Source organism: Cupriavidus sp. CPT47-8839-RL05A, assembly GCF_058792255.1.
Window position 1 is genome coordinate 1 of record NZ_JBYTEG010000010.1, and the last position, 56468, is coordinate 56468.

Sequence of the window (56468 nt, forward strand, 5' to 3'; positions counted from 1 at the left end):
CAGGTCCGTGAAACAGCTCCGCGCCGATGATAGTGCGGATTCCCGTGTGAAAGTAGGTCATCGCCAGGCTCTTATACTGCAGAACCCCCAGCCCCAAAAGGCTGGGGGTTTTTGCTTTGGCGCGGCGGAAAATCACGCCCGCGCCCCTCATGCCGTCATCCGCCGGTCCGCGACAGCCAGCGCAACGCCGGCCAGGCAGCAGCCTCCAACCAGCAATGCGGCTGGCACGGTGCCGTGCACTGCCAGGGAGCTGGCCGCAACCGGCATCAGCATCAGCACAGCCAGGTTGTTGATGCTTTCCGAGACGGCCAGAACCTGTCCCTTTGCCGTGCCAGCCCGCCGCGCCAGGATGGCGGTGCTCGATGGCGCCGCGATGCCGAGTGCCGCGCCCCACGCCAGCAGGCAGCCAAGCGACCCGGGCAACGCCAGGACGGCTGTCGTGAACAAAGTCATGGCCACGGCGACAAGCGCGGTGGCCGCTATCAGAACATTTTCCTCGCGCGCGAAGCACTGGCTGGCACGCCCTGCCAGCAGATTGCCAACGGCCAGGCCGAGGCCGAAGACCGATAGTGCCGCGCCGACGCCGGCCACGCCGAGCCCGTAACGCAACCGCAGCACTTCCCCCGCCAGTACATAGCCGGCTACGGCGCTTCCATTCCAGGCGCCTTTCGCGATCAATGGCAGCAGGATTCCTGAAGATGTTGGGATGTTCCTAGATTTTTCCTGGCAGTCGCTGCTACGCGGCAGATTGCGCGGAAGTACGCAGCAGCCGGCAAGAAAGGCCGCCAGGCAACCGCCGGCGATGACAAGGAAGGGCGCGCGCCAGCCGAATCCATCGGCCAGCACCCCGGCCACTGCCGGGCCTGCGGCAACGCCGGCGGTCATGCCTAGCATGACGCCGCCCATGGCGCCAGCCTGCCGCGCCGGGGGAACCAGATCCGCGATCAATGCGAAGACGGTGGGAATCGTTGCCGCGGCGGCGAGCCCGCCGAGGATACGCAATGCCATGGCGGCATGCAGCGTAGGGACGAGCGTGAGAGCGATGGCATCGAGCGCGAACAACAGCAATGCAGCCAGCAGCACGCGGCGCCGTCCGGCACGGTCGGAGAACCAGCCCATCAGCGGCGCGGCCAAGGCATAGGAAAGGGCATAGGCAGAAACCAGTCCCGATGCGCGCGCCGGGGTGGTGGCAAAGGCGTCTGCAAGCGGCGCCAGCATCGGTGACAACATGAATTCGGCAGCGCCGACCATGCACACGGCGAGGGCAAGCACGGACAGCAGGCAAGGAGATGGCATAACGTAGCCTCCTCGGGCTTCAACATGGATGGGATGTGGCGATACCGGCCGAGACGTGCGAAACGTGACATAACAAGGCCGCATCACCGCCTAACAGTGGGTAAATCCGGAAAGTGAATGCACCGCTGAGTCGGGCGCGAAGAGGGTGGTGCGAGCGGGCACCGGGGATTGCGAGAAGGGGCGATTCAGAAAGATCGCCGGGAAGTCAGGGATGATTCTATCGTATTACCAGCAATCAGGGGCCACCGGTGCCCAGGCACCGGCGGCATGGCGGAAAGTTAGTCGGCCTCGATCTGCATCGACTTCAGCAGAGGCTGCCACTTGTCGCTCTCAGCCTTGAGCATTGTGCGCAGGCCTTCCGGCGTCTGCTTGTCGACCGGCACGATTTCCGCACCCAGGCCATCGAGTTTCTTGATCACCACGGGATCTTGCAGCCCCTTCTGCAGCGCCTTGGTCAGCCGCGCCACTGCAGCGGGCGGCGTGCCCTTGGGCGCGTAGATGCCGTGCCAGACCTTGACGTCAAAGCCTTTGAGACCGCCTTCCTGCAGCGTTGGCGCACTGGGCAGCGCCTTGATCCGCGCCGGCGTGGTCACGCCGAACAGGCGCACGCGGTCGGCCTGGATATGCGGCAGCGTGGCCGTGGTCTGGTCGCACAGCAGGTCGACCTGGCCGCCCAGCAGCGCGGTCAACGCGGGGCCGGCGCCCTGGTAAGGGATTGCATTGAGCTTGACGTGGACCGATTGCTCGAACAGCACGCCGCATAGTTGCGAAACGGCGCCCAGCCCGGCATTGGCCAGCGACACCTTGTCCTTGTTCTGCGTCACGTAGCGGATCAGTTCCGGCACGGTCTTGGCCGGCAGGTCCTTGCGGCCCATCAGGGTCATCGGCACGTCCGCGACCTGGCCGACATACTCGAAATCCTTCAGCGGCGCGTACGACAGCTTCTTGTACAGTGCCGGCGCGGTCGCCATGCCGTTATGGTGGATCAGCAGCGTATAGCCGTCCGCCTGTGCGCGGGCGACAAAGGCGGCAGCCACGGTGCCGCCGGCGCCGGTGCGGTTTTCCACCACCACGCTCTGGCCGAGATCCTGCGACATCGCCTGCGCCAGTGTGCGTGCCACGACGTCGGTCGGGCCGCCGGCGGAGTAGGGGACGACCAGCGTGATCGGCTTGCCGGGGTACGCTTCAGCAGCCGCCGCGCCGCTTGTGCCAGCCAGCGTCGAGGCCATCACCATCACACCCGCCAGCCATCGTGGCCCGGCGCGCAAATCCTTCGCATCCTTCATTGCTGTCTCCAGATTGGTGCCGCGCCGTGAGTCCGGGGCGGCTTGTCGGGGTTGCGCGGCTAGCATGGGGGTATGCTGCGGCGACCACAATCTGGTTCTCGTGAAGGGTGCCTAATCCCCGATGAAAGATCAGGCTGGCTGGCCGCGCGTGGCGACCACGCGGTATGTGCTTTGCACGAAGCCGCTTTCGTAGGTGGTGGTGCGCAGGTGAGCCAACCGGATGTCGTGTCCGGCATCACCGAACAGCGGGATGCCATGGCCGATCAGCACCGGGATGCGGGTGATTGTCAGCGTATCGATCAGCCCATCGGCCAGGAAGGACTGGATCAGCTTGCCGCCGTCGACATAGACACTGGCCGCACCGGCCGCGGCCAGTGCCGCGGCGGCTTCGCCCACCGTGCCGCGCAGCAGGCGCACATCATCGGCCAGGGCTGGCGGCACGGCGTCGGCCGCCAGGGTGTTGCTCATGACCACTACCCGCTTGCCGGCATAGGGCCAGGGGTCGAAGGTCAGGACTTTCTCGTAGGTATTGCGCCCCAGCAGCAGCGTGTCGACCGACTGCATGTAGGCGGCGTAGCCGTGGTCGTCGGTGGAGGTGGTCGCGGACAGCAGCCAGTCCAGGTCGCCGTCGGCGCGGGCGATGAAACCGTCGAGGCTGGTGGCAATAAAGACGGAGAAGCGCAGGTTCGGTGCAGTGGTCAAGGCTCGCTCCGGGTCGGGGCGATCCGGGGAAGCTGCGGCCAGCCTGCCGGATCCGGGCCGCCATGCTAACCCGGTTGTCCCGCCACTGCACAGCTCAGGCGACTTCGGCCACGCGCACTTCCACCAGCAGCTTATTCAGTTCCGGCACGCACGAGCCGCAGTTGCCGCCGGCCTTGACGCAGGCGGTGATCTCCGCGGGCGTCTTCAGGTCGTGCTTGCGCACGGCGTCGCAGATGGTGTTGCGGCCCACGCCAAAGCACGAGCACACCGTCGGGCCGGTGTCGGCGCCTTTCTCCATCGGCTGGCCGAGCAGCAGGCCGATGCGGTCAGCGTCTTCCAGCCGCTCGCGGCCGAACAGGCCGGCGAGCCACGCGCGCGAGGGTAGCTCGGGCCGGGTCGACACGTAGACGCACGCTTCCAGCCGGTCGTTGACGACATAGCCCGCATGGTAGACGCCGGCGGTGCGGTCTTCGTACTCGAGCCAGTCGGCGTCCGGGTCGGTCACGCCGAGCAGCGCGCGGGCCCAGGCGGTGCGGTCGGCCACGGTGTCGCGGCCGGCGAATTCATAGCGCTGGAACTGGCGGCCCTGCACGCGCGTCCAGTAGGTCAGCGCTTCCGCGGGCAGCGCGCCGCGGCTCAGCACGAAGCCATGCCAGTTCACGCCGAATGGCTCCACGCGCACGGGCGTGTGCTTGAATTCGGGCTCGCCGGAAACGGGATCGACCACGGGATTGACCAGCGCGCCGACGCGTGCGTCGGAGCTGAACTGGCCGTTCCAGTGGATCGGCACGAACACGCTGCCGCGCGGGATGCCGCCGCCATGGCGCACGCGTGCCACCATCGCGCCCCAGCGCGTGCTGACGCGCGCGAGCTTGCCTTCGCCCACGCCGGACAACAGCGCGTCCTGCGGGTGCATGTCGACGAAGGGCTCGGGCAGGTGGTCGGCCAGCTTGGCCGACTTGCCGGTGCGCGTCATGGTGTGCCACTGGTCGCGCACGCGGCCGGTGTTGAGGATCAGCGGGAAATCGTCGTCGGGCGCGTGGGCCGGCGCGCGCGGCGGCGTGGCGACAAAGCGGGCCAGGCCGTCGGCATGGGCGTAGCGCCCGTCGGCAAACAGGCGTTGCGTGCCGGCTCCGGCCGGTGCGCCCGCGGGCAGCGGCCATTGCACGGGCTCCAGCGCGTCATAGTGCTCCTGGTCCAGGCCGGCCAGCCCGCCGATGTCGAACACGCGCGGTGCGGCATCGTTGCGCCAGGCGCTCAGGCGCGCGTGCTCGTCGAAAATCTCATGCACGCCCGCATAGTCAAAGCCATCAAAGCCCATGCGGCGCGCGACGTCGCACAGGATCCGCCAGTCGGCGCGCGCCTCGCCAGGCGCGGGCAGGAAGGCGCGCTGACGGGAAATGCGTCGTTCCGAGTTGGTAACGGTGCCGTCTTTCTCGCCCCAGCCCAGCGCGGGCAGCAGCACGTGCGCGGCAGCATTGGTGTCGGTGCGCTCGATGATGTCGCTGGTGACCACCAGTTCGCACCTGGCCAGCGCGCGGCGCACCTGGTCGGCGTCGGGCAGGCTTACCACCGGGTTGGTGGCGATCACCCAGACCGCCTTGACGCGGCCGGCTTCGATCGCCTCGAACAGTTCCACCGCCTTCAGGCCCGGGCGGTCGGCCACCACCGGCGATTGCCAGAAGCTCTGCACGACGTCGCGATGCAGCGGGTTGGCCAGTTCCATGTGCGCGGCCAGCATGTTGGCCAGGCCGCCGACCTCGCGCCCGCCCATTGCATTGGGCTGGCCGGTAAGCGAGAACGGGCCCATGCCCGGGGCGCCGATGCGGCCGGTCAGCAGGTGGCAGTTGATGATGCTGTTGACCTTGTCGGTGCCGGCCGACGACTGGTTGACGCCTTGCGAGAAGGCGGTCACGGTCTTTTCCGTATCCGCGAACAGTTGGTAGAACGCCAGCACGTCCTGCACGTCCAGCTTGCAGGCGCGGGCCACGGCAGCGGGATCGGCGCAGGCCGCGTCCGCGGCCTGCAGGGCTTCATCCAGCCCCGCGGTGCTGGCGGCGACGAAGGCGGCGTTGGTGCGGCCTTCGCGCGCCAGGTAGCTCAGCAGCCCGTTGAACAGCCACACGTCGGTGCCCGGGCGGATCGCCAGGTGCAGGTCAGCCAGTTCGCAGGTGGCGGTGCGGCGCGGGTCGATCGCCACGATCTTCATCTCGGGGCGCGCTTCCTTGGCCTGGGACAGGCGCTGGAACAGGATCGGATGGCACCACGCGGTGTTGGAGCCCACCAGCACCACCAGGTCGGCCAGTTCCAGGTCTTCGTAGTTGCCCGGCACCAGGTCTTCGCCGAAGGCGCGCTTGTGGCCGGCCACTGCCGACGACATGCACAGGCGCGAGTTGGTGTCGATATTGGCGCTGCCGATGAAGCCCTTCATCAGCTTGTTGGCGATGTAGTAGTCCTCGGTCAGCAGCTGGCCCGAGACATAGAGCGCGACCGAATCCGGGCCGTGGCGGTGGACGACGTCCGAGAAGCCTTGCGCGACGGTGTCGAGCGCATGGTCCCACGAGACTTGCTGCAGGGAGCCATCGGTGCCGCGCACCTTGGGGTGGAGCAGGCGGCCTTCCAGGTCCACGGTTTCACCGAGCGCCGAGCCTTTCACGCACAGCCGGCCGTGATTGGACGGGTGCTGGGCGTCGCCCGCGATCTCGACCTGGCCGTCGGCACGCACGGTGGCGCGCACGCCGCAGCCGACGCCGCAGTACGGGCAGGTGGTGGCGGTGGTGGTGGTCAGGGTCGCCGAGACGACCGGGATGTCGGACAGGTTCACGCGTTCTCCGTGCGGGGACGTTGTATGGCTTACGGTGATGCTTAAGCGGCGAGCGCTTCGCACTGCGCCTGACCGAACAGCAGGCGCTGGCGCAGCGCGCCCACCGGCGTGCGGCGCTGGATCATGTCGAAGTACCAGGGGCCGTCCTGCACGTCGCCGTACAGCACGGCGCCGACCAGATAGCCGTCCTGCAGCACCAGGCGCTTGTAGACGCCGCGGCGCGGGTCGCGCAGCACCAGGTCTTCACTGCCTTCGGCGCCGATGAAGTCGCCGGCGGAATACAGGTCGACGCCGGTCACTTTCAGCTTAGTCGCGGTGGCCTGCTGCACGTAGTGGCGATGGCCGGCGCCGGCGAGGTGCGCGGCGCACACGCGCGCCTGATCCCAGATCGGCGCCACCAGGCCGAAGGTGGCCTGGCGATGCTGCACGCATTCGCCCACGGCGTAGATGCGCGGATCATAGGTCTGCAGCGTGTCGTCGACGACGATGGCGCGCTCGCAGTGCAGGCCGGCGCCGGCGGCCAGCTCGATATTGGGGCGCACGCCCGCGGTCATCACCACCAGGTCGGCGCGGATCTCGCTGCCGTCCTTGAAGCGCACGCCGGTGACGCGGTCGGTGCCGAGAATCTCCGCGGTCTGAGCGCCCAGCAGGAAGCGCAGGCCCTTGCGCTCGAGCGCGCCCTGGAGCAGCATGGCAGCGGGCTTGTCGAGCTGGCGCTCCATCAGGCTGTCGGGCAGGTGCACCACGGTCACGTCCATGCCCTGGCGCAGCAGCCCGTTGGCGGCCTCCAGGCCGAGCAGGCCGCCGCCGATCACCACCGCATGGCGGTGGTCGCGCGCGGCTTGCTGCATGGTCTCCACGTCCTGGATATCGCGGAAGGCGATCACGCCGTCGAGCTGGTGCCCCGGCACCGGCAGGATGAAGGGCTTGGAGCCGGTGGCCAGCAGCAGGCGGTCGTAGCGCACTTCGCGGCCGGAGGCCGAGCGCACGATGCGGCGTGGGCGGTCGATGGCCACCACCGGATCGCCGGCAAGCAGCTCGATGCCATGCTCGGCGTACCACTCGCGCGTATTCAGCATGATGTCCGCTACCGTCTTCTCGCCGGCCAGCACCGGCGACAGCAGGATGCGGTTGTAGTTGCCGTGCGGCTCGGCCCCGAACACCATGATGTCGTACAGGTCCGGGGCGAGCCTGAGCAGCTCTTCCACAGTGCGCATGCCGGCCATGCCGTTGCCGACGACGACCAGGCGCGGGCGGGCTTGGGGGGGGGCGGAAGGCGTCATGCCGGCATCTCCGTTGGCGTGGCTTGAGGACAGGGGGAACATCAAATGGCCGCCGGTGTCAGGCTGCGAGTTCTTCCTCGGCCTCGCTCACGGCCACGCCGGCGGCAATCCAGACCTTGCCGTCATAGACGCGTGCGGCGTAGGCATTGACGGACTGCTCGGGCGCTTCCAGGCATTCGCCGGTGCGCAGGTCGAAGTGATGCTTGTAGATCGGCGAAGCCACCACCAGGCGCTCGCCCAGGTTGCCGACCAGCCCGCGCGACAGCACCGCGGCCTGCGAGTTGGGATCGAAGTTGTCGATGGCGTAGACCTCGTCGCCACGGCCGATGCGGAACACAGCGACCTGCTTGTCGTCGACCAGCGCGCACACACCAGTATTGGGCACGATATCGCGTACGGTGCAGACGGCGGTCCAGGTCTCAGGATGGTGGGGATGGCTCATCACGTTCTCCTTGTTTGCGGGCACGGTCAGGCTGCTTTTGCGGGCATGGCAACCACGGGAATCTGGCTCAGGCGGGAACGATGCAATTTCCGTTCCTCCGGCGTGGCCGGGCGGATCTGCCCGCGCTCTTCGATGAAGGCGACATTGTCGTCGCGGCGGTCGCTGTTGACGAAATGGCGGAAGCGCTTGCGCGTCTCGGGATCGGTCACGGCCTTCTTCCATTCGTCTTCGTAGGTGTCGACCACGTGCTGCATCTCGGCTTCCAGTTCGGCGGCGAGGCCCAGCTTGTCGTCCAGCACCACGGCCTTGAGGTAGTCCAGGCCGCCTTCGAGGTTGTCGCGCCAGACGCTGGTGCGCTGCAGGCGGTCGGCGGTGCGCACGTAGAACATCAGGAAGCGGTCGATGTAGCGCACCAGGGTGTCGTGGTCCAGGTCGCTGGCCAGCAGCTCTGCATGGCGCGGCTTCATGCCGCCGTTGCCGCACACGTACAGGTTCCAGCCCTTGTCCGTGGCGATCACGCCAACATCCTTGCCCTGCGCCTCGGCGCATTCGCGGGTGCAGCCGGACACGCCGAACTTGATCTTGTGCGGCGCGCGCAGGCCCTTGTAGCGGTTCTCCAGCTCGATCGCCAGGCCCACCGAATCGCCGACGCCATAGCGGCACCAGGTGGAGCCCACGCACGACTTCACCGTGCGCAGCGCCTTGCCGTAGGCATGGCCCGATTCAAAGCCGGCGGCGATCAGTTCTTCCCAGATGAAGGGCAGTTCCTCGGCGCGTGCACCAAAAAGGTCCACGCGCTGGCCGCCGGTGATCTTGGTGTACAGGCCGTACTTCTTGGCCACCTGGCCGACCGCGATCAGGCCCTCGGGCGTGACTTCGCCGCCCGGCATGCGCGGTACCACCGAGTAGGTGCCGTCCTTCTGGATGTTGGCCAGGTAGTAGTCGTTGGAGTCCTGCAGGCTGGCGTGCTCTTCCTTGAGCACGAATTCATTCCAGCACGAGGCCAGGATGCTGCCCACCGCGGGCTTGCAGATGTCGCAGCCCATGCCCTTGCCATGCGCTTCCAGCAGCGCATCGAAGGTCTTGAACTTGCCCACGCGCACCAGGTGGTACAGCTCCTGGCGCGAGTACGGGAAGTGCTCGCAGAGGTGGTTGTTGACGGCCATGCCCTGCTTCTTCATCTCGGCCTTCATGATCTGCGTGACCAGCGGCACGCAGCCGCCGCAGGCGGTGCCGGCCTTGGTGCAGGTCTTGAGAGCGCCGATGCTGGTGGCGCCGTCGCACACCGCGACGCAGATCTCGCCCTTGGAGACGTTGTTGCACGAGCAGATCTGGGCGGCGTCGGGCAGGGCATCGGCGCCCAGCGCGGGCTTGGCCTTGCCGCTGCTGTCGGGCAGGATCAGGAATTCGGGCGACTCGGGCAGCTCGATCTTGTTCAGCATCATCTGCAGCAGCGTGCCGTACTCGCTGGCGTCGCCGATCAGCACGCCGCCCAGCAGGTACTTGCCGCAGTCGGACACCACCAGCTTCTTGTAGACCTCTTTGCGGTCGTCGCAGAACTGGTAGAAGCGCGCGCCCGGGACGGTGCCGTGCGGGTCGCCGATGCTGGCCACGTCCACGCCCATCAGCTTGAGCTTGGTGCTCATGTCGGCGCCGGCAAACTCGGCGGCTTCGCCCTGCAGGTGGCGCGCGGCGACGCGGGCCATGTCATAGCCCGGTGCCACCAGGCCGTAGATCTTGCCTTGCCACAGCGCGCATTCACCGATGGCGTAGATGTCGGGGTCCGAGGTGAGGCACTGGTTGTCCACCACGATGCCGCCGCGCTCGCCCACCGCCAGGCCGCTGGTGCGGGCCAGTTCGTCGCGCGGGCGGATGCCGGCCGAGAACACGATCATGTCGGTGTCGAGGTGGGTGCCGTCGGCAAACACCATGCGGTGGGTGCCGTCTTCGCCGTCGATGATCTCCACCGTGTTCTTGCCGGTGTGCGCGGTCACGCCCAGGCCATGGATCTTCTGGCGCAGCATGCGGCCGCCGCCTTCGTCGACCTGCACCGCCATCAGGCGCGGCGCAAACTCGACCACGTGCGTCCGCAGGTCCATGTCGCGCAGCGCCTTGGCGCACTCCAGGCCAAGCAGGCCACCGCCGACCACCACGCCGGTCTTCGAGCGCGCACCGCATTCGCGCATCGCTTCCAGGTCTTCGATGGTGCGATAGACAAAGCAGTCCTTGCGGTCCTTGCCCGGCACCGGCGGCACGAAGGGGTAGGAGCCGGTGGCGAGGATCAGCTTGTCATAGGACAGGGTCTCGCCGGTCGACACCTTCACGGTGCGCGCGGCGCGGTCGATTTCCACCGCGCGCGCATTCAGGCGCAGCAGCATGTTGTTGTGCTGCTCGAAGAAGCCGGCGGGCACCAGCGACAGGTCCTCGGCTGACTTGCCGGCGAAGAATTCGGACAGGTGCACGCGATCGTAGGCGGGACGCGGTTCTTCGCACAGCACGGTCACTTCCACGTTCTGCGCGCCGGCTTCCGCCAGGCATTCCAGGAACTTGTGACCCACCATGCCGTGGCCGACGATGATCAGTTTCATGATGCTTTCCTTGTCCTGTAGTCAGTCTTTGCTGCTTGTTGTGCTGTGGGGGCGATGCTTCAAAATCAGTTGGCCAGCGCGCTGTCGTACAGCGCCTGCTCCTGGGCCTTGTGCTCGGCGCTGAAGCGGATGGCGATGGCGCACAGTGCGGCGATGGTGGCAAGCACGCCCAGCACCGTCAGCGTGTGCTGCAGGTCGCCCAGGCCCTTGAGCAGGAAGCCCGCGGCGACGGCGCCAACGTTGCCGCCCGCGCCGATGATCCCGGCCACGCCGCCCAGCGCCTTGCGGTCGATAAAGGGCACCAGCGCGTAGGTCGCGCCGCAGGCCATGTGGGTGAACAGGCCGAACAGCAGCATCGCGACCACCGCCAGCGTCACGCTGCCGGCCTGCGCGAACCACAGCAGGCCCAGGCCTTCGCCCAGGATCAGCACGAACAGCAGCGTGGCGCGTGCGTCCAGGCCGCGGCGGCGCGCCGCCTTGTCCGACAGCCAGCCACCCAGGGCGCGGGCAAACAGCGCCAGCAGGCCGAAGCTCGCGGCGGCCATGCCGGCGGCCTTCAGGCTCAGGCCGAAGCGGTCGACGTAATACGACGCGGCGATGTTGTGGATGAAGATCTCAACGCCGAAGCAGGCGCCGTAGGTGATGAACAGCAGCCACACGCGATAGTTGGCGCTGGCGGCGCGGAAGCTGGCCCAGCCGCCGCCTTTGCCACCGTCCTTGCCGGTGATGGCGATGCCGCGGGCGCGCAGGTCCGAGTAGTTGCCGTCCGGGCAGTCCTGGGTGAAGCGCCAGTAGATGACGGCCATGATCAGCATCAGCACGCCCGGCACCAGCAGGGCGAAGCGCCAGCCGAACGCCTGGTCGGCGCCGAGCATCAGCACGGCGGCCAGCAGCAGCGGCATGATGGCCTGCGCGGCGCCGCCGCCGGCATTGCCCCAGCCGGCCGCGGCTGCGTTGGCGGTGCCGACCACGTTGGGCGCGAACATCACCGAGGTGTGGTACTGCGTGATCACAAAGCTGGCGCCGACTGCGCCGATCAGCAGGCGGAAGGTCAGGAAGGTCTCATAGCTCTGTGCCAGCGCCACGCCCAGCACCGGCAGCGCGCCCAGCGCCAGCAGGCCGGTATAGGTCTTGCGCGGGCCGAAGCGGTCGCACATCGGGCCGATCACCAGGCGCACCAGAATGGTCACCGCCACCGCCGCGATATTGATGTTGGCGATCTGGCCCGGGGTCAGGCCGAACTCGCCCTTGAGCACCGGCATCAGCGGCGCGCAGGCAAACCACGCAAAGAAGCAGACGAAGAACGCCATCCAGGTCAGGTGGAAGGCGCGCATCTGCGGGGTCCTAAAGCTCAGCAGCTCGATGCGGGTGGCTTTGGCGGTCATCGTCCTTGGCTCCAAAAAACAAATGGCGTCCCGCAGACCAGGCCGCTCAGGCCAGTTCAGGGGACGCCGTTGTCCTGACAGCCACTACATGGGATAGGGGCTGCGTATGTGGGGTGGGCCGGTCGCCGTTGACGGGCCCGTACCCTGTTACGCAAGGGGTGTGCCAGGCCGGTATGTGACGATGAATGGGGGCTTGTTGCGCCGGGGTACGGCGGAGTGATGCCGGGATGCGCTGTGGTGGGGCGGCCGCCGGGCTGGCGGCACACTCATGGTGCAGTGCGGTGGGCTGCGCTGGTGCGATGCAGCAGCGCGCTCGGTGCTATTGGTCCGAAGCCGGGGGCTGGGCGTTGACGGGGACGATCCGCATATCGCGCGGCGATACTTCCGCGCCATCCTCGTCGACCAATGCCGCGCGCACCAGCTTGCCGCTGGCGCTCGAGCGTATCTGCACCGGGCCTTCGCCGGACGGGGCCATGTGGCTGTCGCCCCACTGCATCAGGCCGACCAGCACCGGCAGCAACTCCACGGCGGCGCGGGTGGGGCGGTATTCGAAGCGTTCGCGCTCGCCGGGCTCGCGGTAGCCGACCTTGCGCAGCAGGCCGGCGTCGGTCAGCGTCTTGAGACGCGCGGACAGCACCGCGGGCGAGCATTCGAGCCGGCGCAGGAAGTCGTCGAAGCGCGTCACGCCATGGAAGACATCGCGCAGGATCAGGATCGTCCACTTTTCGCCGATCAGCGACAGCGTCGCGGCAATCGAGCAGTGGCGGAGGTCGGACGCATTGAGGGTCATGATGCCGGCAAGCATAGCACGCTGACTTCATTTGCAAAAGTCAGGTTATCTCCTATACTCTGACTACGAATTTTGAATCCAGATGGTGCCGGCATGGATGATCAGGGCAAGACCCGCACGGGCAAGGCGGAAAGCTGGACGGTGGGACGGGGCATGCAGGTCACGCTGCGCCATACGCGGCCACAGGACGGCGGGGCACTGCGTGCGCTGGTGGACGGGCTCTCGCGTGAAAGCCGCTACTTCCGCTTCCTGAGCGGCGGGCGCGTGGTGGACGAGACTGTCGAGGGTCTGGCCGCACCCGGGCCGGGCGGCGTGGCGCTGGTGGTAGAGGCGCCCGACGAAGCTGGTGTATTAGCCATTGTCGCCAGCGCGGAATACGTGGTGTCCGGGCAGGTCGGGGAATTTGCCGTGGTGGTTGCCGACGGCTGGCAAGGGCAGGGACTGGGGCGGCGCCTGATCGCCAGGCTGTGCGAACTGGCGCGCGCGGCCGGCCTGCGCACCCTGCGCGGCGACGTGCTCAGCGAGAACCGCCGCATGCTGGCCATCCTGCGCGGCCTCGGCTTTGCCAGCCGCCGCAATCCGGAGGACAGCTACCTGCATGAAGTCACGCTGGCGCTTGGCCAGCCGGCGCGCAGCCCGCAGCGGCTGCCGGCGGACTGGTTCGGCGCGCGCTGATCAACTGGCGTCGCGCTTGCCGCGCGAGGTCATGGTGCAACCTACCGAGGCCGTGATGATGCTGGCGATCGCCAGCCATTGCAGCGCGCTCAGCTGTTCATGCAGGAATGCCAGCCCGGCCAGCGCGCCCATGGCCGGCTCCATGCTCAGCAGGATGCCGAAGGTGCGCCGGTGCAGGCGCTTGAGCGCCACCATCTCCAGCGAATAGGGAATCGCGCTCGACAGGATGCCCACCGCCAGCCCGAACAGCAGCAGCGTCGGGCTGAACATCGCGGTGCCCGCATGCGCCAGCCCGAACGGCAGCACCACCAGCGCCGCCATGGTCAGCCCCAGCGAGGTGGCCTGCCCGCCGTGGGCGTTGCCTGCCATCTGCCCGAACACGATATACAGCGCCCAGCCTACGCCCGCGGCCAGCGCATAGCCGATGCCCACCGGATCGAGCGTACCGGCGGCATCGCCGACCGGCAGCAACAGCAGCAGCCCGGCCACCGCAAAGGCGATCCACAGGAAATCGATCGCGCGCCGCGACGACAGCACCGCGACCGCCAGCGGCCCGGTGAACTCGATCGCGATCGCCAGCCCCAGCGGGATGGTGCGCAGCGACATGTAGAACAGCAGGTTGGTCGCGCCCAGCGCCGCGCCGTACAGCGCGATCGCGCGCGCGTTGGTTCGTGTCAGCGGAATGCGCCACGGGCGCCAGACGCACAGCAGGATCAGCGCGGAGAAGCTCACCCGCAGCGCCGTGGTGCCCTGCGCCCCGAGCGCCGAGAACAGGCTCTTGGCAAAAGAGGTGCCGATGCACAGCGAGGCCATCGAGCCGGTCAGGGCCAGCACGGCGAGCAGGGTCGAGCGACGGTGGGCGGCGGTTTGCGGCAATTTGGGGATCCTGTTTTTTGGCGTGGCCTGTGCAATGCTGCCGCATCATGCGGCAAGCACGGCGCGGGCGCCATATACAGGTGTGGACCAGTGGCTCAGTACAGTTGGCCGTGCCCCGAGTACGCCCGCCGTTCAGTGGTCCCGAGCTGCCGCCTTGCGCCGCTTGCCGGGCTTGCTGGCGCAGTCCGGGCAACGCCCCAGTAGCGTCAGCTCGTGGTGCTCCACTTCGAAACCCGGTGGCGTGATCTCTTCCAGATGCCCGGGGCACCCTTCCAGCGGGAAGACGCGGTCGCACGACAGGCACTGGAAATAGTGCCGGTGGGTCGCGGCACCCGGCACTTCCGACAATTCATAGCGGTCCGGCTGGCCCGGCAGTTCGACTGCATGCACCTGCTCGCCTTCCACCAGGGCACGGATGTTGCGGTAGACCGTGGCCAGTCCTAGTGAGGGCACCTGGTGCTGGGCCGCGGCCAGGATCTCGGCCGGGCTCAGGGGCCGGCCGGCTTCGCGCAGCGCGTCGATGACGGCGCCGCGTTGACGGGTCATGCGTTCCATGACTAGAATCTTAATGAGAAAATATTATCATTAGTGGGTCGCTGCGGTTTGCCAGTCGGATGGCCGCCGCCGCGACTCGTTTTTATTGGGGTGTTCCTTATGCTGCTTGCGCAGCTCAGCCGTGCCCGGCGCCGCGCGCCGTTTTCGTTCCTGCCTGTTGTGCCAGACTTGCGCCCGGTCCAGGCGCGTTCATTGCGGCCGGTGGCCGCCCTGATGCTGGCGATGTCCGGCCTGGCCGAGGCGGCGGATACCGCCGAGGCCTCCGATATTACGCTGCCGGCGGTGTCGGTGGTCGGCACGGCCTCCGCATCATACAACCCGCCCGACGCCTCCGGCGCGACCCGCACCGACACGCCGCTGCGCGAAATTCCACAGTCGGTGCGCGTGGTGCCACGTGCCATGCTGGACGATATCGCCGCGACCCGTTTCGACCAGACCTTCGACTATGTCAGCGGCATCGCACGCCAGAACAATTTCGGCGGCCTTTGGGACAACTTTGCCATGCGCGGCTTCACCGGCCATGAGAACACCGGCGCGGGCTACCTGGTGAACGGCTTTGCTGCCAACCGCGGCTATACCGCGCCGATGGATGCGGCCACGATCGAACGCGTGGAAGTGCTCAAGGGCCCGACGTCATCGCTGTACGGCACCAGCGAGCCGGGCGGCACCTTCAACGTGGTCACGCGCCAGCCGCAGTTCCGGCCCGCGCAGCGCTATGGCTTCGAGCTTGGCACGCGCGACGGCTATCGTGCCACGGCCGATGTCACCGGCCCGCTCGGCGAGAACGTGGCCGGCCGGCTGATCGCCGTGGCCGACCACCAGGGCAGCACGCGCGACTACATCAACAGCCAGCGCTCCCTGGTGGCGCCGTCGTTTACCTGGACGCTGGGCAACGACACCGTGCTGCAGTACGCGGCCGAATTCCAGCGCTACACCACGCCGATGGACCGCGGCGTGGTGGCCGTCAACGGCCAGCTGGGCCGCATCCCGCGCTCGCGCTACCTGGGCGAGCCCGGCGACGGCGACATGCGGCTGGACAGCCAGTCGCACCAGTTCAGCGTCGAGCACCAGTTCAATCAGAACTGGAAGGGCAGGCTCGGCCTGTCGTATCGCGGCGGCGCGCTGACGGGGCATAGCAGCGAGGCGACTTCACTGGCCGCCGACGGCCGCACGCTCTGGCGCCAGCGCCGCTACCGCGACTTCCAGTCGGACGATGTCTCGCTGCAGGCCAGCGTGACCGGCAAGTTCAGCACCGGCCCGGTCGGGCATGAACTGCTGATGGGGATGGATGCCTACCGCTTCGGCAATACCATGGCGATCCTGCGCAAGAACCCCAGCGCCGCGGCGCCGTACGCGATCGACATCTACGACCCGGCCTATGGCCAGCCGGCGCCGCCGATGCCGTGGAACATGGACACGTACGAGCGCCAGCGCAATCTCGGCGCCTACGCGCAGGACCAGCTGAGCCTGGGCGAGCGCTGGCGCGTGCTGGCCGGCGTGCGCTTCGACGCCTTCGACCAGTCGCTGGACAACCACCTGCGCGGCACACGCACCACGCAGCACCAGAGCGCGGTGTCGCCGCGCGTGGGCGTGAGCTACCTGGCCAGCCGGAACGTGTCGCTGTTTGCCAATGCCAGCCAGTCATTCCGTCCCAATGCCGGCGCCGACGCCGCGGGCCAGCCGTTCGACCCCGAGCGCGGCCGCGCGGTGGAGGCCGGCATCAAGTTCGACAGCGAGGACCGCCGCACCGGCGCCACGCTGGCTATCTTTGAGATCCGCAAGCGCAATGTGCTGGCCACCGACCCGTCCGATCCGTCCTTCTATATCGCCGCCGGCGAAGCGCGCAGCCGCGGCCTGGAGCTGGACGTGGCCGGGCAGCTTGGCACGCACTGGCGCGTGTCGGGCAGCTTTGCGCTGACCGATGCCGAGATCACGCAGGACACGCGACTTGCCGCCGGCACGCCGCTGTCCAACGTGCCGCGCACCAGCGGCAGCGTGCTGGCGGTGTATGAGGATGCCGCGCCGGTGGGCCAGCGCTATGGCGTCGGGGCCGGCCTGCGCTACGTGGGGCGGCGTCCGGGCGATGTGCAGGACAGCTTCTCGCTGCCGGCCTATGTGCTGGTGGACCTGCATGGCTACTGGCAATACAGCCGCAATGTGCGCGTGTCGCTCAACGTGGGCAACCTGTTCGACAAGACCTATTACGCCAGTTCGTACAGCAGCCTGTGGATTGCGCCGGGCGCGGGCCGCAGCGTGCGGCTGGGCGTGCAACTGAGCTATTGACGATGCTGCCAGCCAAGGTGCGCACTGCCGCGCCCCAGTCTTCTCCGACAGTCTTCCCTTCTGCCGCGGTCGCGCGGCCGGCCGGCGGCCGGCTGCTGTCCATCGACGCTCTGCGCGGACTGGTGATCCTGATCATGCTGCTGGACCACGTGCGGGACATGTTCTTCCTGCACGTCCAGGTGGCCGATCCCATGGATGTCGCCACGACCTCTCCGGCACTTTTCTTCAGCAGGCTCGCCGCGCATCTGTGCGCACCGGTTTTCATCTGGCTGGCCGGCGTATCGGCGTGGCTCTACGGTGCCGCCGGCCACGACCGGCGCGCCGTCAGCGGCTTCCTGCTCAGGCGCGGCGTGTTCCTGGTGCTGCTGGAGGTGACGCTGGTCGGCTTTGCCTGGACCGGGACCTTGCCGCCGCAGGTGATCTACCTGCAGGTGATCTGGGCCATCGGCCTGAGCATGATGGCGCTGGCGGCACTGGTGTGGCTGCCGCGGGCGGTGCTGATTGCCGCGGGCATTGCGCTTGTTGCCGGCCACAACCTGCTGAGTCCGCTGCATTTCCCGGTTGACAGCGCCTGGCACGTGCCCTGGGCCATCCTGCACGACCGCACCTGGATCGAGGTGGCTGACGGCTTCAGGGTGCGTACCTCATACCCGGTGCTGCCGTGGATCGGCGTGATCGCGCTGGGCTATGCGGCGGGGCCGTGGTTTGCCGCCACGGTGCCTGCCGCGGTACGGCAGCAGCGGCTGGCTGGTCGCGGGCTGGCGGCGCTGGCAGGCTTTGCGGTGCTGCGCGCGCTGAACGGCTACGGGCAGGAGCAGAAATGGCTGGCGGGCAGCGATGCCTTGCATACCGCGATGAGCTTCCTCAACGTCACCAAATACCCGCCGTCGCTGCTGTTCCTGCTGCTGACACTGGGCGTGGGCTGGTTGCTGCTGGCGTGGCTGGAGCGAGCGCAGGGCGGCTGGATCGCGCGGCGCCTGGCCGTGTTCGGCGCCGTGCCGATGTTCTTCTACCTGCTGCACCTCTACGTGCTGCAGGGGCTGTACCAGGCCTGCGTGCACCGCTGGGGCCTGAACCAGGGCAGGGTGTTCGGCCTCGACCACGTCTGGCAGCTGTGGCTGGGGGCGGCCGTGCTGGCCCTGGCGCTGTGGCCGGCGGTGCGCTGGTTCGCGGCGCTGAAGGCAAGGCGGCGGGACTGGCGCTGGCTGAAGTACTTCTGATCAGCGCCTGGGTCCCGCACGCCCCTAGCTTAGCGCGGCGTAGCCGCGACGGGTGCCGGCTGTGCCGCCGCCGGGGATTGCGCCGGAGCCTGGGGTTGCGCTACAGCCTGGGGCTGGGCTGCTGCCTGGGCCGGTGCCACGGTTTGAGGCTGTGCGGCGGCTTGAGGCTGCGCCACGGCCTGGGGCCGCGCTACGGCCTGAGGTTGTGCCACGGCTTGAGGCCGTGCCACCGCCTGGGGCTGTGCCGCGGCTTGCGGCCGCGCGGCGGGTGCCTGGCGTGCGCCGCCATTGGCCGCCGGCGCAGCCTCGGTCACCTCGCGCCAGCCGCCGCCCAGCGACTTGTACAGCGATACGCGGCTGGTCAGGCCGGCCAGCTTGTACGTGATCAGCGCCTGCTGCGCGGTGTAGAGCTGGCGCTGGGCGTCGAACACACCGAAGTAGTCGTCCACGCCGTTCTTGAAACGCATTTCCGACAGCCGCCGGGTCTCGCTGCCTTCGCGCACCAGGGCTTCCTGCGCCTGCACCTGGCGCTCGTAGGTGGCGCGTGCCGCCATGCTGTCGGCGACCTCGCGGAACGCGGTCTGGATGGTCTTCTCGTAGTTGGCGATGTTGATGTCCTTGCGCACGTTGGCCGCATCCAGCCCGGCCCGGTTGCGCCCGGCGTCGAAGATCGGCACGGTCAGCTGCGGCGCGAACACCCATGCCATGCCGCCGGAGAACAGCCCCGCCAGGCTGCTGCTAGCTACGCCCAGCGCGCCGGTCAGCGAGATGCGCGGGAAGAACGCCGCGCGCGCCGCGCCGATATTGGCGTTGGCCGCCTTGAGGCGGTGCTCGGCGTTGAGGATGTCGGGGCGGCGCACCAGCACGCTGGACGGCAGCCCTTCGGGGAACTCGTTCACCAAGGCGCGCGCGTCCAGCGGATCTCGCGCGGCCGCGTTGGCGTTGGCAGTTGCCGCGCCGGCATCGGTCACGGATTTCGGCAACGGGCCGCCGATCAGCAAAGACAGCGCGTTCTCATCCTGGGCCACCTGCCGCGTGTATTGCTCAACGCCCACCTGCGAGGTCTGCACCTGGGTTTGCGCGCGATGCTGGTCCAGTTGCGCCATCGCACCGACCTGCCGCCCGCGCCGCACCATCTCTGCCGCGTCCTGCTGTGTCTTCAGCGTGTCCTGCGACAGCTTCAGCAGTGCGCGGTCGGCCAGCAGCGTCAGGTAGGCGTTGGCCACCTCGGACACCAGGCTGATCTGCGCACTGCGGCGCGCTTCTTCCGTAGCCATGTATTCCTCGAGCGCGGCATGCTTGAGGCTGCGCACCCGGCCGAAGAAATCAAGCTCGAACGCGGTGAAGCCGATGCCCGCGTTGTAGGTGGTGATCTGCGGCGACTGGCCCGCCGCGCGCAGCCGTTGCGGCAGCCGCTGCGAGACCATGCCGGCATTGCCATCCACCGTGGGGAATTGCGCCGCGCGCTCGATCTGGTACAGCGCGCGCGCTTCGTCGATGGCAAGCGTGGCCATGCGCAGGTCGCGGTTGTTGGCCAGCGCCAGTTCGATCAGCTGGCGCAGTTGCGGGTCGACGAAAACATCGCGCCAGCCCAGGTCCGCGGCCGAAGGGCCGGCGGGTCGGGCCGGCTGGCCCGGCTGTGCCGCGCCGGCCTGCGGGGTGCGGTAGGCAGCGCCTTCCGGCCACGCTGACGGGACCGGCGCGTCGGGGCGCTGGTACTGCGGCTCGAGCGTGCAGGCCGCAAGGGCCAGCACGAGTGCGCCGGGCAGCAGCAGGCGCGGCGGGGGCAGGGTACGGGGGCGTGGCAGGCTTCGCATGGATGGTTCCGGAGAGTGGGGATTGTTATCTGGCATGGTTCAGCCCAGCAGCGCGCGCCGCACAAAGCGCGACAGCGCCAGCTTGGGCTGCCCCTGCCGGGCAATGTTGTGTGCGGGATCGGTGAACAGCAGCCGGATCAGCGCGTGGCGCGCCGCCATGCCGGCGTTCAGGGCGATGCCCAGCAACTGGCCGTCGCGGCGCACCACGCGGCACGGGATCCAGCCGGTCTGCGCCAGCCACAGCGCGCCCTCGGTGCCGGCGGGAATGGCCGGCGCCAGCGGCGTGGTGACGGCCACGCCGTTGCAGGAAAGATCCCTGGTGGTGACGCGGTATTCCTTGCCATGCACGCGCAGCAGCGCTGCCGCGCGGTGCGGGAAGCGCTCTTCCTTGCGCGGGCGCGGCAGTTCCACGCAGACCAGCAGCGAGGCCAGGTACAGCATCAGCGCCACCCCGGTCCAGATGGTGTTGAAGGCGAGCCCTTGCGCATCGGGGTCCACCACCAGGGCGCGGCCCAGTCCCAGCGCGGAGAAGCCCAGCAGCCCCGCGTACAGTGCCGCGAACTTGCCGTGGATTACCAGCTTGGAGCGGTCCAGCCCCTTGTTCGTGACCTTGAACGGCCGCCCGAACGGCTTGAACATCGCGCTCACCAGCGATGCGGTGACGGCCAGAGCCGCCACGATCTGCGTGACTTCGGTGAAGATCGGCAGCGCGCGCTGGCCGGTGATCCAGATGCTGTACGCCCAGTACGCCACCAGCGCCGGCAGGCCGTAGGCGAGGAACTGCAGCGGCTCGCCGTAAAGCGTGGAGACGCCGAGGTACCAGTACAGCAGCGGCCCTGCCAGCAGCATCAGCGTGAATGGCCGCGACAGCCAGTGCAGCAGGCCGTGCACGTAGTGCAGCCGCTGCATCCCGGTGTAGCCGCGCCCGCGCAGCGGCCCGTCCGCGGTCAGCGCCACCTGGATCGTGCCCAGCCCCCAGCGGCTGCGCTGGCTGATGTACTCGGGCAGGCCTTCGGCTGACAGGCCCACGCTCAGGCGCTCATTGAGCCAGCGCGTGATATAGCCGTGCGGCAGCAGCCGGTAGGTCAGGTGGATGTCCTCGGTCACCGTGCCGGTGGGGAAGCCGCCGATCAGGTCGATCAGGTCGCGCCGCACCACGAACGAGGTGCCGATGCAGAACGCCGCGCCCCAGGCGTCCTTGGCCGGCTGCATCACGTCGAAGAAGGCGCGCTGTTCATCGACCCAGCATTCGGTGGCGCGCAGGTTGTACTGGATCGGATCCGCGTTGTAGTAGAACTGGGGTGTCTGCACCACGCCCACGCGCGCATCGCTGAACAGGCCCACGGTGCGCAGCAGGATATTGCGATGCGGTGCGAAGTCGGCGTCCAGCACCAGGATGTAGGGCGCGCCGCCGGCCGCGGCGCTGTGGCGCAGGCCGTTGTTGAGATTGCCGGCCTTGGCGTGGGCGTTGTCCGGGCGCGTCACGTAGTGCGCGCCGACGCGTTCGCAGAACTCGCGCAGCCAGTCGCGGCGGGTGTCGTCCAGCACCCAGACGCGGAAGTCGGGATAGTCTATCGCCAGCGCCGAGACAATGGTCTTCTCCAGGATGTCCAGGCCTTCGTTGTAGGTGGCGATGAAGATGTCCACCGGCGGCACCTGCTTCGCGCGGCGCAAGGCGGCCTCGCCCGCGTCGGCGTCGGGGGTGTGGTTGCTGGTGCGCGCCAGCACCACGATCGACAGCAGCGTATAGGCCAGCGTCATGCATTCGAAGGCAAAGAACACATGGGCCCACACGCTGGCGAAGGTCATCTGCCAGTCCGGCAGTGTTTCGCGGATGCGCCAGGTCAGGTACACCGCCAGCAGCAAGGCGGTGACGCCGCCGAACAGCACGCGGTCCGCCGGCCGGTCTTGCCGGCACAGCATCGAGAGCAGCACCATCGCCAGCAGCACGCCGCCGTTGATGACCAGCAGCGTCTGGTTTTCCAGAAACAGGGCGAACATCGTCACTCCTTGGCGGCGGTGTTGACAGGGGCGGTTGCAGGTGCCGCGGCCGCAATGGCCGGCGGCGGGCAGGACGGTTCCAGGCATCCGCCCGGACGGAAGGGGTTCCAGCGCGCCGCGGCCAGCACGGCCCATGCGGTGGCGCCCAGGTGGGGCAGGTGGAAGTAGTGGAAGTCTTCCGTGGTCGAGGTGGGCCCGATCGACAGCCCGGTGCTGATGCGCGCCTCGGGCGTGGCGTAGAGCATCCCGGACGGCGCCCGCTGCGACAGCAGCAGCTGCCACAGCGGCTGCGCCTGTTGCGCCTGCCCGGCGGCCTGCAGCACCAGCGCGGCCTGCCCGGTGCCTTCGGTCCAGATGCCGTCGGGGCCGCCCTTGAAGCCGTAGCCTGCGCCGGCGCGATGCTTGGCCTCCACCCACGCCAGGTTGCGGCGCCAGTCCTGCGGCGGGTCCGGGATCGCGATCAGCGGCCACAGCACTGCGTCCAGCGCGGACGGGCCGGCGTTTGGCGCGCGCCCATCGTCGCGCGTGCCGATGATGAAGCGGCCCTCGCGCGCCTGCCACATGGCGCTGACAAAGCCGCGCGAGCGCGCCGCGCCATCGCGCCAGCGCGCATCGTTGCGCTGGCTCGCGAGCCAGCTGAAGGCGGCATAGGTATCGACGTTGTGCTCGGTCGACTTCCAGCCCTGGCGGGTCTGTTTCGGCTCATGGCCGAAGAAGCCGCCGATATAGCCGGCGGGCGCGCCCGAGTCGGGCACGATGGCATGCACCCAGCCCATCAGCGCGGCGGCGCCATCGAGGTAGCGCGCATCGCGCGTGGCGTCATGCACGGCCAGCAGCAGCAGCGCGGCCCAGGCCACGTTGCCGGTGGCGGTGCCGGCCTGGTAGGCATCTTCAAACCAGCGCTTGCTGGGCTCGTCCCACCAGCCTGGCAGGGGCACCGGGCCGGCCGGCAGCGGGCCGGCGCGATAGGCGTTGCGCAGGCGCGCATCGCGGAAGTGGCGGTCCTGGCGGGTTGCCTGCAGCACGGCGTCGGCAATGCGGCGCGCTTCGGCGGGACGCTTGCACGCCACCAGCGCGATGCCGGCCAGCGCGTTGTCGTAGACGAAGGCGGCATTGCGCAGCGCCGGGGCCAGCGGCTCGCCGCCCGGCGCGGGTTCATAGCTGGCGAGGAAGACGGGGCCGTTGCCGCTTTCACGGCTGACGCGCTCGGCCAGTGTCTTGCAGCCGTCGGCCAGCAGCGTCTGCTGGGCAGGCTCGGCAGCGCGCGCCGCGCCTGGCGCCAGCACGAGCACGAGCACGGCGGGCAGCAGCGCGCCGGCAACCAGGCGGGGCAGGCGTGTAGTCGGGATCGGCAGTCGCATCCGGGTCTCCTTTGCCTGCGTCGGCGGTTATATCAGCGATGCCCGCAGCTGGCCCAGCCAGCTCTGGTTCAGCGTCACGCGCGCCCAGCGGCCCATGCCGCAATGGCCCGACTGGCTTGGCCCTGCCGCTGCCCGTGTTGCTGTCGCTGAGGCAGCCGCCTTGCCCGGCACGTTGTCCAGCGGGCGGTCGAGCTTGGCGATCACATAAATCTCGTTCTTCTCGATCGGCGGGAAGGGCACGAAGTAACGCGCCTGGTCGCCGTCCGGCGCGCGCGGCAGCACCTCTGCCACCGATGCCGGCAACGCCGTGGGCACGCCGTCGACATTCACGTTCAGCCGTGCACCGGGCAGCAGGTTGTCGCTGAGGCTGCGCGGGAACACCGCCACCACGCGCGTCTGCGCGCAGTTGCTGGCGCGCGCCAGGGTGGCGCCGGCGGCCACGCGCATGCCGGGCTGCGCGATCAGGTCTTCGATGGTGCCGGGTTCGGCCGAGCGGATCTCCAGGTTCGAGAGCCGGTCGAGACGCTCCTGTTCCGTGGCGATCATCTCGTCGACCGACTTGCCATAGGCCTCCAGTTGTTCCAGCTCTGCCGTCAGCTGTGCCGATTCCGCGCCCAGCACCTGGCGTCGCTGGGCCAGCGTGGCGCTGGGGCCGTCGGTGGATGAGGCATAGACCTTGTTGCGCGCGGCCTCGCTCACGCTGACTGCGTTATCGAGCTCGGCCTTGGCCGCTGCCTTGGCATTGGTGAGCATCGACAGCTGGTAGCGCGAGGCATTGGTGTAGGCCTCGCTGACGGCCCCGGCCCACTGCATGCTCTGGTTGCGGTTGACCACTTCCTGCTGCTGGTCTTCCTGCGCCCTGGCCGATGCCAGGCGCGCCTCCAGGGCGCGCACGCGCGCCCCGTGCTCGCGTTGCGCAGCGCTGTTGTAGCGCTGCAGGTCCTGCTCGGTGGCGGCCATCAGCCGGCGGTTGCTTTCCAGCCGAGCGCGGGCGGAGTCATGGCGCTGCTGGTTGTCGAGCTTCTTGCCGGTCAGGTCGACCAGCAGCGAACGGTCGATGTTCGGGTTCTGCACGACCATCAGCGCCTGGTTGGCCGAGAACGGCTGGCCCGCGGCCACCATCTGCTTCATCACGATGCCTTCCACGGGAGAAGTCACCAGGCTGACCGGGCTGTTCACCACGGCCCGCTCCGACGAGCGCGTAAACACATTTGGAAACATGATTGTCAGCACGGCCCAGATGATGAACAGCACCACGCCGTAGCCCGCCATGCGCGGCACGATGTGCCAGAGCGGCACGGTAACGGGCTGCGGGCGTTGCACCAGGCCGTCGCCGTGGGGCTGGCGCAGCGGAGCCGGGGTCAGCGGGTGTTGTCTGGGTGGCGGATTATTGCGCTGGTCGGCCATGGTGGTGTTCTCCGGCAAGCAAAGTCAAAAAGCGTCCCCGCCGGCATGCACAGGTGCATGCCGGATGAGCGAAATTCCAGGCAAGCGGGTACCGTCGCGCTATGACTGTCGCGCGGTGCCCGGCTTGCATGTCCCCAATTCAGCTTGTTGTCTGCAGCGCGCTCGATGTGGCCAGGCCGTATCGGTGCGCCTTGCAATCGGGCCGACAAGCGGCCCGTGGATTTGCCCGGCTTCATCCGGGCAGAGTTGAACAATGGCCAGTCAATGGCCAAGAAGTGGCAGCCCGCTGACGCAAAGATTCATGCACTCAGGCCGCCGTGTGTGAGTTAAAGGCTAGTCAGTTGCCCCGTCCCTTGCTGTAAAAATGTGTAAGGGGAGGCTGTAGCACTGCTTAACACGGCAGTAACATGGCATGCGATGAACGACGAATACAGCACACATTGACGGGTTTTGACTCTGGCAAGGAGTTGAGTCCGGCAGCGATGGCAGTTGGCGCGCGCTGCGGTGACGCGGCTAATCGTCGGCGGCAAGTGGCGGCGCGATGTGCTCCAGCGGCCGCCGCTCGGCGTCGATGCCGAAGCGCAGTGCCAGCAGCCCGGCGACGATCACCAGCACCGCGCCGAAGCCGTAGCCTGCCGCCACGGCTTCGCGGCTGCCGCTTTCAATCAGCGCGCCCAGCAGCACTGGCGCGATAAAGCCGCCGGTGCCGGTGCCCACGGCATAGAACACCGAGATCGCCAGCGCGCGCATTTCCAGCGGGAAGACTTCGCTGGCGGTCAGGTAGGCGGAGCTGGCCGCGGCCGAGGCCAGGAAGAATACCGCCGACCAGCACAGCGCCTGGCCGCGCGCATCGAGCCAGCCTTCAACGAAGGCCCAGCCGGTCAGTGCCAGCCCGATGCCGGACAGTACATAGGTGGCGGCAATCATGCGCCGGCGCCCGATGTGGTCGAACAGCGGGCCAAGCAGCAGCGGCCCCAGGGCGTTGCCCAGCGCAAAGGGGAAGATATACATTGCCACGCGCGCTTCCGGCACGGCATAGAAGCGTGTCAGCACCAGCGCATAAGTGAAGAAGATCGCGTTGTAGAAAAAGGCCTGCGCCACCATCAGCGCCAGCGTGATCATGCTGCGGCGGCGGAAGCGCCGCAACAGCAGGCGCATGACTTCGCCCACGCCCGGCGCGGCGCGCCGGCGCATCGCCACCGCGACGCAATCGGGTGCCACCGGCGGCAGCGGGCCGTGGCGGGCGCGCACCTCGGCCTCGATCGCGGCGATCACGCGCTCGGCCTCTTCCAGCCGGCCGTGGGTGGCAAGCCAGCGCGGGCTTTCCGGCACATGCTTGCGCACCAGCACGATGGCCACGGCCAGTACAGCGCCCAGCGCGAAGCAGACGCGCCAGCCCCAGACCGGGCCGAACACGCGCGCATCGAGCAGCACCAGGCTCAACCCGGCGCCGAGTGCCGCGCCCAGCCAGAAGCTGCCGTTGATGGCCAGGTTGACGCGCCCGCGCACGCGCGCCGGGATCAGTTCGTCGATGGCGGAATTGATGGCCGCGTATTCGCCGCCGATGCCAAGGCCGGTGAAGAAGCGGCAGGCCGCAAAGAAGGCAAAGCCGGGTGAGAACGCGGTGGCCAGCGTCGCCACCATGTAGACCGCGAGCGTGGCCAGGAACAGCCGCTTGCGCCCGAGCCGGTCGGCCATGCGCCCGAACACCAGCGCCCCCAGCACCGCGCCGGCGATATAGAGCGAGCCCGACCAGCCCACCTGCGTCGCGGTCAGGCCCAGCGTATCGGGGCGCTCCAGCACGGCGCCGACCGAGCCCACCAGCGTGACTTCCAGGCCATCGAGGACCCAGGCAACGCCCAGCGCAATCGCCACGCGCCAGTGCCAGCGCGACCATGGCAGGCGGTCCAGCCGCCCCGGAATGTCGGTGCGGAATGCGGTGTCGACGGGAAGGCTGGCGAGGGCGGTATCGGTTGGCATTGCCAACCAGTATAGGAAACGGGGGCAAACGGGTGCCGCAGCGTTCAGCGGTACAGCACCGTGGGCAGCCAGAGGCCGATGCCGGGGAAGACGTAGAGCAGCACCAGCGCAATCAGCTGGATGCCCATGAACGGCAGCATGCCCAGGAAGATCTGGTTCAGCGTGACATGCGGCGGCGCCACGCCCTTCAGGTAGAACGCGGCCATTGCCACCGGCGGCGACAGGAAGGCGGTCTGCAGGTTCAGCGCCACCAGCAGCCCGAAGAACAGCGGGTCGATGCCGAAGTTGTCCAGCAGCGGGATAAAGATCGGCATGAAGATGATGATGATCTCGGTCCATTCCAGCGGCCAGCCGAGCAGGAAGATGATCAGCTGCGCCAGGATCATGAACTGCACCGGCGACAGGTTCAGCGACAGCACCCATTGCTCGACCAGCGCCTGTCCGCCCAGCAGCGCGAACGCCGCAGAGAAGATCGACGAGCCCACGAACAGCCAGCACACCATGGCGCTGGTCTTGGCCGTCAGCAGCACCGATTCCTTGACCACGCGGAAGTTCAGCTGCCGGTACGCTGCCGCCAGCAGCGCGCCGCCGAGCGAGCCCACCGCCGCGGCTTCGGTCGGCGTGGCCAGCCCGAACACGATCGAGCCCAGCACCGCCAGGATCAGCAGCGCCAGCGGGAAGAACGACGACAGCAGCATCTTGAAGATTTCCAGCCGCGCCAAGCTGAAGCGCCAGTAGAAGTACACCAGCACCGCCGCCACGGCCGCCAGCGTGATCCAGAACCAGCGGGGCGCAGATACCGCAGCCGCCGGCACTGGCGCTGGCTGCGCCCCGGCTTGCGCTGCGGTCGTGGGTGCAGGAGTGGTAGCGGCGGGAGCGGCCGGCGCTGCGGGCGCAGCTTCCACTGGCGGCGCCTGCAGGTCGTCGAGTGATGCGCTGCTTTCCTCGGCGCCTCCCATCGACAGCGGTGCCTCCACCGCGACGCTGGCGGCGGGCGCGGTGACCGCGCTGTATATCGTTCCCATCACCAACACCACGGCGATCGCCGGCAGCAGCACGATGCCCAGCTGGCGCGCGAACACTGCCGTCGGCAGGTCGGCATTGCGCGGGCCCTTGAGCGCGCGCATCAGGCCGGCACCGAGCGCAGGCAAGGCATGGGTGGCGCCGCCGGCTTCCAGCGTGCGCGCCACCGGCGGCAGCGGCACCACCCGCTCGGCTTCCGGCAGCGGCGGCGCGAGCGCGGGCTTGAGCTTGGCCAGGATCAGGATGTAGAGGATATAGAGCCCGGTCAGCATCAGGCCCGGGAAGAACGCGCCCGCATAGAGCTGCACCACCGACACGCCCGCGGTGGCGCCGTAGACGATCAGCAGCACCGACGGCGGGATCAGGATGCCCAGGCAACCGCCCGCGGTGACCGCGCCGGCCGACAGCGAGGTGTTGTAACCCGCGCGCAGCATGGCGGGGAAGGCGAGCAGGCCCATCAGCGTGACCACGGCGCCGACGATGCCGGTGGCGGTCGCGAAGATCGCGCAGGTCACCAGCGTGGCCACCGCGAGCGAGCCGGGAATCCACGCCAGCGCAAGGTGCAGGCTGCGGAAGAGCTTTTCGATCAGGTTGGAGCGCTCGACCAGGTAGCCCATGAACACGAACAACGGGATCGAGATCAGCACGTCGTTGGTCATGACCGCATAGGCCCGCTGCACCATCAGGTCCAGCGTCTGCTGCACCGCGATCGAGGGGTCGGCGTGGCGGTAGGCCAGCCAGGAGAACAGCACGCCCATGCCCATCAGCGTGAACGCGGTGGGGAAGCCCAGCATGATCGCCACCACGATCAGCGCCAGCATCAGCAGGCCGAGATGCCCGTTGGTCCAGTCCGCCGGCGCGGGCATGAACCACGCCACGGCGCCGACGATCAGCACCATCAGGGAAACGCCGAACCACAGTTCCTTCCTCATCGGCCGGCTCCAGGCTGGTCGTCGCGCGGCGGCGGTGACTCGGCCAGCTCAGCGGTAGGGGTGCCTTGCACCATCTCCTTGAGCTGCTCGACATCGACTTCCTCGACATCGCCTTCGCGCAGCGGCCAGCTGCCGTTCGCCAGGCACAGGATGCAGCGGATGGTCTCGGCCACGCCTTGCAGCAAAAGCAGCGCGCCGGCCACGGGAATCACTGCCTTGAACGGATAGATCGGCGGGCCGTCGGCGGCGATGGAAGAGTGTTCGTCCTGTGCCAGCGAGACCTCGAAGAAATCGATGCCGGCCCAGGCCAGCGCAATCACCCCGGGGAAGAAGAAGGCCAGGTAGAGCACCAGGTCGATTGACGCCTGCATCCGCGGCGACAGGAAGCCGTAGAGGATGTCGCCGCGCACGTGGCCGCGCTTGGCCAGGGTATAGGCGCCGGCCAGCATGAACAGCGTTCCGTACAGCATATTGCTGGCGTCGAACACCCAGGCGTGCGGCGTGCCCAGGACATAGCGCGAGAACACCTCGTAGCTGATCATCAGCGTGAGCCCGATGATCAGCCACGCGCCGGCCTGGCCGACGAAGGTGCTGATGCGGTCGATGCCAAGCAGCAGGCGTTGCACGGTTTGGCCCCTGGAGTGGCGCGGCTCAGGTGCGTTTGGAGAAGTAGTGGCTCGTTGCCAGCCGGAAATCGACGTTAGTGTCGTTCTGCCAGCGCGTGGCGCGCTCGGCGAAGGCCTTCATCGAATCATTGACCTTCTTGAACATCGGGTTTTCTTTTTCCTTGCGCGCCACGATCTCATCCCATACCTTCAACTGCGCCTGCAGCACCGAGTTGGGGGTCGCGTAGAACTTCACGCCTTGCTTCTGCAGCGCCTGGTAGTCCTTGGAATAGCGGTCGATCGCCTTGATCGACATATCCGCGGACGCCGCCTCCACCGCGTTGGCGATCAGCGCCTTGAGCTTGGCCGGCAGCGCGTCATAGCGCTTGCGGTTGAACAGGATCTCGAACTGCTCCGAGGGCTGGTGGAAGCTGCGCAGCATGCAGACCTTGGACACGTCCTGGAAGCCCAGCGCGCGGTCGGAGCTGGCGTTGTTGAACTCGGCTGCATCGAGCAGCCCGCGGTCCAGCGCCGGCACGATCTCCGCGCCCGGCAGCGCATTCACCGCGGCGCCCAGGCCGGTGAAGATGTCGATCGACAGCCCGACCGTGCGGAACTTCAGCCCCTTGAAGTCTTCCGGCTTGGTGATGGGCTTCTTGAACCAGCCCAGCGGCTGGGTCGGCATCGGGCCATACAGGAACGACACCACGTCCAGGTTCAGGCTGCGGTAGATCTCCTGCTGCAGCTCCTTGCCGCCGCCGTACTTGTGCCAGGCCAGCAGCATGTTCGGGTCCATGCCCCAGGCCGGGCCCGAGCCCCACAGCGCCAGCGCCGAGTTCTTGCCATACCAGTACGCGATCACGCCATGGCCGCCGTCCAGCGTGCCCTTGCTGACCGCGTCGATCAGGTCGAAGGCCTTGACCACCGCGCCCGCGGGCAGCAGCTCGATCTTCAGGTCGCCGCCCGACATATTGTTTACCTTGGTGACGAAGTCGCCGGCGAACTCATGGAAGATGTCCTTGGTGGGCCAGGTGCTCTGCCAGCGCATCGTGACCGGGCCTTGCGCCTTGACGATGGCCGGGAAGCCCATTGCCGCGGCGCCCGCGGCCGCACCGGCGGCCCCCCCAAGGAAGCCGCGCCGGGAAACGCCTGGCTTGGTTTCCGCTTCAGGTTTTGCTGCGCCTGCTTTCCTTGTCCTGGATGCCATGACCGCCTCCATTTGCTATGTGTTGGATTACCCGCGAGCGCCGGCCATGGGGGCCGAGACAACTCGCCACTGACGCGAACATCGGAAAAGTCGGGAAATCTGGAGCATGCCGGGCCAGTGGCCGCGCGGCAGGGGCGGGCGTGCAGGTGGCCCGTGATTCCCTTCATGGTAGGAAAGGGACAGGGAACCACAATCTAGGGATTACCCGCGCGGTGGGGGCCCGCGCACTTTGGCGGGGCCGGCCGATGCCGCGGACCTGGGGCTGGGCGCTCAGGTGCGGGCGATGCCGACCGTGAACTCGGCCTCCAGCAGCCCCGCTGTATCGGCAGCCTGGCGCACGCGCATCTGGTTCGGGTGCGACCCCGCGATCGGGTCCTGCGTGGTGGCGCGAGACGGCACGCCGCGCGCGCGGTAGGCCGGGTGGCTGCCCAGCACCTCGCGGTTCAGGGTATCGCTGAAGTACAGCTGGCTGGTCAGGGCTTCCGACCGCCCCAGCAGCACCTTGAAGTGGATATGGATGGCGCGTGGCGCGTACCAGCCGGGATAGATCGACGTGAACGTGGCCACGCCGTCCTGGCTGGTAGGCTGGACGCCACGCAGGAAACGCGCCTGGCGGTTGCCGCGGCCCTCGCCGCTGTAGTTGCCGTCGGCATCGCAGTGCCAGATGCTGACCAGCGCACCCGGCACCGGCCCGCAGCCGCGCCCGGCATCCACCACCCGGATGCGCAGCCGCAAGGGCTGGCCGGGCCGGTCGTCGCGGATGTCGGTGCGCACCAGGGCATCGTCAAGGTAGAAGGGGCCTTCGGTGGCGGCGGGCGTCAGCAGGCAGGCGGCAGGAGTGGCTGCTGCCGCCCCGGGCGCAATGCCGGCAGCGGCAAGCAGGCCGCCCAACTCATGCAGGAAGCGGCGGCGCGCCGCGTCGGTGGCTGCCGCGCTATCGGCGCCAATTGCCGGGCGCACTGTCATGGTGGGCTCCGAGGTGATCCGCGTGCGCCTTGCGGCGCGTGGTGCTGCCGCGCTGGCGCCGGGACGTCAGCGTCCCATCGCCTTGAGCATCGAGTAGCCGTGGCTGGTGATGCGCGGCTCCTGCCGGCGGCCGTGCAGGATCTCAAGTTGTACGAGTTGCTTTTCGACCAGTGCCTTCAGGTCGATGGGGTCGATCTGGCGGGAATCGCTGGAATCGAGGGAATCGGGGCCGTCGCTCAGCAATAGCAGCGTGGCAAGTTCATGCGGGCTCAGCACGTTCGTCTCCTTGGCTAGAGGGGGGCGTTTGCTGGGAGTCTGCGCGGCGCAGCAGCGCCAGGCGCGGGAAGATTGTCAAGAAGCCCTGGAGACGATGCGGCACATGCCGCCCATGCGTGCTGCGCCGCGGTGAAATGCTGCGGCGCGGCATCCTGTCTCCGGCGACTAACTGGTTTGACGAGGCCGGCAGCACGCGGTTCCGTGCAACCGCTCGACGGTTACATGTGACCGGGCGTCGCACCGCCGTCATCGTCATCCGTCGTTCATTATCAGCCTGTCACGATGACAATGTGATGGCCATGCCGATACTGTGGAATTGGGCGGCAGCCTACCGCCCTTGCACAGCTTGCGCCGCATCGCGGCGTCTATCGGCCCTGCTGCTCGCGCCACGCCTCGTACAGGTCGATGCCCTCGTCACGCGCCGGCACGTAGGCCAGCGTCATCTCCCGTTGCTCCAGCGGCCGGGCCAGCTCGATATAGCCGCGCTCCGCGGACAGGTCATAGGGTTCGCCGTCTTCATTGGAGTAGGCGTAGTAGACCGCCTTCACGCCGGCCAGGTACATTGCCGACAGGCACATCGAGCAGGGGTAGCCGCTGGCGTACACCGTGCAGCCGCTCAGGTCCGGCTTGCCCAGCGCCCGGCTGGCGGCGCGCACGGCCTGCATTTCGGCGTGTGCGCTCGGGTCGCAGGTGGCGTCTACCTCGTTCACCGCGCGGGCCAGCACCTCGCCGTCCCTGACGACCACGGCGCCAAAGGGCCAGGTATTGCGTTCGCGCACGTTCCCCATGGCGAGGCGGATGGAATCAAGCAGATAGGCTTCTGTCGTGGACACGCGTTGTCTCCGTTGAGGCCTGGCCCGTGCAGGCGGACGATGGTTCGGGCCTCGGGACTATAGGCCAGCGTGCGCCGGCATGGTGGCGTGGGCTGTTATAGGGCGTATTTGGGCCGCGCGCGAGCCGCGCCGGTTATTGGCGATGGCACTGGCGCGCATTCGAATCCTTAACTTCGCGTGGCGTGGCCCGCATGACAGAATGCGCCAGACCGCATCGATACCCCCATACCACTCACACCCGACGCATCCGCACGGAGGAAAGAACATGCTGGCGGCGCGCCTGTCCATCTGCCTTGCCCTGGTCATTGCCATGCTGACATCCATCCCAGCCGCCGCCGGCGGCCCGCCCGAACAACAGCTGCGCGAGGCCGCGGCCAGCGGCAACGCCGCGCAGGTCACCGCACTGCTAGGCCAGGGCGCCAGCATCGATGACCGCGATGCGCAGGGACGCACGGCGCTGCTGCTGGCCACGCACCACAACCGCGTGCAGGCGGCCAGGGTCCTGATCGATGCCGGCGCCGACGTGAACGCGAAAGATGCCATCCACGACAGCCCCTACCTGTACGCCGGCGCGCGCGGCTACAACGAGATCCTGCGCCTGACGCTGGCCCACGGCGCGGACCTGCGCAGCACCAACCGCTACGGCGGCACCGCGCTGATTCCCGCCGCCGAGCGCGGCCATGTCGAGACCGTGCGCACGCTGATCGCGGCCGGCGTGGCGGTGAATCATGTCAACAAGCTCAAGTGGACCGCCTTGCTGGAGGCCATCATCCTTGGCAACGGCGGGCAGGCCCATACCGAGATCGTGCGCCTGCTGGTCAAGGCGGGCGCCGACGTGAACCTGGCCGACGGCGACGGCGTCTCGCCGCTGCAGCATGCGCGCCAGCGCGGCTATACGCAGATCGAGCAGATTCTGAGCGCCGCCGGCGCACGCTGAACCTTGCGCCGCAAGGCGGCTCGCTCTCGCCTGCCTCATATATACTGTCAGTGTGCATACAAAATGGTGAGAGCGATGTCTGCGAGAGCGAAACGCAACGCAACGAGCGGCAGCAATGAGGCGGCGGATGCAGTGCCGGAAGCCGATCCGGCAAAGGAATTGCTCTGGGCCCGCCCGGGGTTCCTGGTGCGGCGCTTGCACCAGATCCACGTCGCGATGTTCTTCGAGGAGTGCAAGTCGCCCAATATCACGCCCGTGCAATATGCCATCCTGACGGTGCTGTCGGTGCTGCCGGGATTGGACCAGACTTCGCTCGGGCAGGAGGTCGGCCTGGACCGGACCACGACCGCCGACGTCGTGCGCCGGCTCGAGGAGCGCGGGCTGGTAGAGCGCCGCGACAACCCCGCCGACCGGCGCACCCGCCATGTCCACCTGACGCGGGAAGGCAAGAGCGTGGTCACGGCGCTGCGTGCCGACATGGCGCGTGCGCAGGAGCGCATGCTGGCGCCGCTGAAGCCCGCCCAGCGCGAAGTGTTCATGGACCTGCTGGCGACGCTGGTGGAAGCCAACAACCAGTACAGCCGCACCGTGCTGCGCAGCATGTAAGCCCGACGGCGGGCGCAAGGCCTGCCGCGCCCATGCGCTAGACCGGGTAGACCAGGTCGTTGGCGATGATGGTGGTGTCGTAGACAACCTGCCGCTCGCGCAGCAGCAGCCTGCCACCCTGGCGGCGGAAGCGGTCGTAGTAGGTCCCCGCCAGGTGGATCGTGGTGGGGCCCTCCACCAGCGTCTGCAGCAGCATGTAGTTGGCCTGTGCCACGATATCGCCGTCCGCGGTTTCGTCGCTGACACGCGTGTTGGTCACCAGGTGCAGGTTGTAGCGCGGCGCGAACATCTGGGTATTGGCAATCGCAGCGGCGCGGTCGCGCATCATGCCCACCCCTTCGGCGTAGACCAGCCCCACCGGCAGGTTGCGCTCGGCATTCTCGCGCGCGGTGATCCGGTAGAGCGCGTCCTCGGTGAAGAAGCGGGGCCATTGCTCGACCAGGCCGGCGTCGAGCACCGCGCAGTATTCCGCGTGGAAGGCCTCGATCTCCAGCCGCAGTTCAATGGCGCGCGCGGTGCCGAGGGCGCTCTCGCGATAGAGGGAATAGTTCATCGGTTTCATGTTCTGGGGAATCCCGTTAGCCGCCGTTCAGAATCCCATCACGCCGCGGTAGTACTGGTACATCGCACGGATGGCGGATTCGGAGATCAGGGAGTTGGAGGTGCCGACCTGGTCCGGATCCAGCTTGAGCACATTGAGGTCGCTGCTGGAGCGGCGCACGCCTTCCTGCACGAACTTCATCGCCTCGTTGTCCTCCAGACCCAGGAAGCCTGCGGGGCCCATCAGGTTGCCCTGGCGCAGGCGGTGTTGCGTCATCTCCTCGGTATCGTCCTCGTAGCCGAACATGGTCCACAGCATCAGCATGCTGTCCGGCCCGTTGGGCACGATCTGGCGCACGCCGAGGGTGTTCATTTCGCGCTGCACGATCAGGTTCGGCCAGATCGTCTGCATCGTCACCGACCACGGCGAATCGAACTCTTTCACATACTCCAGGAAGCGTTCGTCCTCCAGGCGCATGCCTTCATGGTATGAGCGCATCTCCTTCTTGTTCTCGTCGCTGACCGCCGCGTACTTGTCTTCCTTTTTCGCCGACGCCATGGTGCCGTGCCGCCCGTGCACGGGATCGGCGATCATGGCGCTTTCATTGCCCGCCACCAGCAGTCCGAACACCACCAGGAAGGAGTGCAGCAACGTGGCGTGGTACGGGTCCTTGAGGTTCTCGTGGTACATCTTCCAGTTGCACGGGAGTTCGTTCTTGTAGTACCCGAGCACCTTGAGCGGCTTGCCGTTGAAGACGATGTCGAAGTCCTTGAGGATCTCCGGCGTCAGGTAGTCTTCCAGGCTTTCCATGTCCGCCGCGTACGAGGCGAAGACTACGCCGTTGCGCGTGGCCACATTCAGCTTGACCAGGCCGTGGTCCTCGTTGCGGAAGTCCCTGGGCATGCCGCCCGCGCGATTAACGCCGCGCTTGAACGGAACGCCCTGCAGGTTGCCCTTGAGGTCGTAGGACCACTGGTGATAGGGGCAGACGAATTCCTTCGCATTGCCCTGGCTGTGGCGGCAGAATTCGGCGCCGCGGTGCGCGCAGCGATTTTCGAAGACGTTGACCGAGCCGTCTTCGGCGCGCGACACCACCACCGGCGTCGCGCCGACATAGGAGCGCTTGTAGTCGCCGGCGTTGGGGATTTCCGCTTCGAGCGCGACGTAGTTCCAGGAGCGTCCGCGAAAGATCTTCTGCAGCTCGAGGTCATGCACCTCCTTGCTGGTGTAGACCCAGTCCGGGATGTAGTGCAGGCTGTCTTCGGGCCAACGGCAGTCGGCCAGGCCGGCGTCTTTCTTGCCCAGCGTGTGCTGGATCACCGCTTGTGTCTGGTACATGTGGGAGTCCTTTCAGAGTGTAGTGGGGCTGGCCGCTGCCGTCGGGAGCTCGCGCACCAGCTGTCGCAGCGGCAAGGCGTCGTCGCACAGCCGTGGCAGCAGGTCTTCGACGGCATGGCCGAAGAGCGCGCGCAGCGGCCGCAGGTCGCCGCCGGCATTGATGGCGATGGCGTGGCTGAGCCGGCCGTGCCGGGTGCCGAGCAGCATGAACCTGGGGCAGGGCGCGTCGCTGGCGGCGATGCCGCGCCAGGCATAGCGGGTATCGGGAGTGGCCGCGCCGAGCATCTGCACGTTGCAGCCGAACTGGTCGGTCCAGAACCACGGCATCGCCGCGGGTTCGGCCTGCACGCCCAGCATGGCCGCGGCGGCGATGCGCGCCTGCTCGTTGGCGCTTTGCCAGGATTCCAGCCGCATGTGGGCGCCGAACCGGGGCTGGTACTGGCTGCAGCAGTCGCCCGCGGCATAGATGCCGGCCGCGCTGGTGCGGCCCTGCTGGTCGACCTGGATGCCGCCGTTGGCTGGGTCCAGCGCCAGGCCGGCGGCGGCGCCGAGCGCAACCTCGGGCGTCAGCCCGATCGCGACCACCACCAGCGGCGCCTGCAACGCCGCGCCGTCCGCAAGCCTGACCAGCACGCCATCGGCCCGCGGCACCAGGGCCGCGATGCCGCAGCCGAGCCGCAGCTCGACGCCTTGCGCAAGCACGCGCTGCGCCAGCCAGCTGCCAAGCTCAGGCGGCAGCGCGCGGCCGAGCAGCCGGTCGGCGCTTTCGATCAGCGTGAGCCGGAGGCCGAGTCCGGCCGCGGTCGAGGCCGTCTCCAGGCCAAGGAAGCCGCCGCCGATCACGATCACCTCACGCGCGCGCTGCATGGCATCGCGCAGGCGGGCGGCGTCGTCGAGCGTGCGCAGGTAGTGCACGTGGGGCGTGCCCGGGGGAAGCGTAGGCAGGACGCGCGCATTGCCGCCTGTGGCGAGCAGGCAGGCGGCGTAGCGAATGGCCTCGCCGTCGGCGCAGTGCGCCACGCTGTGCGCGGGGTCCAGCGCGGTGACCGTGGTGCCAAGCCGCAGCTCGATCTCCTGCCCGGCATAGAAGCCGGCGGGGTGCACGCCGATCTTGCCGTCCTGCGCGGCATCGGCGAGCACGGACTTGGACAGCGGCGGGCGTTCGTACGGTGCATGGCGCTCGCCGCCGGCCATGACGATGCGGCCACGATGGCCGAGCCTGCGCAGTTCGGCAGCGGCCATCGCGCCTGCCTGGCCGGCGCCGACAATCAGGATGGGCGTGTCTTGTGGCATGCTCGGCTCCTTCAAAGCTCGACCCACACCCGGCTGTCTTCGAACTTGACCGGGTAGGTGCGGATGTCGCTGGTGGCAGGCGCGCACATCGCCTTGCCGGAGCGGATGTCGAAGCGGGCCTGGTGCAGCGGGCACTCGATGCAGCCGTCTTCCAGGTAGCCGTCGGACAGCAGCGCGTACTGGTGCGTGCAGACGTTGTCGGTGACGAAGTACTGGTCGTCGCTGCGATAGACGGCGAGCTGGCGGTCCCCCAGCGTGAGCGGCATTACCTCGTCGTTCTGCAGGCCGTGGGCGGCGTCGATTTCAATCCATGCCATGGCGATCTCCGTGAATTTGATTTGTCAGTATGCTGAATATATAAGATCAGTGTACTGATGTTTTTTGCTCGCAGTATTCTGGTTAACCCTGGACCGGGTTGGCCGCGCCGGATCGTGCTGACCCCACCGCGGGCGCGCCGGCCTGCAGCGACGGGCGGGCCTGCCAGCGCGCCAGGATCTCGCCCATGATGCCGCGGCGGAACGTCAGCACGCACACCACGAAGATCAGCCCCGTCACCATGCTGACCGATTCGCCCAGCGTTTCGAACCAGCCGATGCCGGTCATGGCCGCGAGCGCATTGCCGGCGTCGCCCAGCTTGTTTTCCAGCGCCACGATCACCAGGGCGCCGACCAGCGGGCCCGACAACGTGCCCATGCCGCCGACCAGGGTCATCAGGATGACCGTGCCCGACATCATCCAGTGCACGTCGGTGAGCGTGGCAAAGCCCAGCACCAGGGTCTTGAGCGCGCCCGCCAGCCCGGCCAGCGCCGACGACAGCACGAACGCCAGCAGCTTGAAGCGGTCCGCGTCATAGCCCAGCGAGATGGCACGCGGCTCGTTCTCCTTGATCGCGCGCAGGATCTGCCCGAACGGCGAGTTGACGATGCGCATGATGCCGAGAAAGGCCGCTGCGGTGATCAGCAGCACGACGTAGTACATGGTGTGGTCCGACGCCAGCGGCAGCACGCCGAACAGGTCGCCCCGCGGCACCGCCTGGAGGCCGTCTTCGCCACCGGTCGCGGGCGTCTGCAGGCAGAAGAAATAGAACATCTGCGCCAGCGCCAGCGTGATCATGGCGAAGTAGATGCCCTGCCTGCGTATTGCCAGTGCACCAAACACCAGGCCGAGCAGGGAACCGAAGGCGGTGCCTGCGAGCAGGCCCAGCTCCGGCGTCAGTTGCAGGAACTTCATCGCATAGCCGCAGGCATAGGCGGCGCCGCCGAAGAAGGCCGCGTGGCCGAACGACACCAGGCCGGTGTAGCCCAGCAGCAGGTTGAAGGCGCAGGCAAAGAGCGCGAAGCACAGCAGCTTCATCACCAGCACCGGGTAGGCGCCCAGCCAGGGCGCAAGCAGCAGGACCGCCAGCAGCAGTCCGTAGGCGAAGGTTGCACGCTTTCCGCTTGCCATCATTTTTCCTTTCCAAAGAGCCCGGCGGGGCGCACCAGCAGCACGCACACCATGGCGACGAAGACCACCGTCGCGGAGGCTTCGGGGTAGTAGACCTTGGTGATGCCCTCGAAGACACCCAGGCCAAGTCCGGTGAAGATCGAGCCAAGGATCGAACCCATGCCGCCGATCACCACCACGGCGAAGACCGTGATGATCAGGTTCTGGCCCATCAGCGGCGAGACCTGCATCACCGGCGCGGCCAGCACGCCCGCCAGCGCGGCCAGGCCCACGCCGAACGCGTAGGTCAGCGTCACCAGCAGCGGCACATTGACGCCGAAGGCCTCGACCATGCGCGGATTCTCGGTGCCGGCGCGCAGATAGGCGCCCAGCCGCGTCTTCTCGATCATGAACCAGGTGGCAAAGCACACCGCCAGCGACGCCAGCACCACCCATGCACGGTAGTTGGGCAGCACCATGAAGCCCAGCTGGCTCACGCCAGACAAGGCTTCCGGCGTGGGGTAGGGCAGGCCTGAGACGCCGTAGACCGAGCGCAGCGCGCCTTCGATCAGCAGGCAGATGCCCAGCGTCAGCAGCAGCCCGTACAGGTGGTCGAAGCGGTAGAGGTGGCGCAGCATGGTGCGCTCAAGCACCACGCCGAGGGTCCCGGCCAGCACCGGTGCCAGCACCAGCATCAGCCAGTAGTTGAGCCCGAGGTAGTTCAGGCCCATCCAGGCCAGCACCGCGCCAAGCATGAACAGCGCGCCGTGCGCAAAGTTGATCACGTTGAGCAGGCCGAAGATCACGGCCAGCCCCAGGCTCAGGATCGCGTAGAACGAGCCGTTGACCAGCCCCAGCAGCAACTGGCTCAGCAGCGCGGGCAGGGGCACTCCAAACAATTCCATGAAAAGTCTCCTTAAACGCCCAGCAAGGCGCTGAGCGTGGGCATCTTTCGTTCGAGCTCATCGGCGCCGAAGGCCTCGACGATGCGGCCGTGCTCCATCACGAAGAAGCGGTCCGCCAGCGGCGCGGCAAAGCGGAAGTTCTGCTCCACCATGACGATGGTGTAGCCGCGGCTGCGCAGCATGGCGATCATCTTCGCCAGCTTTTGCACGATCACGGGCGCCAGGCCTTCCGAGATCTCGTCGAGCAGCAGCACGCTGGCGCCAGTGCGCAGGATGCGGGCCACCGCCAGCATCTGCTGCTCGCCGCCCGACATGCGCGTGCCCTGGCTCTTGCGCCGCTCGTGCAGGTTGGGGAACATCTCGTAGATCTCGCCCAGCGTCATGGGCTCGCGCAGTCCGACCGCGCCCGGGGTGCAGGCGAATTGCGGCGGCAGCAGCAGGTTCTCCTCGCAGGACAGGCTGGCGAAGATGGCGCGCTCTTCCGGGCAGTAGCCCAGGCCCAGCGGCGCGATGCGGTGCGTCTTCATGTCGATGGTTTCCTGGCCGTGCACGCGCACCGAACCCTTGCGCATGCCGACCAGGCCCATGATGGCCCGCAGCGTGGTGGTGCGTCCGGCGCCGTTGCGGCCGAGCAGCGTCACCACCTGGCCCGGGTTGACGGTCAGGTCCACGCCGTGAAGGATGTGCGACTCGCCGTACCAGGCGTGCAGGCCGCGGAGTTCGAGGGCAGGGGAGGCCGTCCTGGTCATGATGCCTCCGCGTTCAGCGCCGCCGCGGCTGCGGGGCGGTCTTCGGGTTCGTCGGTGGTTCCCATATAGGCTTCCCTTACCTGCGGATTGCGTGAGATCTCGTCATAGGTCCCTTCTGCCAGCACCGCGCCGCGCTGCAGCACCGTGATGCGGTCCACGATGGACGACACCACGCTCATGTTGTGCTCCACCATCAGCACTGTCCGCCCCGCCGAAACGCGCTTGATCAGGGCGGTGACGGTCTCCACGTCTTCATGGCCCATGCCTTGTGTCGGTTCGTCCAGCAGCATCAGTTCCGGGTCGGTCGCGAGCGTGGTGGCAAGCTCCAGCGCGCGCTTGCGCCCATAGGCCAGCTCCGCCGTGCCCAAGTGCGCGAAGCCGGCCAGGCCGACCGCATCCAGCAGTTCCATGGCGCGGCTGTCCAGCCGCGACAGGGAGCGCCTGCCGCGCCAGAAATGCCACGAGGTTCCCAACCTGCGCTGCAGCGCGATGCGCACGTTCTCCAGCACCGTCAGTTGCGGAAATACCGCCGAGATCTGGAACGAGCGGATCACCCCCATGCGGGCGATCTGGGCCGGCCGCAGCGCGGTGATGTCGGTGCCGTTGAAGTGGATCGAGCCGGACGAGGGCGCATGGAACTTCGTCAGCAGATTGAAGCAGGTGGTCTTGCCGGCGCCGTTGGGGCCGATCAGCGCATGGATCGAGCCCCGCCGCACGGACAGGCTGACATCGCTGACTGCGGTAAAGCCCTTGAAGGCCTTGGTCAGTCTCTGCGTCTGCAGGATTACATCAGTGTCAGGCATGGCGCGCTCACTTCTTCACCAGGGGGCATTCGCTGGCGGACAGCGGCCGGAAGGCTTCGTCGCCGGGGATCGTGCCGATGTACCTGACCAGGTCCCACGGGCCCTTGGACTCGGCCGGGGTCTTGGCCTGGGCCAGGTACATGTCATGCACCATGCGGCCGTCGACACGCACCTTGCCGTTGCGCACGAAGGCATCGTTGACGGGCAGCGCGCGCATCTTCTCCGCCACGGCCGGGCCTTCCACGGTCTTGGCGGCTTCCACCCCCTTCAGGTAATGCAGCACGCCTGAATAGACGCCGATCTGGCCATGCGTGGGATAGGCCTTGTGGCGCTTGTAGTAGCGCTCGACGAACTCCTTCGACTTGCCATCCAGGTCGAGCTTGAACGGGTCGACATAGGTCAGCCCCTGCGCGGCGTTCAGGCCCAGGCTCTTGATATCGGTGATGAAGGTGGAGGGCGTGATCACCGTCTGGCCTGCCTTGATCAGGCCGAACTCGCCGGCTGCCTTGACCCCGTTGATCATGTCGTTGCCGGCATTGGCCAGCACCACCACCTTCGCCTTGGAAGCCGAGGCGGCCACCACCGGGCTGCTGAAATCGCTGGCGTTGAGCGGATGCCGGGTGGCACCCACGTTCTTGCCGCCGCCGGCGTCCACGGCCTTGCGGAAATCCGCCTCCAGCGACTGGCCGAAGGCGTAGTCCACGGTGATGTAGTACCAGCTGTTGCGGCCCTGTTCGATCATGCGCCGCACCAGCGGGTAAGACACCGAATACGTGTCCCAGGCCCAGTGGAAGCCGGTGGGCGAGCAGTTCTGGTTGGTCAGTGCCATGGCGCCGCCGGTCGAGACGATGTCGATCTTCTGCTTCTGCCGCGCCACCTCCTGCACCGCCAGCGCGGTCGACGAGTTGGGGAAGTCGATCACCATGTCGACGCCATCGGTATCGAACCAGCGGCGCGCCAGCGACGAGGCGATATCGGCCTTGTTCTGGTGATCGGCGGAAAGCACCGTCACGGGTTTGCCGAGGGCCTTGCCGCCGAACTCTTCCACCGCCATCTGCGCGGCAAGCACGGAGCCCTTGCCGGAGAGGTCGGCATAGGAGCCGGACATGTCGGTGATGACGCCGATCTTCACGCCATTGGCGTCGGCCAGTGCGGGCGTGGCGGCGGCCAGGCCCAGCAGGGCGGAGGACGCAGCGAGGGTGCGGAGGATGCGAGAGGTGGACATCAGGGGCTCCAGGTTGTCTACGCGAAAGATTGGAATGGTTACGATGGCTGCGTCGGCAGACCGCGGCGCCATCGCTGCGCCGCGGGTAGCGCGGATAAACTCAGTATGCTGAATAGTTGACCGGAAGAAAGGGCGGAGAGATCCGCCCTTCAGCTTCACCCGTAGTGCCGCTCAGGTAGCCAGGTCGCGGCCGCGCGTCTCCGGCACGAACAGCATGCCGATGACGAAGGCCAGGCCGGCGATGATCACCGGGTACCACAGGCCGAAGTAGACGTCGCCGCTGGCCACGTTCATGGCCGTGACCACGAAGGACAGCATGCCGCCGACCCAGCCCGCGCCGAGGTGGAAGGGCAGCGACAGCGAGGTGTAGCGCACCCGGGCCGGGAACAGTTCCACCATGAAGGCCGCCATCGGCCCGTACACCATCGCCAGGAACAGGATCGGGACCAGCAGCAGCACGAATACCATCGGCGTGTTGATCTTCGCGGGGTCCGCGCGCTCGGGCCAGCCGGCCGCCACCAGCGCGCTCTTGATGGCGTCGCGGTCAAAGCCCTGCAGCGTGCGATCCGCGATGCGTACTTCCGCCTGCGCCGGATTGCTGGCCGGCACGAAGGTGTAGCCCACGCCCAGGTCGGTCAGGTAGCCGCGGATCTTGTCGCAGGCGGACACCGGCTCGCCGAACAGGCGCGCCTTGCAGTCGCCGGCCGTCACCCGCACGGCGCCTTGCTGCTGGAACTGCTCGAGTGCCGGATTGGCATAGTGGGTCAGGCCCTTGAACACCGGCTGGATGCACACCGCCGCCAGCAGGCAGGCGGCCATCATGATGTACTTGCGGCCGATGCGGTCGGACAGCCAGCCGAACAGCAGGTAGCAGGGCGTGGCCACCACCAGCGCGATCCCGATCAGCATGTGGACTGTTTCGAGCGGCACGTGCAGCGTCTTGTTGAGGAAGAACATCGAGTAGAAGTGCCCGGTGCCGAAGATGGCGCCCAGGCCCGCCGCCACCACGAACAGCAGCAGCACGGACTTGAGGTTCTTCCAGTTGGTGAAGCTTTCGCGGATCGGCGCCCTGGAGGTGGTGTTGGCAGCCTTCATCCGGGCAAAGACCGGCGATTCATGCAGCTTGCCGCGGATGTAGACCGAGATCACCAGCATCACCAGCGACACGATGAAGGGAATGCGCCAGCCCCAGTCACGGAACTCGGCCTCGGTCAGGAAGGTCTTGAGCAGGTAGACGACCAGCAACGAGGACAGCAGGCCCAGCGTTGCCGTGGTCTGCAGCGAACTGGTGTACAGCCCGCGCTTGTGCACGGGGGAGTGCTCGGCCACGTAGGTGACCGCGCCGCCGACCTCGCCGCCCAGCGCCAGGCCTTGCAGCAGCCGCAGCAACACCAGCAGCACCGTGGCGGTGATGCCGATCTGCTCATACGTGGGCAGCACGCCGACGCCGACGGTGGCAACACCCATCAGCAGGATGGTGACCAGGAAGGTGTACTTGCGCCCGATCAGGTCGCCCAGGCGGCCGAACAGCAGCGCGCCCACCGGCCGTATCAGGAAGCCTGCGCCGAAGGTGGCCAGGCTGGCCAGGAAGGCGGCAGTCTCATTGCCCTTGGGGAAGAACAGTGCGCCGAAGTACACCGCCAGTGCGGCGTAGATGTAGAAGTCGTACCACTCCATCAGGGCGCCGAAGGAAGAGGCAAGGATGACCTTGCGCTCCTCGGCTGTCATGCCGGAGGCGGGGGCGCGTGTCTCGCTGCGAGTCAGGCTGATCGTCATGGCGGGGGTCCTTTGGTCTAGCTGTTGTCTCTATATGTCTGCTCGTCCCGGCGGTGCCGGCGCCGCTGGCCAGGGCCTGTCGGCCCCTCGCGCAGTGCAGCGCCGCATCCTTCCGGTGCATCAGTCAGTATGCTGATGAGAAACGCAGTATGCTGAGCAAAATGTGGGCCAGTCCACAATGTGCCGGAATGCCCGAAATCGCCTGTTTAAATGGTCTTTTAATATCATCAGCATACTGAGCATCTGGGCTCAGTGTACTGAGGGCCTATGGCCATCGTTATAGGTGTTAACCCTCCGCGCCGCTTCTAGACTTTTGGAAATTCGCTGACTAGAATCCGAAACTAATCAGTGTACTGAGCAATTGCATCGGCGCACGCCGCATGCCATGCAGGACGCGCCCGCAGCGAAGCGATTTCACCAATCAGGAGCCCCCACCAGCATGACCAAAGTGAAGAAGATCGCCCTCGAAGAGCATTTCATGACGCCGGGATTCCAGGCCTATTCCAAGGCGTTCACGCAGCATATCGATCCGGCGGTGTTTGCCGAGCTGGACCGCCGCCTCGCCGATTTCGACGAGGACCGCCTCGCCGAGATGGACCGTGCCGGCATCGACATCACGGTGCTGTCGCAGACTGGCCCGGGCGTGCAGGGCGAGTCCGACACCGGCCTTGCCCTGGCGCGGGCGCGCGAGAGCAATGACTTCCTGGCCGCGCAGATCGCACGCCACCCGACGCGCTTTGCCGGCTTTGCCGCGCTGCCCATGCACGACCCGGAACAGGCCGCGCGCGAGCTGGAACGCGCCGTGTGCGAGCTTGGCTTCAAGGGCTCGCTGGTGAACGGCCATACCCACGGGCGCTACTACGACGACCCGGCATACGATGCTTTCTGGGAACGCATGCAGGCGCTGGACGTGCCCATGTACCTGCACCCGACCGATGCGCTGGTTCAGCCGCAGGTCCTGGCGGGCCACCCCGAACTGACCGGCGCGGCGTGGGGCTGGGGCGTAGAGACCGCATCGCATGCGCTGCGGCTGCTGTTCGGCGGCGTGTTCGACCGCTTCCCGCGCCTGAAGCTCATCCTCGGCCATATGGGCGAGGGCCTGCCGTACCAGCGCTGGCGCTTCGACAGCCGCTTTGCGGTCTATTCGCACGGCGTCCGGCTGGCGCGCGCGCCTTCGGAATACATCGGCACCAATATCGTCATCACCACTTCGGGGGTGTGCTCGCACGGTGCGCTGGCCGGTGCCATTGCCGAGCTCGGCGCGGAGGCCGTGATGTTCTCGGTCGACTACCCCTACGAATCGACCGAAGTCGCGGCGAAGTTCATCGAGGACGCGCCGCTCGACGACACCACGCGCGCGCTGGTCTGCCACGGCAACGCGCAACGCCTGCTCAAGCTGTAACCGTACAACCCGAGGACCCTCATGCAAAAAGTCTTTCGCATCGGCCAGATCGTTCCCAGCTCGAACACGACCATGGAAACCGAGATTCCCGCGATGCTGCTGGCGCGCCAGCAGATCCGCCCGGAGCGCTTTACCTTCCACTCCAGCCGCATGCGCATGAAGAAGGTGGTCAAGGAAGAGCTGGCCGCCATGGATGCCGAATCCGACCGCTGCGCGGTGGAGCTCAGCGACGCCCGCGTCGACGTGCTCGGCTACGCCTGCCTGGTCGCCATCATGGCCATGGGCCACGGCTATCACCGCAAGTCGGAGCAGCGCCTGAAGGCCCACACCATCGAGAATGGCGGCGACGCGCCGGTGATCACCAGCGCCGGTGCGCTGGTGGATGCGCTGCGCGTGATCGGCGCGCGCCGCATCGCCGTGGTGGCGCCGTACATGAAGCCGCTGACCGAGCTGGTGGTGGACTACATCCGCAACGAAGGCTATGAGGTGGTGGACTACCGTGCGCTGGAGATTCCGGACAACCTTGAGGTCGGCCGCCACGATCCGTCGCGGCTGCCGGGCATCGTGTCGCAGATGAAGCTGGCGGATGTCGATGCCATCGTGCTGTCGGCCTGCGTGCAGATGCCGTCGCTGCCGGCAGTGGCAAAAGTGGAGGCGATGACGGGCAAGCCGGTCATCACCGCGGCCATCGCCACCACCTACGCCATGCTCAAGGCGCTGGACCTGGAGCCGGTCGTGCCGGGCGCCGGCGCGCTGCTGTCGGGCGCCTACTGAGGGCATGCCATGACCACTTTCCTTTATGGCGGGCATGTCCATGCCAACGGCATTCGCCAGCACTACCTGCGCTATGGCGGAAGTGACGGTGCACGCGCCGCGCGCGATCCCGTGATCATCGTGCCGGGCATCACCAGCCCGGCAATCACCTGGGGCTTCGTCGGCGAGCGCTTTGGCGCCAGCTTCGATACCTATGTGCTGGACGTGCGCGGGCGTGGCCTGTCGTCGGCCGAGGCCGGGCTGGACTACAGCCTCGACGCCCAGGCCCGCGACGTAGTGGCCTTTGCCGAGGCGCTTGGCCTGCGCCGCTACAGCGTGGTTGGCCATTCGATGGGCGCACGCATCGGCGTGCGCGCCGCGGCGGGCCGGCCTGGCGGCCTGGCCAGGCTGGTGCTGGTGGATCCGCCGGTGTCGGGGCCCGGGCGCCGCGCATATCCCGCGCACCTGCCGTGGTATGTGGACTCCATCCGCCTGTCGCGCCAGGGCACCGACGTGGAGGGCATGCGCCGTTTCTGCCCGACCTGGACCGACGAGCAGCTGCGCCTGCGCGCCGAATGGCTGCATACCTGCAACGAAGACGCCGTGGTGCGCAGCTTCGAGGATTTCCATCGCGACGACATCCATGCGGACCTGCCCCGGGTCAAGGTGCCGACGCTGCTGATGACCGCCGGGCGTGGCGACGTGGTGCGCGCTGAAGACGTGGCGCAGATCCGCACGCTGCTGCCGGGGGTGCTGGTCAGCCACGTTGCCAGTGCCGGCCACATGATCCCGTGGGATGACGAAGCGGGCTTTTACGCGGCGCTGGGGGATTTCCTCGGCGCGCCGCTGACGCAATGACAAGCAAGGAGGCGACATGCCGGTAAGTGACCACCAGATGATCGAGGCCTGGCGCAAGGTGCTGAAGCTGTCGCGGCTGGAGCCGGGCCAGACCGTCACCATCCTGACCAGCGCTGCGACCCACCCGCAGACGCTGTCCACCGCGCTGATCGCCACGCAGGCGATGGGTGCCATCGTCAACCGGCTCGACCTGCCGCCGGTCAACGGTGAAAAGGCGCTGAGCCGCGACGCGCTGGCCTACCTGGGCACGACTCCGCTCACGGGCAACCGTGCCGCGATTGCCGCGCTCAGGGAAAGCGACCTGGTGCTGGACCTGATGACGCTGCTGTTCTCCCCCGAGCAGCACGACATCCTGAAGGGCGGCACCAAAATCCTGCTGGCCGTCGAGCCGCCCGAGGTGCTGGCGCGCCTGGTGCCTTGCGAGGCCGACCGCGAGCGCGTCAAGGCCGCCTCCGAGCGGCTGGCCCGCGCCAAGGAAATGCATGTGGTGTCGCCGGCCGGCACCGACCTGCGCTGCCCGCTGGGCGAGTTCCCGGCCATCAGCGAGTATGGCTTTGTCGACGAGCCCGGGCGCTGGGACCACTGGCCCAGCGGCTTCGCGCTGACCTGGCCCAACGAGGGCGCTGCCAACGGCACCATCGTGCTGGAGCGCGGCGACATCCTGCTGCCGCAGAAGACCTACGTCACCGAGCCGGTCATGCTGACGGTCGAGGGCGGCTTTGCCACGCGCATCGAAGGCGGCCTGCACGCCGAACTGCTGAGCGAGTACATGGCCTCCTTCAACGACCCGCAGGCCTATGCCATCTCGCATATCGGCTGGGGGCTGCAGCCGCGCGCGCACTGGTCCACGCTGGGGCTGTACGATCGCGAGGCCACCATCGGTATGGACGCGCGCGCGTTCGAGGGCAACTTCCTGTTCTCGCTCGGCCCCAATAACGAAGCCGGCGGCAGCCGCACCACAGCCTGCCATATCGATATTCCCGTGCGTAACTGTACCGTCCGCCTGGACGGCGTAGATGTGGTGAGCCGCGGCAAGGTCACGGACGGATTCCGCTATCCGGAGGAGAAGTAGCCATGCACAAGGAGATCGGCGCGTACCAGCGCCAGGGCTTCGGCAACGACCTGGAACTGGCGGGCCCGATCGGGCTGCTGGTGGTCGATTTCGTCAACGGCTTTGCCGATCCGGAGGTGTTCGGCGGCGGCAATATCCGCGAGGCCATCGCCAACACCGTGCCGCTGCTGGCCGTGGCACGGCGCGAGGGCTGGGCGATTGCACACAGCCGCATCGTTTTTGCAGACGATGGTTCGGACCACAACATCTTCTCCATGAAGGTGCCGAACATGCTGTCGCTGAAGGAGCGCGAGCGCAACAGCGCCATCGTCGAAGAACTGGCGCCGCGGGCCGGCGAGCTGGTGGTGCGCAAGACCGTGCCGTCGGCGTTCTTCGGTACGTCGCTGGCCGCCTGGCTGACGCAGCGCGGCGTGCGCACGCTGGTGGTGGCCGGCGCGGTGACCAGCGGCTGCGTGCGCGCCAGCGTGGTGGACGCCATGCAATACGGCTTCCGGCCGCTGGTGCTGTCGGATTGCGTCGGCGACCGCGCGCTTGGACCGCACCAGGCCAACCTGTTCGACATGGAACAGAAATATGCCAAGGTCACCACCCGCGCGGAAGGGCTGGCGGCCATCGGGGTGCGCGAATGAGCGCTTGCATGAATCATCGGGACGGATAAGACAATGACATCGTCGATGGAACCGGATCATTCGGAAGGAGGGCGCGGCCAGGGCGTGGGGGCCCGGGTGGCGCGCAAGGAAGACGCCAGGCACCTGCACGGCAAGGGCCGCTTTGTCGCGGACATCGCCATGCCGGACCTGCAGGAGGTGGCCTTCCTGCGCAGCCCCGTGGCGCATGCCAGGCTGTTGTCCGTGACCAAGCCCGCGCGCCACGCGCAAGCGGTGATCGTGCGCGAGGACATGGCGGCGGCGCGGGACATCGTCGCGGATTCGGCGTTCCCGTCCTACCAGCCGTCGGCTCAGGCGCCGCTGGCCAGCGGCAAGGTGCGCTTCGTCGGCGAGCCCGTTGCCATGGCCTTTGCCCCCACGCGCGCCGAAGCCGAGGACATCGCCGAGCAGGTGGTGGCCGAGTTCGACGAGCTGCCCGCGCTGACCGACGTGGCACAGGCCCGCCAGCTCGCAGGCGAGGTGCGCGTGCACGAACACTGGCGCGACAACACCTTCCTGACGCTGAATATCGACAAGAATTTCGAGACGCGCCAGCGCGAGGCCTCCGTCGTCGTCCACCGCAAGGTCAACCTGGCGCGCCAGTGCATGGTGCCGATGGAGGGCAAGGCGGTGCTGGCCTACTGGGACCACCAGTTCGACCAGCTGGTGGTGTACAGCGCCACCCAGGTGCCGCATATGATCCGGACCATCCTGAGCCATTGCCTGGGCCTGGACCAGGCGCGCGTTCGCGTGATCTCGCCGGACGTTGGCGGCGCCTTTGGCTACAAATGCGTGCTGCAGCAGGAAGAGCTCTGTATCGCCTGGCTGGCGCTGACCTACAAGCGGCCGTTCCGCTTTATCGAGGACCGGCGCGAGCACCTGACCGCCGGCGCCAACTCGCGTGAGCATCACTACGCGCTTACCGCCTATGCCGACAAGCGCGGCCGCCTGCTGGCGCTGGACGCGAACATCGCCATCGACGGCGGTGCCTATTCGGTCTGGCCCTTCACCATCGGGCTGGAGCCGGGGCAGGCGATCGGCAACCTGCCCGGTCCCTATGCCTTCGACGGATACCGCTGCGAGACTACCTGCGTGGCCACCAACAAGCCGGGTTTCGTGCCGTATCGCGGCGTGGCCCGGACCGGCGTCTGCTTCGCCATGGAACTGATGATGGATGCGATCGCGCGCGAGGTGGGGCGCGAGCCGTGGGAAGTGCGCTGCGAAAACCTGGTGCCGCCGCAGGCCATGCCTTACGTCAACGTGACCAACAAGCACTTCGACGGCGGCGACTACCCGGCCAGCGTGCGCCAGGCGATGGAGATGATCGACCTGCCCGCGATCCGCGCGCGGCAGCAGGCGGGTCCGCAGGGCAGCCGCTATGTCGGCGTGGGCTTCGGCACCTACACCGAGCAGTCGGCGCATGGCACTTCCGTGTTCGCGGCCTGGGGCACGCCGGTGATCCCGGGCTTCGACTCGGCCACGGTGCGCATCACGCCGGACGGCGGCCTCGAAGTGCGCGTCGGCGTGCATTCGCACGGGCAGGGGATGGAGACCACCTTCGCGCAGATTGCCCACGAGATCCTGGGCATTGACATCGGACGGATCAAGCTGGTGCATGGCGATACCGGTCTGACGCCGTTCTCCACCGGCACCTATGCCTCGCGCTCGCTGGTGATGTCGGGCGGCGCGGTGTCGCGGGCGTGCAAGGCGCTGCTGCCGCGGCTGCGGAAGATTGGCGCGCATATGCTGGGGCAGCCGGTGGAGGCGGTGACGTTCGCAGCCGGCGCAGTGCGTGCAGGCGATGCCAACGTCATCCATATCGGCCGCATTGCCGACGCCTGGTACATCAATCCCCACCTGCTGCCGCCCGATGTGGATGCGCAAGGGCTGGAGGTCACCATGGGCTTCAAGCCCGCGGTCGATACCGGCAGCTTCACCTATGCAACCCACGCGGTCGCGGTGGAAGTCGACATCGATTCCGGCCATGTCGAGATCCTGGACTACGTGGTGGTGGAAGACTGTGGCACCATGATCAATCCGATGGTGGTCGAGGGCCAGACCTTTGGCGGCGTGGCGCAGGGCATCGGCACCGCGATGTTCGAAGAGATGCGCTATGACGGCAACGGGCAGCCGCTGGCCTCCACGCTGGCGGACTACATGCTGCCCGGGCCGACCGAGATTCCGTCGATCCGCATCCATCATTTCGAGACGCCGTCGCCGCATACGGAATTCGGCGCCAAGGGGATGGGCGAGGGCGGTGCCATCGCACCGCCGGCGGCGATCTTCAACGCGGTGAACGACGCCTTGCGCGACTTCGGCGTCGAACTTCAGGAAACGCCGCTGACCCCGAGAAAGATCCTTGAAGCGCTGGATGCGGCAGTGGCCGGCGCACAAAGCAAGAAGGCAGCCTGACCGATGAAAGCCGTCGCTTTTTCCTATCATGCGCCCGGCTCGCTGCCGGACGCGCTGGCCCGCCTTGGCGCGGGCACCGACGTGGCCAAGACCATGGGCGGAGGCCAGTCGCTCGGCCCGATGCTGAACCTGCGGCTGACCCGTCCCGACACGGTGGTCGATGTGTCGGGGCTGGCCGAACTGCGGCAAGTCGCATCCACCCCCGATGGCATCCGCATCGGCGCCTGCGTGACCCATGCGCAGATCGAGGACGGCGTGTTCGCGCCGCTGCGCGGCACCATGCTGCAGGCCGTGGCGGGCGGCATTGCCTATCGTGCGATCCGCAACCGCGGCACCGTGGGCGGCAGCCTGGCCCATGCGGACCCGGCCGCGGACTGGGTAGTGGCGATGACCGCGCTGGGTGCGCGCATCGAGATCGCGTCCGGCACCGGCACGCGCGAGGTGCCCATGGAAGCCTTCATGATCGGCGCCTACACCACGGTGCTGGCCGATGGCGAGCTGATCGCCGCCGTGCGCGTGCCGCATGCCACGGCGCACAGCCGCTGGGGCTACCAGAAGCTGTGCCGCAAGACCGGCGAGTTTGCCGAAGCCAGCTGCGCCGCGTACTTCGATGCCAGCCGCCGCTTCGCACGCATCGTGCTCGGCGCGCTGGACGGGCCGCCGGTGGTGCTGCGCGGCCTCACGCGCGCGGTCGCCGCGCAAGGCGCCGCGGCGCTCACCGCAGGTGCCGTGGACGAAGCGGTGGCGCAGGCCGCGCCCGGCAAGGACGCCATCGACTGCAAGCTTTACCGTACCGTCGTGATGCGCTGCGTCACGCAAATGCTGAACTGAGGAGCGCCCGTGCAGACCATCGAATTCAATGTCAACGGCCGCCGGGTTTCCGGCGCGTGCGCGGACCGGACGCACCTGGGCGACTTCCTGCGCGACACGCACCGGCTGACCGGCACCCACCTCGGCTGCGAGCACGGCGTGTGCGGCGCCTGCACCGTGCTGCTCGACGATAAGCCGGTGCGCTCGTGCATCACCTTCGCGGCTGCCTGCCAGGGCGCCGACATCGTCACCGTCGAAGGCTATCAGGACGATGCCGTGATGGCCGACCTGCGCGCGGCCTTCAACCAGCACCACGCGCTGCAGTGCGGCTTCTGCACGCCGGGCATGCTGGCGACCGCGCGCGACATCGTGCTGCGCCTGCCCGACGCCGACGACGCCACCATCCGTCACGAGCTGTCGGGCAACCTGTGCCGCTGCACTGGCTATATGGGGATCGTCGCCGCCATTCGCTCGGTACTGGACGCACGCCGCGCCGCAGCCGGCGTGATTGCGCGGCACGCCGCGGGCGCGGCACCGGCCGAAGCGCCGTTCACCGGTTTTGCGGTTGCCGACGAAGCGCTCGGCACGCTGCCGCACCTGGCCGCCGGCACCGGCGCCGAGGCGGAACGGTCAGCCGACCGCAAGGGCTGGTCGCGCATCGAAGGCGGCTTCACCGTTCCCTACGCGCTCGACGCGGTATGGGCCTTCATGGCCGACCTGCCGGCCGTGGCGGGCTGCCTGCCGGGCGCCGTGCTGACTGAAATGGAGGGGGAGAAGGTCAAGGGCCATATCGCCATCAAGTTCGGCCCGATGTCCGCCAGGTTCGAAGGCGCCGCGCGCCTGCAGCGCGACGACGCGAACAAGCGCGGCGTGCTGAAGGGGGCGGGGCAGGACTCGCTCAGCAATTCCAAGGCCGCGGGCGACATCGCCTACCAGCTGAAGGCGCTTGCCGCGCACGAGACCGAAGTCGCGGTCGACCTGCAGTATTCGCTGCAGGGGCCGCTGGCGCAGTTCTCGCGGTCGGGGCTGGTGCGCGATTTCGTGCGGCGCATGATTGCGGATTTCGGCAAGTCGGTGGCGCGCAGGATGGACCCGACGCTGAGCGATGCCGAACGCAACCAGGCGGTACGCCTCAATCCCGTGGCGATGTTCTTCGGCGTGCTGTGGGAGCGGGTCAAACGGTGGTTCGGCGCCCGCTGAACCCGCCCGCCGGGCTGTCGCAACCCTTGCCCGCGTCAGCCCGGATGCACTACAACCAGTAGTGCGGTGGCAGTGGTCTTGCCGCCATTGGAGATCGCATGTGCGACATCGGCCGCATAGCGCGCGGTCTCGCCGTGCCTCAGCTTCTTCTCATCGGCGCCCGCGCGCACCGTCATCGATCCGCTCAGCACCGACAGGTGTTCCTGGGTGCCGGCCTCGTGCGGCTCGGAGGCCAGCACGCCGCCGGCCTGGATGGTCAGCTCATACCACTCGAAGCGCCCGGCCAGGTCGATCGGGCCCAGGATGCGCAGGTCGCAGCGGGTATCGGGGCTTTTCAGCGACGGGATCGCGTGCGGCTGGACCACGGTGATGCCGCCGGCGGGGCGCTCAGCGGCGCCTCCGGCGAGGAAGTCCGTCAGGTTCACGCCGAGCGCATTGGCCAGGCGCCACAGCACCGCCACGGTGGGGTTGGCCAGGTTGCGTTCGATCTGCGACAGCATCGACTTGGAAACCCCGGCACGGCGCGACAGTTCATCGAGCGACAGCCGTTGCTGCTGGCGCAGCGCCTGCAGCGCCATGCCGACGGCGGGCGGGCCATCGGCCTGCGGGGTCTGGGCGAGGGCTTGCGTCATGGATTAATGTTCGTTATATTGCGCAAAATGTTCGATATACAGAACGTGTTCGATTTATCGATCGAATCCTAGCACATCCCTCGCACACCAACGGGAGCCAAGCCATGTCGAATGCCGAGGCATTCTATGCATCCATCCGTACCGAACTCGAAAGCATCCGCGCGGCGGGGCTGTTCAAGAACGAGCGCGTGATCGCCACGCCGCAGGGTGCGCGGGTGCGCACCACCGACGGCCGCGAGGTCATCAACCTGTGCGCCAACAACTACCTTGGCTTGTCGTCGCACCCGCAGGTGATCGAGGCCGCGCATGAAGCGCTGCGCACGCATGGCTTCGGGCTGAGCTCGGTGCGCTTTATCTGCGGCACGCAAGACCTGCACAAGACGCTGGAGACGCGGCTGTCGGCCTTCCTCGGCACCGAGGACACCATCCTCTATGGCTCGGCCTTCGATGCCAATGGCGGTTTGTTCGAAACGCTGCTGGGCGCGGAAGACGCGGTCATCAGCGATGCGCTCAACCATGCCTCGATCATCGACGGCATCCGCCTGTCCAAGGCGCGCCGCTACCGCTACCAGCACAACGACATGGACGACCTGCGCGTGCAGCTGGAGCAGGCGCGGGCCGACGGCGCGCGCTACATGCTGGTGTTTTCCGACGGCGTGTTCTCGATGGACGGCACCGTGGCGCGGCTCGATGAGATGCGCGCGATCTGCGACGAGTACGGCGCGCTGCTGGGCATCGACGAATGCCATGCCACCGGTTTCATGGGCCAGCGCGGGCGCGGCACGCACGAGGCGCGCGGCGTATTCGGCAAGATCGACATCATCACCGGCACGCTGGGCAAGGCGCTGGGCGGCGCCTCCGGCGGCTTCACCAGCGCGCGCAAGGAAGTCGTGGCGCTGCTGCGCCAGCGCTCGCGGCCCTACCTGTTCTCCAATACGGTGGCGCCGGCCATCGTGGGCGCGTCGATCGCGGTGCTCGACATCCTGGAAGCCAGCACCGAGCTGCGCGACCGGCTGGAGGGCAATACCAGGTTCTTCCGCGCGGGACTGGACCAGCTGGGCTTCGACGTCAAGGCGGGCGACCACCCCATCATCCCGATCATGGTCTACGACGCCGACAAGGCACAGCAACTGGCGCAGCGCCTGCTGGAGCTGGGCGTGTACGTGGTCGGCTTCTTCTACCCGGTGGTGCCCAAGGGCCAGGCGCGCATCCGCGTGCAGATGAGCGCGCTGCATGACGAGGCCGCGCTGCAGGCGGCGCTGGATGCCTTCGGCCAGGCTGGCCGTGAACTGGGGCTGATCTGATGGAAGACGGCAAACCGAAGATCCTGATCGTCGGCGCCAACGGCCAGATCGGGTCTGAACTGGCATTGGCGCTGGCCGAGCGCTACGGGCGCACCAACGTGATCACCTCCGACGTGGTGCCCACCGGCCGCCATGTGCACCTGACGCACGAGATGCTCAACGCCACCGACCGCGGCGAGCTGGCCACCGTGGTCGAGCGCCACGGCATCACCCAGGTCTACCTGCTGGCGGCCGCGCTGTCCGCCACCGGCGAAAAGGCGCCGCAGTGGGCGTGGAACCTCAATATGACCAGCCTGCTCAATGTGCTGGAGCTGGCGCGGCAGACCGGACTGGAGCGGGTGTTCTGGCCAAGCTCGATTGCGGCCTTCGGCCCGACCACGCCTGCCGGACAGACACCGCAGAAGACCGTGATGGAGCCCACCACGGTCTACGGCATCTCCAAGCAGGCGGGCGAGGGCTGGTGCCGCTGGTATCACGCCAACCATGGCGTGGATGTGCGCAGCGTGCGCTATCCCGGTCTGATCTCGCACAAGACCCCGCCCGGCGGCGGCACCACCGACTATGCGGTCGACATCTTCCATGCGGCGGTGAAAGGCGAGCCCTACACCTGCTTCCTGAAGGAAGACGAGGCCCTGCCAATGATGTACATGCCCGATGCGATCCGCGCCACCATCGAACTGATGGAAGTCCCGGCCGGCAAGCTGAGCGAGCGCGGCAGCTACAACATCGCCGGCATGAGCTTCACGCCCGCGCAGATCGCCGCGGCCATCCGCGAGCAGGTGCCGGGCTTCCAGATCCGCTATGAACCCGACTATCGCCAGGCGATTGCGCAAGGCTGGCCGGATTCGATCGACGATTCGGTCGCGCGCGCGGACTGGGGCTGGCAGGCGGAGTACGGCCTGAAGGAGATGGTGGCGGACATGCTGGCCAACCTGAAGGCGACGCTGCCCGCCTGAGACGCTATGGCGCGATCGTGCCGTCGATGGCGATGCGGGTGCCCTCGGTGCCGACTGCCACCGGTCCGGTGCGTCCCACCAGGTCCCCGGCTTTCGGCAAGGCGCTGCCGCTGGCGGAGATGCGCGCTTCCAGCATGACCTGTTGCTGCCCTGACAGCCGGTGGTCGGGCCGCATCGCCATCACATCGTCCAGGGTGAACGACAGCGGCAG

The 56468-nt window shown here is 67.7% G+C and carries 49 protein-coding genes (1 of these 49 running past the window's edge); 15 read left to right on the forward strand and 34 right to left on the reverse strand.

Translation table 11 applies throughout. From position 1 onward, the window contains the following. Window positions 1–147: 147 nt before the first annotated feature. The 9 genes from AC3WVS_RS13775 to AC3WVS_RS13815 all read right to left on the reverse strand — a co-directional run bounded on the left by AC3WVS_RS13775 (window position 148) and on the right by AC3WVS_RS13815 (window position 12611). Window positions 148–1296 (reverse strand): MFS transporter, encoded by a 1149-nt coding sequence (locus AC3WVS_RS13775; RefSeq protein WP_492319072.1) that lies wholly within the window; start codon window positions 1294–1296, stop codon window positions 148–150. 278 nt (window positions 1297–1574) lie between these two features. After that, entirely contained in the window at window positions 1575–2582 is a 1008-nt protein-coding gene (locus tag AC3WVS_RS13780; RefSeq protein WP_492319073.1) for a tripartite tricarboxylate transporter substrate-binding protein, read from the reverse strand. A 129-nt stretch (window positions 2583–2711) separates the two neighbouring features. Then, a complete protein-coding gene (locus tag AC3WVS_RS13785) occupies window positions 2712–3284 on the reverse strand; it encodes a dihydrofolate reductase family protein (protein ID WP_492319074.1) in 573 nt (190 codons plus the stop codon). 94 nt (window positions 3285–3378) lie between these two features. After that, entirely contained in the window at window positions 3379–6108 is a 2730-nt protein-coding gene (locus AC3WVS_RS13790; RefSeq protein WP_492319075.1) for a molybdopterin-dependent oxidoreductase, read from the reverse strand. A 41-nt stretch (window positions 6109–6149) separates the two neighbouring features. Continuing rightward, window positions 6150–7391 (reverse strand): NAD(P)/FAD-dependent oxidoreductase, encoded by a 1242-nt coding sequence (locus AC3WVS_RS13795; RefSeq protein WP_492319076.1) that lies wholly within the window; start codon window positions 7389–7391, stop codon window positions 6150–6152. Between the two features lie 58 nt (window positions 7392–7449). Further along, the gene (gene nirD, locus AC3WVS_RS13800) at window positions 7450–7833 is read right to left on the reverse strand and encodes a nitrite reductase small subunit NirD (protein ID WP_492319077.1); all 384 of its coding nucleotides are present in this window, start codon (window positions 7831–7833) and stop codon (window positions 7450–7452) included. Between the two features lie 26 nt (window positions 7834–7859). Beyond that, window positions 7860–10421: a nitrite reductase large subunit NirB gene (gene nirB / locus AC3WVS_RS13805; protein WP_492319078.1), complete on the reverse strand. Its 2562-nt coding sequence runs from the start codon at window positions 10419–10421 to the stop codon at window positions 7860–7862. Between the two features lie 65 nt (window positions 10422–10486). Beyond that, on the reverse strand, window positions 10487–11806 hold the full coding sequence (locus AC3WVS_RS13810; protein ID WP_492319079.1) for an MFS transporter: 1320 nt from the start codon (window positions 11804–11806) through the stop codon (window positions 10487–10489). A 319-nt stretch (window positions 11807–12125) separates the two neighbouring features. Further along, the gene (locus AC3WVS_RS13815) at window positions 12126–12611 is read right to left on the reverse strand and encodes a winged helix-turn-helix transcriptional regulator (protein ID WP_492319080.1); all 486 of its coding nucleotides are present in this window, start codon (window positions 12609–12611) and stop codon (window positions 12126–12128) included. A 78-nt stretch (window positions 12612–12689) separates the two neighbouring features. Between AC3WVS_RS13815 and AC3WVS_RS13820 the strand changes: the two genes are divergently transcribed. Further along, a complete protein-coding gene (locus AC3WVS_RS13820; protein WP_492319081.1) occupies window positions 12690–13271 on the forward strand; it encodes a GNAT family N-acetyltransferase in 582 nt (193 codons plus the stop codon). Here AC3WVS_RS13820 and AC3WVS_RS13825 read toward each other — a convergent pair whose 3' ends face one another. Continuing rightward, a complete protein-coding gene (locus AC3WVS_RS13825) occupies window positions 13272–14147 on the reverse strand; it encodes an EamA family transporter (RefSeq protein WP_492319082.1) in 876 nt (291 codons plus the stop codon). A gap of 132 nt (window positions 14148–14279) precedes the next feature. Beyond that, on the reverse strand, window positions 14280–14702 hold the full coding sequence (locus tag AC3WVS_RS13830; RefSeq protein WP_010814233.1) for a Fur family transcriptional regulator: 423 nt from the start codon (window positions 14700–14702) through the stop codon (window positions 14280–14282). Window positions 14703–14801: 99 nt separating this feature from the next. Here AC3WVS_RS13830 and AC3WVS_RS13835 point away from each other — a divergent pair, with 99 nt between their 5' ends. Together AC3WVS_RS13835 and AC3WVS_RS13840 are read left to right on the forward strand one after the other, a co-directional pair. Then, a complete protein-coding gene (locus AC3WVS_RS13835; RefSeq protein WP_492319083.1) occupies window positions 14802–16985 on the forward strand; it encodes a TonB-dependent siderophore receptor in 2184 nt (727 codons plus the stop codon). 2 nt (window positions 16986–16987) lie between these two features. Beyond that, window positions 16988–18205 carry an acetyltransferase domain-containing protein gene (locus AC3WVS_RS13840; RefSeq protein WP_492319084.1) on the forward strand — a complete coding sequence of 406 codons (1218 nt, stop codon included), beginning with the start codon at window positions 16988–16990 and terminating at the stop codon, window positions 18203–18205. 29 nt (window positions 18206–18234) lie between these two features. Here AC3WVS_RS13840 and AC3WVS_RS13845 read toward each other — a convergent pair whose 3' ends face one another. The 11 genes from AC3WVS_RS13845 to AC3WVS_RS13895 all read right to left on the reverse strand — a co-directional run bounded on the left by AC3WVS_RS13845 (window position 18235) and on the right by AC3WVS_RS13895 (window position 32613). After that, window positions 18235–20022 carry an efflux transporter outer membrane subunit gene (locus tag AC3WVS_RS13845; protein ID WP_492319085.1) on the reverse strand — a complete coding sequence of 596 codons (1788 nt, stop codon included), beginning with the start codon at window positions 20020–20022 and terminating at the stop codon, window positions 18235–18237. A gap of 39 nt (window positions 20023–20061) precedes the next feature. Continuing rightward, window positions 20062–22023, reverse strand: a complete 1962-nt coding sequence (locus AC3WVS_RS13850) for a glycosyltransferase (RefSeq protein WP_492319086.1) — start codon at window positions 22021–22023, stop codon at window positions 20062–20064. A gap of 2 nt (window positions 22024–22025) precedes the next feature. Then, window positions 22026–23384, reverse strand: coding sequence for a hypothetical protein (locus tag AC3WVS_RS13855; RefSeq protein WP_492319087.1), 1359 nt, complete (start codon window positions 23382–23384; stop codon window positions 22026–22028). Between the two features lie 27 nt (window positions 23385–23411). After that, window positions 23412–24791: an HlyD family secretion protein gene (locus AC3WVS_RS13860; RefSeq protein WP_492319088.1), complete on the reverse strand. Its 1380-nt coding sequence runs from the start codon at window positions 24789–24791 to the stop codon at window positions 23412–23414. Between the two features lie 513 nt (window positions 24792–25304). Further along, window positions 25305–26771: an MFS transporter gene (locus AC3WVS_RS13865; RefSeq protein WP_492319089.1), complete on the reverse strand. Its 1467-nt coding sequence runs from the start codon at window positions 26769–26771 to the stop codon at window positions 25305–25307. A gap of 44 nt (window positions 26772–26815) precedes the next feature. Then, the gene (locus AC3WVS_RS13870) at window positions 26816–28726 is read right to left on the reverse strand and encodes a TRAP transporter large permease (RefSeq protein WP_492319090.1); all 1911 of its coding nucleotides are present in this window, start codon (window positions 28724–28726) and stop codon (window positions 26816–26818) included. Further along, window positions 28723–29352, reverse strand: coding sequence for a TRAP transporter small permease subunit (locus AC3WVS_RS13875; RefSeq protein ID WP_492319091.1), 630 nt, complete (start codon window positions 29350–29352; stop codon window positions 28723–28725). The genes AC3WVS_RS13870 and AC3WVS_RS13875 overlap by 4 nt, the downstream gene beginning before the upstream one ends. 25 nt (window positions 29353–29377) lie before the next feature. Continuing rightward, window positions 29378–30421: a TRAP transporter substrate-binding protein gene (locus AC3WVS_RS13880; protein ID WP_200872559.1), complete on the reverse strand. Its 1044-nt coding sequence runs from the start codon at window positions 30419–30421 to the stop codon at window positions 29378–29380. 387 nt (window positions 30422–30808) lie between these two features. Next, window positions 30809–31504, reverse strand: a complete 696-nt coding sequence (locus AC3WVS_RS13885; RefSeq protein ID WP_492319092.1) for an intradiol ring-cleavage dioxygenase — start codon at window positions 31502–31504, stop codon at window positions 30809–30811. A gap of 66 nt (window positions 31505–31570) precedes the next feature. Next, complete coding sequence (locus tag AC3WVS_RS13890; RefSeq protein ID WP_035819482.1) at window positions 31571–31780, reverse strand: hypothetical protein; 210 nt, start codon at window positions 31778–31780, stop codon at window positions 31571–31573. Window positions 31781–32145: 365 nt separating this feature from the next. Then, window positions 32146–32613 carry a nucleoside deaminase gene (locus AC3WVS_RS13895; protein WP_492319093.1) on the reverse strand — a complete coding sequence of 156 codons (468 nt, stop codon included), beginning with the start codon at window positions 32611–32613 and terminating at the stop codon, window positions 32146–32148. A 265-nt stretch (window positions 32614–32878) separates the two neighbouring features. On the opposite strand from AC3WVS_RS13895, the gene AC3WVS_RS13900 reads away from it, so the two are divergent. Together AC3WVS_RS13900 and AC3WVS_RS13905 are read left to right on the forward strand one after the other, a co-directional pair. After that, window positions 32879–33550 carry an ankyrin repeat domain-containing protein gene (locus tag AC3WVS_RS13900; RefSeq protein ID WP_492319094.1) on the forward strand — a complete coding sequence of 224 codons (672 nt, stop codon included), beginning with the start codon at window positions 32879–32881 and terminating at the stop codon, window positions 33548–33550. A gap of 75 nt (window positions 33551–33625) precedes the next feature. Continuing rightward, a complete protein-coding gene (locus AC3WVS_RS13905) occupies window positions 33626–34156 on the forward strand; it encodes a MarR family winged helix-turn-helix transcriptional regulator (protein ID WP_492319095.1) in 531 nt (176 codons plus the stop codon). 37 nt (window positions 34157–34193) lie between these two features. On the opposite strand, the gene AC3WVS_RS13910 is transcribed toward AC3WVS_RS13905, so the two are convergent. The 10 genes from AC3WVS_RS13910 to AC3WVS_RS13955 all read right to left on the reverse strand — a co-directional run bounded on the left by AC3WVS_RS13910 (window position 34194) and on the right by AC3WVS_RS13955 (window position 44211). Continuing rightward, window positions 34194–34709: an aromatic-ring-hydroxylating dioxygenase subunit beta gene (locus AC3WVS_RS13910; RefSeq protein ID WP_492319096.1), complete on the reverse strand. Its 516-nt coding sequence runs from the start codon at window positions 34707–34709 to the stop codon at window positions 34194–34196. 36 nt (window positions 34710–34745) lie between these two features. Next, window positions 34746–36035: an aromatic ring-hydroxylating dioxygenase subunit alpha gene (locus tag AC3WVS_RS13915; protein ID WP_013952432.1), complete on the reverse strand. Its 1290-nt coding sequence runs from the start codon at window positions 36033–36035 to the stop codon at window positions 34746–34748. Between the two features lie 12 nt (window positions 36036–36047). After that, window positions 36048–37328, reverse strand: a complete 1281-nt coding sequence (locus AC3WVS_RS13920; protein WP_492319097.1) for an NAD(P)/FAD-dependent oxidoreductase — start codon at window positions 37326–37328, stop codon at window positions 36048–36050. Window positions 37329–37339: 11 nt separating this feature from the next. Beyond that, window positions 37340–37645 (reverse strand): non-heme iron oxygenase ferredoxin subunit, encoded by a 306-nt coding sequence (locus AC3WVS_RS13925; RefSeq protein WP_013952434.1) that lies wholly within the window; start codon window positions 37643–37645, stop codon window positions 37340–37342. 82 nt (window positions 37646–37727) lie between these two features. Beyond that, window positions 37728–38774 carry a branched-chain amino acid ABC transporter permease gene (locus AC3WVS_RS13930; protein ID WP_492319267.1) on the reverse strand — a complete coding sequence of 349 codons (1047 nt, stop codon included), beginning with the start codon at window positions 38772–38774 and terminating at the stop codon, window positions 37728–37730. Then, window positions 38774–39658, reverse strand: a complete 885-nt coding sequence (locus AC3WVS_RS13935) for a branched-chain amino acid ABC transporter permease (RefSeq protein WP_492319098.1) — start codon at window positions 39656–39658, stop codon at window positions 38774–38776. Before AC3WVS_RS13935 ends, AC3WVS_RS13930 begins: the two co-directional genes overlap by 1 nt. 11 nt (window positions 39659–39669) lie before the next feature. Further along, window positions 39670–40407, reverse strand: coding sequence for an ABC transporter ATP-binding protein (locus AC3WVS_RS13940; protein WP_492319099.1), 738 nt, complete (start codon window positions 40405–40407; stop codon window positions 39670–39672). Continuing rightward, on the reverse strand, window positions 40404–41210 hold the full coding sequence (locus tag AC3WVS_RS13945) for an ABC transporter ATP-binding protein (protein ID WP_492319100.1): 807 nt from the start codon (window positions 41208–41210) through the stop codon (window positions 40404–40406). Before AC3WVS_RS13945 ends, AC3WVS_RS13940 begins: the two co-directional genes overlap by 4 nt. Before the next feature lie 7 nt (window positions 41211–41217). Further along, window positions 41218–42435 carry an ABC transporter substrate-binding protein gene (locus AC3WVS_RS13950; RefSeq protein WP_492319101.1) on the reverse strand — a complete coding sequence of 406 codons (1218 nt, stop codon included), beginning with the start codon at window positions 42433–42435 and terminating at the stop codon, window positions 41218–41220. Between the two features lie 171 nt (window positions 42436–42606). Then, window positions 42607–44211 (reverse strand): MFS transporter, encoded by a 1605-nt coding sequence (locus AC3WVS_RS13955; RefSeq protein WP_492319102.1) that lies wholly within the window; start codon window positions 44209–44211, stop codon window positions 42607–42609. A 439-nt stretch (window positions 44212–44650) separates the two neighbouring features. On the opposite strand from AC3WVS_RS13955, the gene AC3WVS_RS13960 reads away from it, so the two are divergent. The 8 genes from AC3WVS_RS13960 to AC3WVS_RS13995 are packed head-to-tail and all read left to right on the forward strand — an operon-like array spanning window position 44651 to window position 53365. Next, window positions 44651–45613, forward strand: coding sequence for an amidohydrolase family protein (locus AC3WVS_RS13960; RefSeq protein WP_492319103.1), 963 nt, complete (start codon window positions 44651–44653; stop codon window positions 45611–45613). Window positions 45614–45634: 21 nt separating this feature from the next. Beyond that, window positions 45635–46387, forward strand: coding sequence for a maleate cis-trans isomerase family protein (locus AC3WVS_RS13965; RefSeq protein WP_492319104.1), 753 nt, complete (start codon window positions 45635–45637; stop codon window positions 46385–46387). 9 nt (window positions 46388–46396) lie between these two features. Beyond that, the gene (locus AC3WVS_RS13970; protein ID WP_492319105.1) at window positions 46397–47224 is read left to right on the forward strand and encodes an alpha/beta fold hydrolase; all 828 of its coding nucleotides are present in this window, start codon (window positions 46397–46399) and stop codon (window positions 47222–47224) included. A gap of 16 nt (window positions 47225–47240) precedes the next feature. Further along, a complete protein-coding gene (locus tag AC3WVS_RS13975; RefSeq protein ID WP_492319106.1) occupies window positions 47241–48296 on the forward strand; it encodes a 2,5-dihydroxypyridine 5,6-dioxygenase NicX family protein in 1056 nt (351 codons plus the stop codon). Between the two features lie 2 nt (window positions 48297–48298). After that, a complete protein-coding gene (locus tag AC3WVS_RS13980) occupies window positions 48299–48925 on the forward strand; it encodes an N-carbamoylsarcosine amidohydrolase (protein WP_492319107.1) in 627 nt (208 codons plus the stop codon). A 33-nt stretch (window positions 48926–48958) separates the two neighbouring features. Beyond that, on the forward strand, window positions 48959–51355 hold the full coding sequence (locus tag AC3WVS_RS13985; protein WP_492319108.1) for a xanthine dehydrogenase family protein molybdopterin-binding subunit: 2397 nt from the start codon (window positions 48959–48961) through the stop codon (window positions 51353–51355). 3 nt (window positions 51356–51358) lie between these two features. Further along, the gene (locus AC3WVS_RS13990) at window positions 51359–52186 is read left to right on the forward strand and encodes an FAD binding domain-containing protein (RefSeq protein WP_492319109.1); all 828 of its coding nucleotides are present in this window, start codon (window positions 51359–51361) and stop codon (window positions 52184–52186) included. Between the two features lie 9 nt (window positions 52187–52195). Continuing rightward, window positions 52196–53365, forward strand: a complete 1170-nt coding sequence (locus tag AC3WVS_RS13995) for a xanthine dehydrogenase family Fe-S subunit (RefSeq protein WP_492319110.1) — start codon at window positions 52196–52198, stop codon at window positions 53363–53365. Window positions 53366–53400: 35 nt separating this feature from the next. Here AC3WVS_RS13995 and AC3WVS_RS14000 read toward each other — a convergent pair whose 3' ends face one another. Beyond that, on the reverse strand, window positions 53401–53997 hold the full coding sequence (locus AC3WVS_RS14000) for a helix-turn-helix domain-containing protein (RefSeq protein WP_010813494.1): 597 nt from the start codon (window positions 53995–53997) through the stop codon (window positions 53401–53403). A gap of 104 nt (window positions 53998–54101) precedes the next feature. Between AC3WVS_RS14000 and kbl the strand changes: the two genes are divergently transcribed. Next, the gene (kbl, locus tag AC3WVS_RS14005; RefSeq protein WP_492319111.1) at window positions 54102–55301 is read left to right on the forward strand and encodes a glycine C-acetyltransferase; all 1200 of its coding nucleotides are present in this window, start codon (window positions 54102–54104) and stop codon (window positions 55299–55301) included. After that, window positions 55301–56257, forward strand: a complete 957-nt coding sequence (locus AC3WVS_RS14010; protein WP_492319112.1) for an L-threonine 3-dehydrogenase — start codon at window positions 55301–55303, stop codon at window positions 56255–56257. Before kbl ends, AC3WVS_RS14010 begins: the two co-directional genes overlap by 1 nt. Window positions 56258–56261: 4 nt before the next feature. Here the strand turns inward: AC3WVS_RS14010 and AC3WVS_RS14015 are convergent, their stop codons facing one another. Next, window positions 56262–56468: the final stretch of a c-type cytochrome biogenesis protein CcmI/CycH gene (locus AC3WVS_RS14015; protein WP_492319113.1), read on the reverse strand. 351 nt of this gene lie beyond the right edge of the window; 207 of the gene's 558 nt are visible here — the last part of the coding sequence; its start codon lies beyond the right edge, outside the window; its stop codon occupies window positions 56262–56264.

What these genes read in the sequence shown, in the direction of transcription:
- AC3WVS_RS13905 (WP_492319095.1), top strand. Translation starts at nt 33,626, where the DNA reads ATGTCTGCGAGAGCGAAACGCAACGCAACGAGCGGCAGCAATGAGGCG.
- AC3WVS_RS13920 (WP_492319097.1), bottom strand. Translation starts at nt 37,328, where the DNA reads ATGCCACAAGACACGCCCATCCTGATTGTCGGCGCCGGCCAGGCAGGC.
- AC3WVS_RS13835 (WP_492319083.1), top strand. Translation starts at nt 14,802, where the DNA reads ATGCTGCTTGCGCAGCTCAGCCGTGCCCGGCGCCGCGCGCCGTTTTCG.
- AC3WVS_RS13775 (WP_492319072.1), bottom strand. Translation starts at nt 1,296, where the DNA reads ATGCCATCTCCTTGCCTGCTGTCCGTGCTTGCCCTCGCCGTGTGCATG.
- AC3WVS_RS13930 (WP_492319267.1), bottom strand. Translation starts at nt 38,774, where the DNA reads ATGGCAAGCGGAAAGCGTGCAACCTTCGCCTACGGACTGCTGCTGGCG.
- AC3WVS_RS13925 (WP_013952434.1), bottom strand. Translation starts at nt 37,645, where the DNA reads ATGGCATGGATTGAAATCGACGCCGCCCACGGCCTGCAGAACGACGAG.
- AC3WVS_RS13980 (WP_492319107.1), top strand. Translation starts at nt 48,299, where the DNA reads ATGCACAAGGAGATCGGCGCGTACCAGCGCCAGGGCTTCGGCAACGAC.
- AC3WVS_RS13985 (WP_492319108.1), top strand. Translation starts at nt 48,959, where the DNA reads ATGACATCGTCGATGGAACCGGATCATTCGGAAGGAGGGCGCGGCCAG.
- nirB (WP_492319078.1), bottom strand. Translation starts at nt 10,421, where the DNA reads ATGAAACTGATCATCGTCGGCCACGGCATGGTGGGTCACAAGTTCCTG.
- kbl (WP_492319111.1), top strand. Translation starts at nt 54,102, where the DNA reads ATGTCGAATGCCGAGGCATTCTATGCATCCATCCGTACCGAACTCGAA.
- AC3WVS_RS13830 (WP_010814233.1), bottom strand. Translation starts at nt 14,702, where the DNA reads ATGGAACGCATGACCCGTCAACGCGGCGCCGTCATCGACGCGCTGCGC.
- AC3WVS_RS13935 (WP_492319098.1), bottom strand. Translation starts at nt 39,658, where the DNA reads ATGGAATTGTTTGGAGTGCCCCTGCCCGCGCTGCTGAGCCAGTTGCTG.
- AC3WVS_RS13880 (WP_200872559.1), bottom strand. Translation starts at nt 30,421, where the DNA reads ATGGGCTTCCCGGCCATCGTCAAGGCGCAAGGCCCGGTCACGATGCGC.
- AC3WVS_RS13940 (WP_492319099.1), bottom strand. Translation starts at nt 40,407, where the DNA reads ATGACCAGGACGGCCTCCCCTGCCCTCGAACTCCGCGGCCTGCACGCC.
- AC3WVS_RS13815 (WP_492319080.1), bottom strand. Translation starts at nt 12,611, where the DNA reads ATGCTTGCCGGCATCATGACCCTCAATGCGTCCGACCTCCGCCACTGC.
- AC3WVS_RS13950 (WP_492319101.1), bottom strand. Translation starts at nt 42,435, where the DNA reads ATGTCCACCTCTCGCATCCTCCGCACCCTCGCTGCGTCCTCCGCCCTG.
- AC3WVS_RS13955 (WP_492319102.1), bottom strand. Translation starts at nt 44,211, where the DNA reads ATGACGATCAGCCTGACTCGCAGCGAGACACGCGCCCCCGCCTCCGGC.
- AC3WVS_RS13945 (WP_492319100.1), bottom strand. Translation starts at nt 41,210, where the DNA reads ATGCCTGACACTGATGTAATCCTGCAGACGCAGAGACTGACCAAGGCC.
- AC3WVS_RS13795 (WP_492319076.1), bottom strand. Translation starts at nt 7,391, where the DNA reads ATGACGCCTTCCGCCCCCCCCCAAGCCCGCCCGCGCCTGGTCGTCGTC.
- AC3WVS_RS13870 (WP_492319090.1), bottom strand. Translation starts at nt 28,726, where the DNA reads ATGAGGAAGGAACTGTGGTTCGGCGTTTCCCTGATGGTGCTGATCGTC.
- AC3WVS_RS14000 (WP_010813494.1), bottom strand. Translation starts at nt 53,997, where the DNA reads ATGACGCAAGCCCTCGCCCAGACCCCGCAGGCCGATGGCCCGCCCGCC.
- AC3WVS_RS13885 (WP_492319092.1), bottom strand. Translation starts at nt 31,504, where the DNA reads ATGACAGTGCGCCCGGCAATTGGCGCCGATAGCGCGGCAGCCACCGAC.
- AC3WVS_RS13820 (WP_492319081.1), top strand. Translation starts at nt 12,690, where the DNA reads ATGGATGATCAGGGCAAGACCCGCACGGGCAAGGCGGAAAGCTGGACG.
- AC3WVS_RS13965 (WP_492319104.1), top strand. Translation starts at nt 45,635, where the DNA reads ATGCAAAAAGTCTTTCGCATCGGCCAGATCGTTCCCAGCTCGAACACG.
- AC3WVS_RS13780 (WP_492319073.1), bottom strand. Translation starts at nt 2,582, where the DNA reads ATGAAGGATGCGAAGGATTTGCGCGCCGGGCCACGATGGCTGGCGGGT.
- AC3WVS_RS13850 (WP_492319086.1), bottom strand. Translation starts at nt 22,023, where the DNA reads ATGTTCGCCCTGTTTCTGGAAAACCAGACGCTGCTGGTCATCAACGGC.
- AC3WVS_RS13915 (WP_013952432.1), bottom strand. Translation starts at nt 36,035, where the DNA reads ATGTACCAGACACAAGCGGTGATCCAGCACACGCTGGGCAAGAAAGAC.
- AC3WVS_RS13900 (WP_492319094.1), top strand. Translation starts at nt 32,879, where the DNA reads ATGCTGGCGGCGCGCCTGTCCATCTGCCTTGCCCTGGTCATTGCCATG.
- AC3WVS_RS13845 (WP_492319085.1), bottom strand. Translation starts at nt 20,022, where the DNA reads ATGCGAAGCCTGCCACGCCCCCGTACCCTGCCCCCGCCGCGCCTGCTG.
- AC3WVS_RS13860 (WP_492319088.1), bottom strand. Translation starts at nt 24,791, where the DNA reads ATGGCCGACCAGCGCAATAATCCGCCACCCAGACAACACCCGCTGACC.
- AC3WVS_RS13865 (WP_492319089.1), bottom strand. Translation starts at nt 26,771, where the DNA reads ATGCCAACCGATACCGCCCTCGCCAGCCTTCCCGTCGACACCGCATTC.
- AC3WVS_RS13975 (WP_492319106.1), top strand. Translation starts at nt 47,241, where the DNA reads ATGCCGGTAAGTGACCACCAGATGATCGAGGCCTGGCGCAAGGTGCTG.
- AC3WVS_RS13840 (WP_492319084.1), top strand. Translation starts at nt 16,988, where the DNA reads ATGCTGCCAGCCAAGGTGCGCACTGCCGCGCCCCAGTCTTCTCCGACA.
- AC3WVS_RS13990 (WP_492319109.1), top strand. Translation starts at nt 51,359, where the DNA reads ATGAAAGCCGTCGCTTTTTCCTATCATGCGCCCGGCTCGCTGCCGGAC.
- AC3WVS_RS13960 (WP_492319103.1), top strand. Translation starts at nt 44,651, where the DNA reads ATGACCAAAGTGAAGAAGATCGCCCTCGAAGAGCATTTCATGACGCCG.
- AC3WVS_RS14010 (WP_492319112.1), top strand. Translation starts at nt 55,301, where the DNA reads ATGGAAGACGGCAAACCGAAGATCCTGATCGTCGGCGCCAACGGCCAG.
- AC3WVS_RS13910 (WP_492319096.1), bottom strand. Translation starts at nt 34,709, where the DNA reads ATGAACTATTCCCTCTATCGCGAGAGCGCCCTCGGCACCGCGCGCGCC.
- AC3WVS_RS13970 (WP_492319105.1), top strand. Translation starts at nt 46,397, where the DNA reads ATGACCACTTTCCTTTATGGCGGGCATGTCCATGCCAACGGCATTCGC.
- AC3WVS_RS13855 (WP_492319087.1), bottom strand. Translation starts at nt 23,384, where the DNA reads ATGCGACTGCCGATCCCGACTACACGCCTGCCCCGCCTGGTTGCCGGC.
- AC3WVS_RS13810 (WP_492319079.1), bottom strand. Translation starts at nt 11,806, where the DNA reads ATGACCGCCAAAGCCACCCGCATCGAGCTGCTGAGCTTTAGGACCCCG.
- nirD (WP_492319077.1), bottom strand. Translation starts at nt 7,833, where the DNA reads ATGAGCCATCCCCACCATCCTGAGACCTGGACCGCCGTCTGCACCGTA.